This window comes from Polynucleobacter aenigmaticus, from assembly GCF_002206635.1.
GTDB classification, from domain to species: domain Bacteria; phylum Pseudomonadota; class Gammaproteobacteria; order Burkholderiales; family Burkholderiaceae; genus Polynucleobacter; species Polynucleobacter aenigmaticus.
Genome location: NZ_NGUO01000013.1, coordinates 56607 through 109581, shown reverse-complemented (window position 1 = coordinate 109581; position 52975 = coordinate 56607). Strand labels below are relative to the sequence as shown.

The window sequence follows — 52975 nt, the reverse complement described above, 5'->3', positions numbered from 1 at the left end:
CATTAAAACCAAGATGGCGAAGTCTGTGCATGATGCAGGCTGGAGTCAATTTAAGACAATGTTGGAATACAAGTGCCATGAGGCAGGTGTTGTCTTTTTAGAGGTCAATGAGAGTAATACAACCCAAACCTGTTCTTCGTGTGGCGAAAAGCCACCGTCGAGGCCGAAAGGTATCGCAGGACTTGGAATAAGAGAATGGGCTTGCGACTGTTGTGGAGTCATCCACGATAGAGACATTAATGCCAGCAAGAACATTCTCCGTATCGGACTAGATACGCTAGCAGTAGGAGCCTCGCAGTTAAATCAAGGGAGATTTGAACCCCCTTGCTTTCGTAATAATCTTGCGCTTTAGCGCTTAGATTGTTGGCGAAGACCTTTACGGTCTTAGCTATGGGGAGTAGTCAGTGCTAAGCCTCCAATAGAATGAATTCCCCAAGCGAGAGTTTTTCTCTAAATTGAGAAAATGAAAACTGGGCCTTACTGGCACTGGAGTTCAGGATTTCAATTCGACCTTCTGGGGTGAGGGTCGCTAAATACTCTCCCGCTGGAAACAAGATCTCAGCGAGATGGCCTCTGCTTGTTGAGTAGGCGCTCAGTACCAAGCCTTTTGTAATTTCAATACGCATACCGCATCTTAAATACTAAAAATTAGCAGTAAATATTTCATTGCACTTTTTAGTGAGCCCTCTGCACCAATTTGGATTTAGTTGGCTGGGAGCGGGAAGACCCCGCAAATTTATTGAGATTCTAAGGGTTTTGGCAAAATCTCATCTGCCGCGTGCACAGCCTTAGTGCGGATATTTTTTTACTAGTTCGTAAAAAATGGCCCATCAATTGATTTAGATAATGATTAAAGAAATTACTCGGGAAATTACTCAAGCTCTAATTTCTGTTTAGTTACTACGTCTTTATAGGTTGCGTACTCTGCAGCTATTTCTTTCGAGAAGGCTTCTGGACCATTAACGTTAATGATCGAGCCAGTATCTTCAATACGCTTTCTCACAGCAGGATCTAAAGCGGCTTTTTGAGCTGCGGCATAAATCTTATCCACTACGTCTTTAGGAAGGCCTGCTGGCCCGAGTAAGCCGTAATAAGCCATTCTGTTGGCTGGTGCTAAACCTACCTCAGCAAAGGTCGGAACGTTTGGTAGTTGTGCGAGTCTCTTAGGTGCTGCGATCACAATCGGAATCAGTCGACCATCCTTAATAAAGGGTAGGGCAGATGGCAAGTTATCAAACATGATGGGCACTTGTCCTGCTACAACATCAATCAGGCCAGGGCCTGCGCCACGGTAAGGGATGTGCACGATAAAGGTGCCGGTCAAACTCTTAAAGAGCTCTGTTTGCATATGACCAATACCGCCAGTTCCAGAACTTGCATAAGAATATTTTCCGGGATTCTTCTTAATGACCTCCATGAAGGTTTTGAAGTCTCGAGCAGGGAAGGATGGGTTCACCACAATGACATTCGGTGTTGCCGCAATATTCGTAATGGCCGTGAAATCTTTGAGTGGATCGTAGCCAATCTTGGCGTTGATTGCAGGATTAGAGGCTGTGGTTGAGACTGTTGCAATTCCTAGGGTGTAACCATCTTTTGGGGCTCGTATGACTTCTAGTGCGCCAACAGAGCCACCGCCGCCAGCTTTGTTTTCCACAATGACAGGTTGGCCTAATTGCTTGCTCAAGGGGTCGGCCATACTGCGCGCAATGATATCGGTGCTGCCACCAGGGGCAAATGGAACAATAATTTTGATGGGCTTAGTAGGAAAGGTCTGGGCAACTACGCCAAAGCTTGCCATCACACCAAAGGTGATTGCAATCAGTTTGCTTGCTAATGTCATTTACTCATTCTCCAAAAGTTCAAATCTACAGGGGTCAGATAAGGATCTTAATACCTAGAATAGTGCAGCCTAGCACCTCGAAAGATGGATGTGTTCCCTGATTTGGGGAGTGGCATGCCCCACTTTAGCGATGAATCGGTCACGAGCTAATTCTAAAAAGCAAAAAGGCTTCTGAGTCAATTGACCTAGAAGCCTTCTACTGTTTGGTTGCGGGGGCAGGATTTGAACCTACGACCTTCGGGTTATGAGCCCGACGAGCTGCCAGACTGCTCCACCCCGCGTCTGAGTCTTAGATACTACCATTTTTTTAGCTCTCCCTGTCGAGCAATTCCAGCATTTACCACTTAAAAAAGCCGTTTTTTAACGGAAATAAGACTGCAGAGTCAGCCTGTATAAGGAGTAACATATTGCCGTGCAACATCACCTTAAGGTTTTGAGATGTCAATTAGTAATCCAGAATTTTCAAGCTCCACACTTCTAAACCCTGTGGAAGTCCACGGACCCGAGGGAGAGCACAAGAAAAGTTTGGGCGTCATGATGCTTGCTGCCATCGGCGTCGTCTTCGGCGATATCGGTACAAGCCCCTTATATGCTCTAAAAGAGTGTTTTGACCCCCATCATGGCATTGCGTATTCGCCAGAGGCGCTCTTTGGCGTGATTTCCATGATGATCTGGGCGCTTATCCTGGTAGTCACCATTAAATATGTTTTGTTTGTAATGCGTGCTGATAATAAAGGTGAGGGTGGCGTTCTTTCTTTGATGGCTCTAGCGTTGCGCTCCTTTGATAACAAGTCGAAGAGTTATTTCTTTTTCATGATTTTGGGTATGCTGGGCGCCTGCATGTTATTGGGTGAATCTGTTATCACGCCTGCAATTTCTGTCTTATCAGCGGTTGAGGGTATTGAAATTGCAGCCCCGGCAATGCATAAATTTATTATCCCGATTTCTTTAGTGATTTTGGCGGCCTTGTTTCTGATTCAGAAATACGGCACTGCAACCGTTGGTAAATTATTTGGCCCAATTACTTTGGTTTGGTTCCTTGTGCTTGCCTTATTGGGTGCAATCAATATTGGGGATGCCCCACAAATCATTGCAGCTTTTAATCCATCTTATGCCATCAACTTCGTGATTGATCACCCGACAACCGCCTATATTGTCATGGGGGCAGTAGTGCTTGTAGTGACCGGGGTTGAGGCTTTGTATTTGGACATGGGGCACTTTGGTCGGTCTCCAGTTCGCTATGCGTGGTTGATTGTGGTTCTACCGAGCTTATTAATTAACTATTTGGGCCAAGGGGCCTTGGTGCTTTCAGATCCAGAAGCCATTAAAAACCCATTTTATTTAATGGTGCCTGATTGGGCTTTATGGCCAACAGTGGGTTTGGCCACAGCTGCTACTGTCATTGCCTCTCAGGCTGTGATCTCTGGGGCTTACTCGTTAGTGAGCCAGGCAATTTTGCTGGGCTTTATGCCTCGCATGAATATCTTGCATACCTCGGATTCAGAGCAGGGGCAGATCTATATTCCGATTGTGAATTGGGCGCTACTGTTTATGGTTGTGGCAACAGTCATTTCATTTAAAGGCTCCATGAATTTGGCGGCAGCCTATGGAATTTCAGTGACGTCAACCATGTTAATCACAACCATCCTATTAGCAGTCGTGATGTTCCGCGAATGGAAGATGAATCTTTTATTAGTTGCGTTCATCACCATTTCTTTTTTAATTATTGACTTTGCTTTTTGGACTGCCAATTTAATTAAGATCAAAGATGGTGGTTGGTACCCATTAGCACTTGGATTGCTGTGCTTTACTTGTTTGATTACTTGGTTCCGTGGCCGCCAGATTTTACGTAAGCGCGCTATGGATGAGGGCATTCAACTGGGCAGTTTTATTGATTCCTTGCTCAAGCATCCACCTCATCGTGTTGAAGGCACCGCTATATTCTTAACAGCTCATGTGGATTACTTGCCAGTTTCTTTTTTGCATAACCTGAAGCACAACCATGTTCTGCATGAGAGGGTTTTCTTCCTCAAGGTCAGTATTTGGGACGTGCCTTATGTCAATGATGCTGAGCGCCTCACCATGAAGGATCTTGGTGGGAATATTCACGTAATTCGTGCCATCTATGGATTTAAAGAAACGCCAGATATGGGCTCCATCATTGATTTGATTGAGAAGACCTTTGGCATGAAGTTTGATTTGATGAATACATCCTTCTTCTTATCTCGAGATACGATTGTTCCATCAGCAATTCCTGGTATGGCTCTATGGCGTGAGCGTTTGTTTTGTTGGATGTATCAGAACGCCGGCCGTCAATCCGACTTCTTTAAGATTCCTGCTAACCGTTTGGTTGAATTGGGTGCAAAGGTCGAGATTTGAGAAGGCCAGTTTCTTTACGTTCCCTAGCTTCATTAGGTGCTTTTCTGCTGGTTTGCTCCTTCAGCAGCTTAGTGTTCGCTACTCCTGCCGAAGAGACTCAGTTAGAGCAACTCGATAAGATTGAGCAAGAATTGGAGTTGCAGCGCGATTGGGCTAAATACCGTTGGGATAAAACGAACTCCGAGTGTTATCAAAAGTATTGGGTTAATAGTTGCCTGAAAGACTCTCGTGCTCAATACCGTAAAGAGATTGATCCGATACGTGCGCAAGAGGTAGAGTTGCATGAAGTACAGCGCAAGTTGCGTGCCAGCATTAAGGATCAACGCGATGCCCAAAAGATTGCTGAGCGCGGCTCTGCGGAAAAAGCTGCTGAACGCACGGCCAATCAAAAAGAGTTTGATGAGAAGCAAAAAGCCGCCGCTACTCGCGCGGCAGATGTTGAGCAACGTCGTAAAGATGCGCCTAAGCGTGCCCAAGAAAATAAAGCGGGCACTCAGCTCGATTAATTCATTTTTATTGCTTCACTAATTTACTAGGTAATACATTGGCCAAGATTAAAACAATCTATATCTGTCAGTCCTGTGGCGGAACCTCTGCCAAGTGGCAAGGACAGTGCCCTTCTTGTCAGGCCTGGAATACCTTAGAAGAGGGCTTGCCTGAGGTGAGTTCGAATGCCCGTTTTCAAGGTTTGGCACAATCATTGCCACGTCAAAAGCTATCCGCTATTTGTGCAGAAGATCTGCCGCGTTTCAGTACCGGTGTAGAAGAGTTTGATCGTGTTCTGGGTGGTGGATTGGTGCCTGGTGGTGTTGTCTTGTTAGGCGGTGATCCTGGTATTGGTAAGTCCACCTTATTGCTGCAAGCGCTTGCTGAAATGAGTGCAGCTGGTATGAATGTCCTCTATAGCAGTGGAGAAGAGTCCGCTGCTCAGATTGCGTTGCGAGCAAAACGCATTGCGCTAGACGCGCCTCAATTGGAAGTGCTGGCAGAGATTCAGTTAGAAAAGCTCCTCTCCATCATGGATACCGTGAAGCCACAGGTATTGGTGGTTGATTCAATTCAGACTTTGTATTCAGAGGTGCTGAGTTCTGCGCCTGGTTCAGTGGCGCAAGTACGAGAGTGTGCGGCCCAATTAACAAGAGCCGCTAAATCAAGTGGTATTTGTGTACTCTTGGTGGGGCACGTGACTAAAGATGGCCACTTAGCTGGTCCTCGCGTACTCGAGCATATCGTTGATACCGTGCTGTACTTTGAAGGTGACACCCATTCCTCATTTCGCCTAGTTCGCTCAATTAAAAACCGTTTCGGTGCCGTTAATGAGTTGGGCGTATTTGCCATGACGGAAAAAGGTCTTCGTGGCGTTGCCAATCCTTCAGCGATTTTCTTATCGCAGCATGCGGAGATGGTGCCAGGTGCTTGTGTGCTGGTGACACAAGAGGGCAGTCGCCCCTTGTTAGTAGAAATTCAGGCTCTGGTAGATACCGCGCATATTCCAAACCCACGCCGCTTAGCGGTTGGCTTGGAGCAGGCACGTCTAGCCATGCTCTTGGCAGTATTGCATCGCCATGCAGGCATAGCGTGCTTTGACCAAGACGTCTTCTTAAATGCCGTAGGTGGCGTGAAGATTTCAGAGCCAGCGGCTGACTTAGCGGTGCTCTTAGCGATTCAATCCTCGATTCGGAATAAGGCTTTGCCAAAAGAGTTAATCGTATTTGGTGAAGTGGGTTTGGCTGGAGAAATTCGTCCATGCCCGCGCGGCCAAGAGCGTTTAAAAGAGGCGGCCAAGCTGGGCTTTACTGTAGCAATTATTCCTAAGGCGAATATGCCCAAGACTAAGATTGCTGGATTAAGAGTGATACCGGTAGAGCGAATCGATCAAGCGATTACGGCAGCAGCAGAACTCTGAGTAAATTGATGATCTAAGTTTTAGATAGCTGCTTAGCGTAAGTCTTCTGCTTGAATGAGTAATACCTGCTCATCGCCAGCGGATACCTCCATCCAAATCGCGGGAATTTGCGGAAAAGCCCTTTTAAAGTTCTCATACTCATTGCCAATCTCAATCAGAATGGCACCACGCTCAGATAAATAGTCGCGGGCGCCAGCAATAATCTTGCGGATGAGATCCATGCCATCATCGCCACCAGCCAATGCGAGAGCAGGCTCTGCATGATATTCAGCTGGCAGGGAATTCATAGAATTGGCATTGACGTAAGGGGGGTTACAGATGATGAGATCAAAGCGATTGTCATCATGGGGTTCCGGTAGTGCATCCCAGAGATCGCCCTCAAAAAGCTCAACCTGGGAAGTCAGGCCATGACGATCAAGATTGCGAGAAGCGACTGCTAAGGCGGGCAGGCTAATATCGCAAGCGCTCACATGAATATCGGGGCAAGCCATGGCCAGCAAAATAGCTAGAGAGCCATTGCCAGTGCACAGATCTAGTGCTTTGCCATCAGCGGGTAACCAAGACTCCAGTGAGCCATCCACAATTAACTCCGCAATCCAGGAGCGCGGAACAATGCTTTGCTCGCTCGAGAAAAATGGCACACCCATTAACCAAGCCTCACCCAAAATGTAGGCTAGGGGTTTGCGTGTAAAGATGCGGGTTTCTGTAACCTCAAATGCCTTAGTAATTTGCTCGGCATCAAGCACCTGTTCTAAGTGATCAAGCGCATCAGTTGGGCTGAGATTGAGTTGTTTGCTAGCGATCCACAATGCTTCGCTTTGGGCGTCGATAGCACCATGACCATAATGCAAGTCTGCAGATTCAAGTCGTTGGGCGATTTGCTCGATACATTGATCAAGCGTAAAAGATTGCTGAGGAGCAGGGTCCATGAGGCTTATAAATATAAATTAAATAGACAGCTTTAGCAGTTAGGCAATTAACTGCTCGAGAGTCTTGCGGTAGATATTTTTGAGCGGTACGACATCATCAACGATGACGCACTCATCAATTTTGTGGCTCGTAGCATTGAGTGGGCCAAACTCCACCACCTCTTTGCAGATTTTGGCGATAAAGCGACCATCGCTTGTGCCGCCCGTAGTAGAAAGTTCTGTGTTGATCTTAGTTTCTGCTTTGATGGCTTTGCGCAGGGCACCAGCCAAAGCCCCATCGCCAGTAATAAACGGACTACCACCCAGAACCCAATCAATCTCAAAGTCGAGGCCTGCGGCACTAAGGATGCCCTCTAGGCGACTACGAAGTTCTTCTGGCTTACTCTCAGTGGAGAAGCGGAAGTTGAAATCGATGCTGAGTTCACCGGGAATGACATTATTCGCGCCAGTACCCGCATGGATATTGGAGATCTGAAAACTCGTAGGCTGAAAATATTGATTGCCTTTGTCCCACTCTGTTTCTACTAGCAACTGAATCGCTGGCGCAGAAATATGAATCGGATTTTTGCCAAGATGTGGGTAGGCAATGTGTGCTTGAATGCCTTTAACGTGAAGCTTTCCAGAGAGGGAGCCGCGACGACCATTCTTAATCATGTCACCCAATTGGTCTACCGAGGTCGGCTCACCAATCACGCAGTAGTCCAAGCGTTGTGCATGTTTTTGCAAGCGCTCGCACATAATCACTGTGCCATCGTTTGCTGGACCTTCTTCATCGCTGGTAATCAAAAAGGCAATAGAGCCTTTGTGATTGGGATGAGTTACAACAAATTCTTCGGTAGCAACGACAAAGGCTGCAAGAGAGGTTTTCATATCCGCAGCACCACGACCATAGAGCATGCCGTCACGAATGGTTGGCACGAATGGGTCGCTTGTCCATTTTTCCAAGGGGCCTGTTGGCACCACATCGGTATGACCAGCAAACATCAAGACTTCACCTTGATCCCCAGCTACCCCTTTTTTGATCGCCCATAGATTGGTGACCTGAAAACTTTCAGGACCGCTGACGACGCTCTCCGTATGAAAGCCAATCGCTTGGAGGCGTTTTGCAATGAGCTCCTGACAGCCGCCATCCGCTGGGGTTACCGAACGGCAGGCGATGAGGGCTTCAGTTAGCTCAAGGGTGGCGCTCATAGATTTAACTTAATCGCGCAAGAGTTCGTTAATCGCAGTCTTTGCTCTAGTTTGAGCATCAACCTTCTTAACAATAATTGCAGCATAGAGGCTGTACTTGCCACAAGCGGAGGGCAGGGAGCCTGGTACCACTACAGAGCCCGCTGGTACACGGCCATAATGCACTTCGCCAGTCTCGCGGTCATAAATCTTGGTGCTTTGACCAATGTAAACACCCATTGAGAGCACGGCATTCTCTTCGATCACTACGCCTTCGACAACCTCAGAGCGGGCGCCAATAAAGCAGTTATCTTCAATAATCACTGGACCGGCTTGGATTGGCTCTAAAACACCGCCAATACCTACGCCACCAGAAAGGTGAACGTTCTTGCCGATTTGGGCACAAGAGCCTACGGTTGCCCAAGTGTCGACCATGGTGCCTTCACCGACATAAGCGCCAATATTGACATATGAGGGCATTAAAACGGCATTTTTGCCAATAAATGAGCCGCGACGAGCAATAGCGGGGGGAACTACGCGGAATCCGCCATTGGCGAAGTCTTCTGCAGTGTAGTTTTCAAACTTGCTCGGCACTTTGTCGTAGAACTGGGTATAGCCACCAGCACCCATAGGTTTGTTGTCTTCTAGGCGGAAAGACAGCAAAACTGCCTTTTTCACCCATTGATTAACTTCCCATTTACCAACGCTGCGGCGCTCAGCCACTCGAATGCTGCCGGTATTCAGGCCCTCGAGGACGGCGTTCACCGCGTTACGAATTTCTCCAGAAACGGCCTCAGGAGACAGGTTTGCGCGGTTTTCCCAGGCTTGATCGATGATGCTTTGTGGTGATTGGCTCATGCTTTTCAGTTAACTATCAGATTGTTAAGGGGTTTTGGCCCTGGATGTAGTTTTATCATTATATCGATGGGGCAAAAACCCGTGCGGGAAGCCCTAAGCTTGCTATCATCTTCACACTTTAGTAATAATTTTTACCCCTTATTTGAACCCCTTTTTTCCCTGCAAAGTACTCCGTGCAACTGAAATCCATCAAACTTTCCGGCTTTAAGTCGTTCGTCGATCCAACCCATTTTGAATTGCCAGGTCAATTGATCGGCGTTGTGGGCCCTAACGGCTGCGGAAAGTCGAACATTATTGACGCCGTACGTTGGGTTTTAGGTGAATCTCGCGCTAGTGAATTGCGTGGCGAATCCATGCAGGACGTTATTTTTAACGGTTCTGGGCTACGCAAGCCTTCTGGTCGTGCCAGCGTTGAGCTCATTTTTGATAATTCAGAGGGACGTGCTCAAGGTCAGTGGAGTGCTTTTACGGAATTAGGTATTAAACGTGTTCTCACGCGTGATGGCAACTCCAGTTACTACGTCAACAATCAAGTGGTACGTCGTAAAGACATTCAAGATATTTTCTTGGGTACGGGTATGGGTCCAAGAGGTTACGCCATCATTGGGCAGGGCACTATCAACCGCATCTTAGAATCTAAGCCAGAAGAGTTGCGCGTGTTCCTTGAGGAAGCTGCTGGTGTTTCTAAGTACAAAGAGCGTCGCAAAGAAACTGCCTCACGTCTTGAGGATACCAAGGAGAACTTGGTTCGCGTAGAAGATATTTTGCGTGAGTTGGATCAACAGTTAACTCGCTTAGAGAAGCAGGCCACTGTGGCGGAACGCCATGCTGAACTGTCTACTGAGATGAAATCTCAGCAACAACTACTCTGGTTTGTGCGTCAGACCGAGGCCGGTAAAGAGCAAGAGCGCCATGCCAATGGCATTCGTGACACTCAGGTGAGCTTAGAAGAGCAGACTGCAAAAATGCGTCATGCTGAAGCCGAGCTCGAAACCATGCGTACCGAACAGTACGCTTTGCAAGATAAGGTTTCTCAGGCTCAAGGAGATTTGTATCAAACGAATGCCGATGTCAGTCAAGTAGAGTCACAGATTCGTTACGTGCAAGAAGCACGTCAGCGCCTACAGCAGCAATCTCAAGATTTATTAGCGCAATTACAGCGCTGGACTGTACAAGAGACAGATGCTGCTCAAGCACAGCGAACTGCTGAGTACGAACTGAGCTTAGCTGCAGAAAAAGAACAAACATTATTAGCGGATTTGTCTGGCTTACAAGAGCAAATGCCAGCTCGCGAAGAGGCTTTCCAAGTTCACGCACGCGAACTCAATGATGCTCGTGAGAATCTCGCTACGATTGACCAGCGCTTAGCCAGTTTAGGCGAACGCCTCAAAGCAATCTTGTCACAAGTAGAAGAGCTCAAAGGGCGAGATACTCGCCTTGAGGCTGAGCTCGCTGGCATGCGCAGACCGGACCCTGAAGCCTTGCAAACGGCGATGGATCGCCACGCTATGGCACAACGCAAAGTGGATGAAGCGAGACAAAAAGCAGGCGAGGCGCAACAACGTGTACCCGCTGCTGATGAGGCACGTAATACTGCGCAACAACAGGTTCAAACTGCCAATCAAGAGTTGGCACAAACCGAAGCAAGGCTGACTGCTTTAACTGCCTTGCAAGCTAGCGTTCAGGCACAGGGCAAGATTGGCCCGTGGCTTGAGAGCAAAGGCTTAAAAGAGAGCAAGCGCCTGTGGCAAGAGCTCAAAGTGGAGAGTGGTTGGGAAGCTGCTTTGGAGTCTGTATTACGCGAGCGTTTGGCAGCCGTTACAGCCAAGAGTGTTCAAGAAACTTTAGCTCTGGCTAATGATGCGCCTCCTAGCCGTTTAGCAATTTTATTAACCGAAGATATTTCTCCTGCGCACACTACTGTGCCGGCAGACTTCACTACTTTGCTAACTCGCGTTCAAAGTGCAGGCGCCCCGCGGGTAGCCGCTGTATTGCAAGAATGGCTGGACAACATCTACATTGCCAATAGCCTGGAAGATGCTTTGCATCGTCGTGAAAAATTACCCGCAGGCGGTGCTTTTGTTACCCAACAGGGCCACTTAGTCAGTCGTGTTGGTGTTCAGTTGTACGCAGCGGACTCAGAGCAGTCAGGTATGTTGGCGCGTGCTCAAGAGATGGAAGGTCTCGAGAAGCAATTACGTGCGCAAAAATTAATTCAGAGTGAATTGCAGGGAGAGCTTGATCAATGTGTTGCTAATTACCAAGCTGCTCACCAGTCTGCAGAACAAACCCGTATTTATGCCGAACAAGCAGTGCAAGAAGTGCACGGTTTTGAGGTAGAAAGAATGCAGTTAACTCAAGCTGAAGAAAAGTACAGCCAACGCGCTGAACAAATTCAGGGTGAGTTAAGTGAATTGCGTCAGCAAATGGAGCAATTGACCCAAACTCAAGAGCAATCTTCAGCAGAGCTCACTCAGTCAGAGGAATCTAAGCAAGGCTTGCAAGAGAATTTAGCCGTTGCCCAGGAAAAACTCGAGCTAGCGACACAAGAACGCGATCGTCTGCGTGAATCTTTGCGCTCTTCTGAAATGTCTGCCCAAGAGGCAGCATTTGCAACTCGCTCTTTGCAGCAACGTATTTCTGATTTACAGCGCGATCAAAGCACTGCTCGTGTTCAGATCATGGAGATTCAGGACAAGCAGGCCACTTCAGAACAAGAGCTAGAAACTCTGAGCGATGAAGAGGCGCAAGATAAATTACAAGGGCTATTGCTGGCCCGCAGTGCCCGCGAAGCAGCCTTAGCCAATGCGCGTACTGAGCAAGATGCTCTATTGCATCAGTTGCGTGAAGCTGATGAAGTGCGGATGCAGATCGAGCGTAGTCTTCAGCCAATGCGTGACAAAGTTGTCGATTTGCAATTGCGCGAACAAGCTGCCCGTTTGAACTTTGAGCAGTTTGCAACTTTGCTGTCTGATGCAGAAGCTGACTTAACTGCCCTGGGTGCAAACTTTAGCCCAGACCTCAAGGTAGGCGCTTTGCAAACTGAAGTAACGCGCCTCGGCAATGAGATTCAGTCTTTAGGTCCAGTCAATATGGCTGCCCTAGGCGAACTTTCAAGCTCCCGTGAGCGCAAGCAGTTTTTGGATTCACAGTCTGCTGATTTGAATGAAGCCATGCAGACGTTGACGGATGCGATTGCCAAAATTGATGCGGAAACTCGCGATCTGTTACAAGGCACCTTCGATCAAGTCAATACCCATTTCGGCATGCTCTTTCCTGAGCTCTTTGGTGGTGGTCATGCTGAATTGGTGATGACTGGCGAAGAGATCTTAGATGCTGGTGTTCAGGTTATGGCTCAGCCTCCCGGTAAGAAAAACAGCTCCATCTACTTATTGTCTGGCGGTGAAAAGGCCTTGACTGCGATTGCCTTGGTATTCTCCTTGTTTCTCCTCAATCCAGCACCATTCTGTTTGCTCGATGAGGTCGATGCGCCATTGGATGATGCAAATACCTTGCGCTATGCGCAGATGGTTGCCAAAATGTCCAATAAGACGCAGTTTGTTTTCATCTCGCATAACAAGATCACTATGGAAATCGCTCATCAACTGATTGGTGTCACCATGCAAGAGCAGGGTGTTTCTCGTATTGTGGCGGTGGATATTTCTTCTGCGGTATCTATGGTGGAGGCCGCTTAAGTGGATCTAGAGCAAATCATGGCAGCATTAGGTTTGTCTGACTTGCAGTTTGCTTTAGCGGTAATTGGCCTGCTGATTTTGATATCAGTGGTCATTATTAATTTCAAATACGCTCGTGCACGTCGTAAGGCAAGAGCTGCTGGTGAATATTTGCTTGATGAGCGCTTCGCTCGTGAACCCTCTTTTGGTCAAGGCTTTGCAGATGCCGAAGATCGGTCTGAGCCTTCTTTTGGTGAGATAAATCTCCCTGTAGTTTCTGCTCCAGAAAGTTTTGCTATCGATCCAAGAATCGACTGCGTCATTACCCTTCGATTTGATGAAGGTATCAGCGGCGCTGAAATTCTGGAGGAAATGAAGTTATGGGGCGATGAGCCGTCCACCTCAACTGCGCACTGGATGTGTGAAGGCTTAAATGCCGATGTTGATGCTGCTGAAGATTGGGAGGCATTACGTCCAGAGGCATCCTATTCTGAGTTGCAGTTGGCGATTCAGTTGGCCAGCCGTCGTGGTCCGATTGGTGTCTTAGAGCTATCTGATTTTTGTTCGCGTGCACAGGCGCTTGCAGAAACACTAGGCTCCCAGATTGATATGCCGAGCGTTAATACCATGCTGGAGAGCGCCAAAGAGTTGGATGTCATGGCTGCAGAAAGTGATATTCAACTCAGTATCAACGTGCTATTTGATGAGGCAACTCCTGGCGCCAACTTTGATGCTTTGATGCGTAAAAGAGGCTTTAGACTTTCCCGCAATGGCCGCGCTTATGAGTTCTTTAGCAATGACACCCTTATTTTTACTAGTGCAGAGATTGACCTCAATGCACCTGTTAAGCAGCTCACCTTATTGCTTGAGGTGCCTTTGGTGTCTCGTGATGAGCGTGCTTTTGAGCGGATGCTAGGTGAGGGTATTGAGCTCGCCCAATCAGCTCATGGTCGTCTGGTTGACGACAACGGCATTAATCTGACTGAAGCTGCTGTGATTAGTATTCGTCAGCATCTAGATGTTTTGTATGCCAATCTTGAGAAGGGTGGCGTTCCAGCTGGCTCTTCTACTGCTAGCAGACTCTTTAGTTAAGGAATCCCTTTGCTGTCCTCTAGTCCGACAAATTTAGCGGATCGCTATGCATTCTTACAGGTCGAGTTAGCACGCTTAGAGCACGCTTACTATGCACTTGATAACCCAATAGTTCCTGATAGTGAATATGACCGACTGTATCGGGAGATGCTTGAGATTGAAGTTGCGCATCCTGAGTGGGTGACCTCAGATTCTCTTTCGCAAAGGGTAGGTGGCATCGCATTAAAAGAGTTTGATTCTGTCACCCATGTTGTACCCATGCTTTCCTTAAATAATGCCTTTGAAGATACAGAGCTCGTTGCCTTTGATCGCCGTTGCCGGGAAGGCTTGCATGTCGAGCAAGTTGATTATGCGGGCGAACTCAAGTTTGATGGCCTAGCAATTTCTCTTCGCTATGAGAATGGTTCTTTAGTCAGGGCTGCAACTCGAGGTGATGGTGCTAGCGGAGAAGATGTCACTGCCAATATCAAAACCATTCGGGCGATTCCATTAAAGCTGATTGGAGACAAAATTCCAGCGGTATTGGAGGTACGTGGTGAAGTCTTTATGTATCTCAAAGACTTCCAGAAAATGAATGAAACAGCGGCTGCACTGGGTGAGAAAGAGTTTGCAAATCCCCGTAATGCTGCCGCCGGCAGTTTGAGGCAGCTAGATTCTAAGATCACCGCTAAGAGGCCACTGTCTTTCTTTGCCTATGGTCTGGGCGCCCTAGACCCGCAATCCTGGCTACCAGCCACTCATGAAAAACTCCTTGATGCCTACGTAAAACTCGGTTTACCGGTTTGTGCGGAGCGCCGTGTTCTCAAATCGGTAGATGAGATTTTGGCCTTCTATAACGAGGTTGGCGCAAAACGAGATTCATTACCATATGACATCGATGGCGTGGTCTACAAGGTGAACTCATTTTCCGAGCAGGTTAAGTTGGGCTTTGTATCCAGAGCACCACGCTTTGCATTGGCGCATAAGTTCCCAGCTCAAGAAGCCCTAACTACAGTGCTCGGTATTGATGTGCAAGTAGGTCGCACTGGCGCTATTACTCCTGTTGCTAGGTTGGCACCAGTAGAGGTAGGTGGCGTCACCGTCACCAACGCCACTTTGCATAATGAGGATGAGGTCAAGCGCAAGGATGTGCGGATTGGCGATACCGTTTCAGTTAGAAGGGCTGGAGATGTGATCCCGGAAGTGGTTTCTGTAGTCAAAGAGCGTAGACCAGTAGATGCAACAGAATTTGTCATGCCCATTCGCTGTCCCGTATGCGATTCTCATATTGAGCGTTTAGCGGATGAGGCGATAGCACGATGTAGCGGTGGCTTATTTTGTGGCGCGCAACGCAAGCAGGCATTAATTCATTTTGCCCATAGAAGGGCATTGGACATCGAGGGTTTAGGAGAGAAAATTGTTGATCAGTTGGTCGATCACAATTTAGTCAGAACACCTGCCGATCTCTACCGCCTAGGATTTGCTGCATTGGCTAACCTTGAGCGTATGGGTGAGAAGTCAGCGGATAACTTGATCCAGGCAATTAACCAATCCAGAAATACCACCTTAGCCAGATTTATCTTTGCTTTAGGTATTCGTCATGTTGGTGAAACCACTGCAAAAGATCTGGCCAATCATTACCAATCAATGCATGCATTGATGGATGCCAGTCTTGAAAACTTACTGACCGTAAAGGATGTTGGCCCAGTAGTTGCCAGCTCTATCACCAGCTTTATGGAAGAGGCGCATAACCGAGAAGTAATTGAACAGCTACTCGCCTCAGGAATGCAGCTCACCGTTGAGGAAAAAATCATCAGTGCAGCAGTTGCTGGAAAAACTTTTGTGCTCACAGGCACTTTCCCAACGATGACTCGCGATGAAGCTAAGGACTTGCTTGAAAAAGCAGGCGCCAAAGTCGCTGGCTCGGTCTCCAAGAAGACCGACTATGTCGTAGCGGGAGCAGATGCTGGAAGTAAGCTTACTAAGGCAGAAGAGCTGGGTGTGCCCGTCATTGATGAAGTTGCCCTCCTGGAGTTGTTGAAGTAACGGTATTTATTAGTGCCCAATAGTATCAATCTCTCAAAAATCGCTTGATCGAGCCATTTCACAATCTGGTGCATTTTAATTATTTCTGTCATTAAGACCCTGTACAGTAACTAGAGTGGGGCTATAGCCCACCATAATTATGGATAGATATTGCCGAATGAAAAGAATTATTGTTGATCTGTTACGCCGTCTTAAGGCTGATTTGTTCGAGCAACACCAGTCTTCTGGTGTGAGCGATCAAGTAGGCTTGACCTCTAGTAATGAAGATCACTACGTTGCGCCCTTGGAATCGCCCCAAACTTTAGTGCCTGCCGATGACGTTCCAAGAAAAAGAAATATAGTAGTTAAGGGAGTGTCAAGTACCGCGCCAGAGACGCGATATTTTGAGATTCCTGATGGTGATAAATCACGAAGGATCGCATACACCATATCGGGTGATATGGATGCAGAAAATATCTTGTTGTGTTTACCGGGGCTGCTAGAAACGAAAAAAACATTTTTAGTTATTCATGCTTATTTTTTGAAATTTCAAAATTGCAAAATCATTAGCATTGACCTTTCGGGGAGGGGTGAGTCGGATAATCTCGATGATATTGATGTATATAAGATGTCCTCATACCTTTCCGATATTAGCCAGTTGATTCGTGGAATTATCTTGACCAGTGATAAGGTGCAGCCGAAACTGACGATACTGGGAACCAGTATGGGCGGAGTCTTGGCGATGTACTTAACGCAAATATTCGGTAAAAAAATTTACGAAATCATCCTCAACGACATTGCCTTGACTGTGAATTGGACATCTCTCTACTCGCTATATAAATCCATGAAAAATGAACTTGGTTTTCGAGAGGTGCGACAACTAGCTGAGGATCTCAAGGTTGATGAAAGAGCCATTTCGGATGTACAACTTGCGGGTCATTTTGATCTTTCTTACCGTGCGGATGTCTGGGGTATGAATTTCCACGAAGCGTTAGAGAGTTACAAGGGTAAAGTGGGGCTGATCTACGGAGGGCAATCCAAAATATGTACCCAGCAGCGTGTTGAGGAGGCTAAAAGCATTATTCCCAAACTAAGTACGTTTGAGGTTGCAGGCTCAGGTCATCCGGCACCATTTAATCTGCTAGTTTGTGGTTACATTCAATCTGAGATGGGCGTATGAACCATGGGTGGTATGGCTTTTCAGTCCTTAGGCAAGCGCTCTAGCCGGTATAAGCCATTTTTTAATTCAGCTAATATTTTTCTGATGTTGGAGCACACTTTTTGCTTACCTTCAAGCACCTTCTTCTCGGCGGCTGAATCTGGAATTGACCAGATGCAAAATGCAAGTGGTCAATTACTTGTAAGATAAATAGGGATCTTTTATTTCTTTAATGTCTAACTGTCCAAAGATAAAAGATTCTGAGCGAATCAATTCCCACTCTAAATCTTGAAAAATATTTTGATAGGGGCCGGAGAATTTTCTTGAGATTCCGTAGAAGATGTCGGTGAGCTCTTCTTCCATTGCCTCGGGCACCGTTTGTGAAAAATAGATTACCTTTTCACCATTGTAGGTTTCGCTAATGTTGGCGCCTTTAATGTCTGCAATACAGATTCCAATATCGGGATCATAATTCTTGATAAAACTAGGCTTGTAATTAGTGACTACCGAGCCCAGTTTCCAAACCAGGCCACACTTAATTTCCATGTCGCCATTTTGGAAGATTTCTCTATCGACAATGGAGCCAATTTCAAGAGGGATGATCTGGTATTGCATCTGGAAACTCCTTCATTTTTTGGAGCTTGGGTATTTGCGCATTTTTGCATTAATTTGTGACAATTGAGTGATGTAAAAAATACTTATTTGTCATTTACTCATGTTAATTTTCTTCATAGTTGAATTAATTGATGAGTATGAAAATGAATAAAGTTGAATTAATCGAACATATTGCGGCAGGAGCAGACATTTCCACGCTTGCCGCTGAGCAAGTTTTAAATTCTCTTATCAGTCGCGTCATACATGCCGTTTCTAGTGATGATGTCGTTCGGATAATTGGGTTGGGGTCATTTGTACCGAGTGAGCGTAGTGCCAGAATAGGTCGAAACCCTGTTAACGGTGCCGCGGTACTGATTCAGGCCAGTAGGGTAGTTAAGTTTAAGGCGGGCTCTGCATTTAAAGATGCTGTAAATGCGGGTCCACTCTAGTTTTTGCTTGAAGCACAAAGTGCGAGTGATGCTTTTGCGCATCGGAATGCCCTCAAATAGTCATAATTGGCATTCAGAATGAAATTCACGCTAAAAAATATTGGGTTTTGATGGCTATATTTACTAAAGGGATTATTTACGCACTACTGCTAACAGCCTTTTGGGCTAACTGCGCCGCAGCTGAGATTGCTCCTTATGATTTAAAAGTGTTTGTAGGTAGATCTGGTGCTGGTTTTCAAGTACAGGCAAGTTATCTAGTGCCGGTGAACGAGTGTGAGGCCTATGCTTTTTTGACTGACTACGAAGGGGCTAGGAATATTCCAGGCATCAGAGAATCCAAGGTCATTGATCGCGTTGGTAACAAGGTTCAAGTTGAGAGAATCGTAGAGGAGCGAGTCTTATTTTTTCCTATTAATCTGCGCTCAATTTTAGAGTTTTCTGAGGTGTCAGATAGGCGCCTTGACTTTACTCAGCTTGAAGGGGATGCCAAAGCCTATAAAGGAAGTTGGGTGCTTGAGCCTGAGAAAAATGGTACCCGCTTCAAGCACCACGCTACTTTTGAGCTAGAAACGGTCATTCCACTGTTTTTGATTAAGCATTTTTTAGAAAATAATACCAATAAGCGCTTTGAGTTGATGGCTGAGCGCGCAGCACAACAGCGACTTGAATCAAATTCAGGCTGTAAAAAATCTACCTTTTTGTAATGCCTCCAATTCCCTTGTTGTGATCAATGGATGTGGGCCCAGGACATAATAAATAATAGTATTGTGACAAAACTGTCATATAACAATCTTATATTGAATCAAATTGTTGTTGTATTAGATGAATCTATTGGCCCTCAATATAAGGAGCAGTAAATGAAAAAGATCGATATGCATGAATGGAACAAGCAAAAAGTAGAAGAGCTGTTTTCGCTCTCACATCAATTACTGGATACGGCAAAGCAGTTGGGTGAATACCATGCCGAAGAGTTACGCATTCATATGACACATGCAATGGATTTGGCTAAGAGCGCTGCCCAGAATGATTTAAAGAAATTAGAAGAGCTGCAAAAGAGTGCTGCTGTAGAAGCCAGGGAAAGAATGGTTGTTTACCATAAGAAAGCCAAAATTCTACTGAATAACTTGAGTAATGATGTTGCAGAAAAAGCTGAAAAGCATTTGGATAAGGCGCGAGATTCATTATCTGACTGGCTCGATGACGCTGAGCAGAAGATGCCTGTTGGCGGCGATAAATTGGCGAAAGTCGTGCGTGATATTTCTGATGCAGGGAGCAAAGCATTTAAAGAGGGCCGCAAGTTAGTAAATAATGCAATTGACAGCGCGGACCGTGCAATTCATCAGGTTACTGAAGCGGATGTTGCCGTCGAAAAACCTGCCGCTAAGCGTGCATCGGCTAAAAAGTAATTCGCTTTAGTATTATTTGCCCGCTTTGGGTCTATAACCCCAGTTAGAAATGACTGGGGCATTTGATTTGGATCAAATTAGCATACTGGATTAGTCTGCTCAGCCTTCATATTGTCATATTGCACAAGCAACATGAACCGTCAGTAATTTATCGGGAAATGAAGATGCTTAAAGGTAAAAAAGGAATTGTTTTTGGCGTAGCCAATGACAAGAGCATCGCATATGCCGTAGCCAAGAAGCTTGGCGAAGAGGGTGCCTCAGTAATGGCTTCATGCCTTAACCAAAAAGCCTATGACATTGTTTCCCCGGGATTATTGGTACTTGATATCCCCGTTCAGTCTTGCAATGTGGAAGACCTTGAGCAGTTAAAAACTTTTATTGATGATGCGGCGACACGTTTTGGCAAATTTGATTTTATCGTCCACTCCATTGCGTGGGCTCCTTTAGAGGATCTGCATGGCAAAGTGATTGATAGCTCTAGCGCAGGATTTTCTAGGGCTATGGCAGTTTCCTGTCATTCATTTGCAGAGATTGCCCACTTATGCCTTCCCTATATGAAGGATGGGGGCAGCATGGTAACAATGACTTACATCGGTGCTGACGAAGCGGTTCCTCATTACGGTTTAATGGGTCCAGTAAAAGCGGCATTGGAATCTTTGGTTCGATATATGGCATTGGAATTAGGGCCGCAAAAGATCCGCGTTCATGCTGTTTCTCCGGGCCCCATCTTGACCCGTGCTGCTTCTGGTATTGAAGAATTCGATGCACTTATGAAGCATGCCATTGAGAGGGCGCCTTTAGGTAGGCTAGTCACTACGGAAGAGGTTGCTAATTTAACCGCCTTTTTATGTGACGATGGCTCTAGTGGTATGACGGGGCAAACGATTTATGTAGATGGCGGTTGCCATGCGGTCGCATAGCCATGCTTCCAGAAAGTGCATTGGAAGATATTCGCTTAAATGAGGATATTCATGAGCTTAATAAGGAGATAGTGAGGTTGGCTTACTTTTTAAATGTAGATCTCGAGCGAGTTGATGTTGTTGATGAACTCTTAGAAAAAAATCTACCGGATGATCATGAGCATTTCTATAAGTTAGCCACCTTAAAAGGTCTCATCTTGCTGAGAGGCCACATACATCAATTAAGAGCGGAGCATGGTGTTCCTGATGGAAAGAGCCCCCTAGAAGAAGATATTTTTCAAAGACTCAATCTTGGTCATCACCATGCAGAGGAGTATTAATTCATTATGAAAAAAGCAATTTCAGTTGAAGCAGCGATTGCGCTCATTCCTAATGGCGCCTCTTTAATGATTGGTGGCTTTATGGGCATCGGCTCGCCCCATCGCATGATCGACGCTTTAGTAGCGGCTGGCACATCAAACTTAACCATTATTGCAAACGATACTGGTAAGCCTAACTATGGCATTGGAAAACTGATTTCTACCGGTCAAGTTAAGCACGTCATTGCCAGTCACATCGGTTTGAATCCAGAAACCCAGGCCAAAATGTTTAGCAAAGACATAACCGTTGATTTAGTGCCTCAAGGCAATTTGGCGGAACGTATACGTGCAGCAGGATTTGGTTTGGGTGGCGTATTGGTCCAGACCGGAATCGGCACACTAGTTGAAGAGGGTAAACGAGTCATCAATATTGATGGTGAAGATTGGCTATTAGAACTGCCCATCTTTGCAGATTTTGCACTCATCCATGCGCATCAAGCTGACTATCTTGGTAATTTAGCCTATCAACTCACTGCGACCAATTTCAACCCAGTCATGGCAATGGCTGCCAAAGTAGTGTTATGCGAGGCCAATGAAATCGTTCCTATTGGCATGATTTCTCCAAATGATGTCATCACGCCGGGTGCGATTGTGACCGAGCTTATATCAATGCCGCACAAGCACCACTAGGAAAGCAACTAATCATGACTACACTTTCGCCCAATGAAGTGATTGCCAGACGTGTTGCCAAGGAATTTTCAGACGGCATGTTGGTGAATCTAGGAATAGGACTCCCTACGCAAGTAGCTAATTACCTACCTAAAAATATGACTGTTTTTTTGTCAATCAGAAAATGGTCTCATTGGTCTTGGAGCACGTCCTCCTGAGGGCATGGAGGATGATGATTTAACTGATGCTGGGGGCACTCCCGTGATGGCGATACCCGGTGCCGCAAGAATTGACTCTGTCTTCTCATTCGGGCTGATCCGTGGGGGGCATTTGGATATGACTGTATTGGGTGGTCTGCAAGTAGATGCTCAAGGAAGATTGGCTAATTGGATGATTCCCGGCAAGATGGCTCCTGGAATGGGTGGTGCCATGGACTTGGTTTCAGGCGCCAAAAAAGTGATTGTCGCTATGCAGCATACCGCGAAGGGTATACACAAAATTGTTCAAGAATGCACCTTGCCTCTTACAGCCACACGACCGGTAAGTTTAATTGTGACTGACTTAGCAGTCATAGAGCCAACGCCTGAGGGCTTGGTATTAAGAGAGTTGGCTCCAGGTGTAACAGTGGATGAAGTTATCGCAGCAACCGGTACGCCCCTGATTATTTCAGAGGATATTCACGAAATGAATTTGGCGGGGGATTAAAGATAATGGACGCAATAGCTAGTATCAACGCGCTTCAATCAAGCTTTATTAAGACATGGTCTCTGGTTCATGGTGGTGAGTATGAGATCAGACCTATTTCGAGGGATGACCACGATGCGGTGCTAGACCTATTCCAGCACTTATCCTCACAAAGCCGATATTTTAGATACGCGCATGCAATGTCCACTCTGCCAGAAACTTTGTTAGAGCAAATCATTAGCTCCTCTACATCTGACGATTTTGCTTTAGCCGCCTATATCAAAAAAAATAGCAACGATCCAGAAAGCTTAGTGGGTATTTCTCGGTATGTTCGTGACGTTAATAGTACTAGGGGCGAATTTTCTTTATCGGTAAGTGATGATTACCATCACGAAGGAATTGGCTCCCATTTAATGCAAGGGATTTTAGATTGCGCCAAGCTCAATGGTTTATCTGAAATTTATGGTTATGTCATTAAAGAAAACCACGATATGTTGGTGTTAATGCGTCATCTAGGCTACGAATTACACACTGATGAAGACGATGCCAAGATATACATTGCCATAAATCAGACTGCTTATGTGGCTCACCTAAATCCAATGGTTACAACGGCTACATGAATTTGACATGTTTTAAACCTAGAGTAATAGGCCAACTACGAAGTTTCGATCCAGCGAGAGGCAGCAATGTTTGATTTTAGCCAATACAGTCCTATGAATTCTTATAAAAATATTCTCCAAAAGAATATGCATGCTGCTGAATTATCTCGTAAAGGACAAAAGCAATCCTTACATAAGATTTCAGAATTAAGTTCAATACATAATGAAAAGCTTCAAGGGATTATGCTCTCTGAATCTAATAAGCTTGAAAAGCTACTAGAAAAAACCAAAGAAAAAGCCGCCGCACTAATGACTTCAGAGCCAGGTGCTCTATGGGGCATGTGGCAGGAATATGTAACCGACTCTACCCAGCGTAGTGCGATGGTTTTTGAAACTCTGCGTAAGCGTGGCAATGTATATCTGGAGCATGTTGAATCGGGCATGCCCCCAGTTTTAGATTTTGGATACGAAGTCATTATTGATGGGAAAAACTTAAGCACTCCTGTGAATTACTTATTGCTTAAGGTCGCACCACCAAAAGGTGTTGTGATCGATGAGAAGCGCGCTCCAGTCATGATTATTGACCCACGCGCTGGTCATGGGGCAGGTATTGGCGGTTTTAAACCTGACAGTCAAGTGGGTGAGGCTTTTGCAGATGGTCACCAAGTGTACTTTGTTGCATTTAGACCAATGCCAGAGCCCACTCAAACGATTGTTGATGTGCGTGATGCTGAAATCGTATTCTTAAAACATATTGTTGAACAACATCCCCATTCACCAAAACCAATTGTGGTTGGGAATTGTCAGGGCGGTTGGGCCGCTATGTTGTTGGCAGCGGCAGTTCCGGATCTGATGGGCCCAATTGTGCTTAATGGCTCCCCAATGTCTTATTGGGCAGGTAAGGTTGGAGATAACCCCATGCGTTATACCGGCGGTATGCGGGGTGGTGCAATGTCTGCCTTAATGCTAGCGGATATGGGAAATGGCTTGTTTGATGGCGCAAACTTAGTGGCCAGTTTTGAGACCTTAAACCCAGGCAATAGTTTCTTTGGAAAATATTACAACTTATATTCCAATGTTGATACTGAAGCTCAACGATTCCTGGATTTTGAAAAGTGGTGGGGTGGCTATTGCTGTATGACTGAAGCTGAAATGCGTTGGATTCTCGATAATTTATTTATTGGCAATAAATTGGCGACGGGTGAGGCTATCCTGGGGATGGAGCGAGTCGATCTCAAAGTGATTAAATCACCAATCATTGTCTTTGCATCTCATGGCGACAATATTACGCCGCCACAACAGGCATTAAATTGGATTCCTGACTTATACGCCAGCGTAGAAGAGATCAAAGCTCGAGGTCAGCGAATTGTGTACATGCTGCATGACACAATTGGACATCTAGGCATTTTTGTCTCCAGCGAAGTGGCTGGTCGTGAACACGTGGCGATTACGGATACCGTGCGGGCGATTGAAGCCTTATCACCTGGGCTTTATGAAATGAAGCTAGATGATGAAGAAGACCGCGTACATATTCGGTTTGAGCCGCGTGGAATGGGTGATATCTTAGCTCTAGGTGATGGTAGAGATGATGAGGAGTTATTTACTGAAGTAGCTCAGATGTCCAATATCAACACTGCAATATACGACCGTTTTGTCCGTCCTGCGATTCAAAATATGTCGACTCCTGAAACTGCGGTCTTGATACGTGAATCTCATCCACTGAGAACGCAACGGGTTATCTTCTCTGATAAGAATCCGATAATGCCGATGTTAGATAGGGCCGTGGAAACCATTACCCAAGATAGAAAACCCGCTAGCAAAGATAATCCTTTCATCATGGCTGAGAAGGTTGGTAGCGAATTAATCGAGACTCAGCTCAACATGTATCGAAGCATGCGCGATTCCATGACAGAAACTAGCTTCTTTTCTATCTATACATCGCCTTTGATCAAAGCCATCATCAGCCCTAAAGATTCTGGCTTGCCAAAACACTCAATGGTCGATGTGCGTCAATTACCTGAAGTGCTTAAGGCATTGGCTAATGTAGATCGGGGTGGACTGGCTGAAGGCGTTGTTCGTATCCTGCATTTATTAAATGAAGCACGTGGATATGTTCGTAGAACACGATTAGAGCGTGAGTTGATTGCCTTGGGGCATTCAAAATTATTCCCAGATATGGATCATGAAGATATTGTCAAGATTGTTCACCAACAAGCCTTGATTGTTGACTTGGAGCCTAAATTAGCGATTGATTCTCTTCCAATTTTGCTTAAATCAGCCGATAGCCAGAAGAAGGCCTTAAAGCTAGTGATGGATATTGCGGGACCTCGCGATACCATGCACCCATTTGCTTTAAAAATGTACGGGCAAATTGAAGATCTGCTACATCATCAGAAGGCTCTTGCTGATGAAGCGCCCCTGAAGGATGCAGTGGCTATTGAAGAGTTCGATTCTAGGGCCGATTAATCATGAATGCACCTGTGAATGGCTTGAAGAATCGGACTTGGCATGAGCTGAAGATAGGGGATCAAGCCTCTATTGAGAAACGTGTAACTGCTCGAGACCTATTCTTGTTTGCCCATGCCTCAGGTAATATGAATCCGCTGAACATTCCCCATCTTGATGTTCAAAATGAAGGAAGTACATCAGTTGTTGCGCCATCTATCTGGATCGGATCCCTTATTTCCAGCGTTTTGGGTAATATCCTTCCTGGGCCAGGGACCTTATACCGCTCACAGAATTTTGAATTTATGGGAAGGGCACACGTTGGTGATCTTTTGAAGATTGCCGTGACTCTTATCGAAAAGCGGGAAAGTCCCGGTGCTGTATTTCAAACTACCGTTTCAGATATTAATGGAGTCTGCATAGCATCTGGAACGGCCATTGTTGATGCTCCATTGGAGAATGTGTATCTCGGGCCTAATGAGCTGCCGGCTTTGCTCATGGGTGAGTACGATCATTTCGATCGACTCATTGCTGAGGCTAAAAAACTTGATCCGATGCCCACAGCAGTCGTTTGTCCTGATGATGCTATGTCATTAGCGGGAGCATTTTTAGCAATGACAGAGGGTTTAATTAAACCGATTTTAATCGGATCACGACAAAAAATTCAAAGTGCAGCCGAAGAAGCTCAATTAGATATCTCGAGTATTGAGCTAATTGATATTGCCGATCATAAGCTAGCTGCTGCTAAAGCTGTTGAGTTAGTGCATCAGCAAAAAGTAACGGCGATCATGAAAGGTAACCTCCATTCAGATGAACTGCTCTCCCAGGTGGTTAAAAAAGAGGGGGGGTTAAGAACCTTGAGGCGCATCTCCCATGTATTTGTTTTGAATGTTGCAAGCTTAGAGCTGCCTCTATTTATTACGGATGCTGCCATTAATATTGCCCCGGATTTGCCTACTAAAGTGGACATCATTCAAAATGCGATTGAACTGGCTAGAGCGTGTGGCATAGTTTTTCCATACGTGGCAGTGCTCTCTGCTGTTGAAACAGTTAGCTTTAATATCCCATCCTCAATGGATGCTGCGATCTTGGCCAAAATGGCAGATCGCGGTCAAATTACTGGAGGCTTGGTTGATGGACCTTTGGCAATGGACAATGCTATTGATGTTGGTGCAGCCAAAACAAAGCACCTTACCTCACCAGTAGCCGGCAAGGCACAAATATTGGTTGTCCCCAACCTAGAGGCCGGAAATATGTTGGCTAAAGAGTTAACTTTTATATCGCATGCGCAACCTGCCGGCCTAGTTTTGGGTGCTCAAGTACCGATCATGTTGACCAGTCGCGCTGATAACGAACTCGCTAGATTGGCGTCTTGTGCTTTGGCACAGCTTTATCATGCGTTTCAGCTAAATGGATATTCAAGTTTTAGCTTGAGTAACGCCAAAGTTTAAGGCTGTTCATCATGGATACTCATGCAGGTTTACATAGCCAAGCAATTCTTACCATCAATGCTGGCTCCTCATCCATTAAGTTTTCCTTATTTCTAGTTCCCCAGCTCAATCAAATCATTGCCGGTCAGATCGATGGAATTGGTGGTGAAGCTCGCATTAAGGTGAAGTTGGCTTCCAAAAATACTGACGAAACCATTATTTTGCCAAATGGCTCTCGACCACAGAATCATCGTGAGGCCCTATCTTTCTTGATTGACTGGTTACATCAGTTTGCAAAAGATGTTGACGTGATTGCAGTGGGGCATCGTGTTGTTCATGGTGGCCAAAAATATAGTGCACCCACTTTAATTACGGATGCAGTAATGAAGGACTTGGATGCGCTGATGGTGCTTGCACCTCTACATGAGCCCCATAATCTCGCGGGCATCAGGGCCACGCAAGAGAGTTTCGGTGGAATTCCGCAAATTGCTTGCTTTGATACTGCCTTTCATCGCACTCATAAGTTTGTAGATGATTGTTATGCAATTCCACGATATTTCTATGAGCAAGGAGTCTGTCGTTACGGTTTCCACGGGCTCTCTTACGAATACATTACCGACCGTTTAATTCATCTGTTTCCGAAGGATGCCAGAAAAAAAGTGATCATTGCGCATTTGGGTAACGGCGCATCTATGACGGCTTTACATCATGGCGACTCCGTTGCATCCACCATGGGTTTTTCATCTTTAGATGGGCTGCCAATGGGTACCCGCTGTGGGGAAATAGATCCTGGTGTATTGCTTTACATGATGCAGCATGAAGGTATGGATGCCACTGAGATTGCGCGAGTTTTATATCAAGAGTCTGGTTTAAAAGGACTATCGGGTGGGCTTTCGAATGATATGCGCATACTAGAAAATTGTGATCTTCCAGAAGCAAAAGAGGCTATTGATTATTACGTCAAAGAGGTCAAGCGAGAGATTGGCGCATTAACTGCGCTGATGGCCGGTTTGGATGTGGTGGTCTTCACTGGCGGCATTGGAGAGAATTCTGCTGTGATTCGGGGTAGAGTTTTAAGGGAGATGGCTTGGATTGGCATTGATTTAGACGAGGCCAGAAATCTCGATGGTGAAGTCATTATTTCATCGGATTCCTCAAGGGTTTTATGTTTAAAAATCCATACAGATGAAGAGCGGGTAATTGCCAAGCATACACTTGAACTAAGTGATAATAGAGTTGTGAAAAATAAAGTGAGTAATATATGAGTCTATATAACGATATCCTCAAGAAGCTAAAAAAAACTGGGATGCTCAATCTAATGGAGTACAGAGAGTTATCTAGAAAAGAGATAGATAATTTAGGCGACGATATTAGGTATTGGTGCACCTATGGAGATGGTAAGTTGGAAAAAATAGGCAAAGAAAAGAAAGAAAAATGAAGTGGGCCTAAACTCGGTAGGTTCATCTTTGAGGTTTAGAGTATCGATCGTATATTGAGCGGACAATTAGAAAATGGGCTCAAAATCTTTATTTCTCTTACGTCACGCAAAAGCAGTTACTGGGGGAATTTTGATTCCGGATAAAGATAGACCTCTATCTGATAAAGGGGTTAAGGATATTAGTAAGCTCGCTAGCAAGCTGTCAAAAAAAGGCCTTGATATTGAATTAATCATTACAAGCCCATCAGTTCGCACAATCACTACAGCGCAAATTATTTTAAAGGGATTAAAAATTTCGCATTCGCATTTAGTGGTTAACGATGCGCTATACGATGCTGAGGCAATGAACTTATTAAAAGTCATTTCTTCGGTTTCAAAAAAGATCGATAAGTTAATGATCGTGGGGCACAATCCTAGTTTGATGAGTTTGGCATCCTATTTAGCAGGTGAGCCTATCTCATTGTCGACATCTTCTTTAATTAAGTTTTCATTTGATTTTAAAGAGTGGCATGATATTTTCACAAACAGGACATCAAAATTTAGCTTTTTAAATTAAACAAACTTCTTAGACAGCACCCTCATTACATACTCTTAATTAAATAATGCCCACTAACAGCAGTGAATTCGAAATAAAGTTTCTCTTTCCCAGCGATAAGCTTCAGGCTATTGAAAAGTTTATTATTTCGAAGGGGGGTATTCGCAGGCAGCATTTACAAGCTATCTATATTGATACTCCTGATTTTTTACTGACTAAGGCAGGGGTCGCCTTTCGCTTGCGAAAAGAAGGCAGGCAATGGATTCAGACCCTAAAGGTTTCTACATCCAACCCACTTGAACGGCTTGAGCACAATGTTACTTTGAGTGTGGTGGGTAGTGCGATTCCCCATTGGGATATAGGGCTTCACCAATCTCACGAGGCTGGTCATCTTTTAAAGAAGCGCCTCTCTAAATTGCAAACTAAAGATCTTCAGGCTTCTTATCAGACGGATATATGGAGACGAAAAGCCTTGGTAAGAACCCGTCAAGGCTTGGTTGAGTACGCTTTGGATTTGGGGTTCATTCAGGTAAATCAGCCCACTGGCATGACTAAGACCGTCGTTCAGGAATTGGAGATTGAATTAAAAGAAGGGCCCTCTAGTAACGTCCTCCTTCACGCACAAAATATTATCAAGCGGTATAAGGCCTACATTGATACGCGAAGCAAGTCTGAGCACGGTTACTTATTGGCACGCAATCTCCAGGCAAGCCCTCCGGTGCGAGCTAAGTCTGTCTCCCTTAAAAAGATTCACGGTGATATGGCAGCTATCAATTTGTTGATTCACTCCTGCTTGAGTCAGGTATTACCAAATCAAAGCGTCCTAAATTCTGAAGCCCTTAACCCCTCCGAATATCTTCACCAGTTACGGGTCGGGCTAAGGCGCTTAAAGGTTCTATTCAAGTATTTGGCAAGACACAATATTTTTATTGGCGAAGAAGGTCTGGAGGTTTTTAAAAAGACTTTTGATGCACTTGGTCAGTATCGGGATAGTGATTACCTGACTGGCACCTTGAATCCTGTGCTCCTATCTCTCGGTGGGCCGGAGATCAAGCTGAGTGCCATTCAGGATTTGCCCAATCCATCTCATATCACTCGAAATGCTGAGTTCCAGCTTTTATTGATTGAGTTGATGTCTCTTGGGACTCCTCCAATTGTTGAGGCTGTAGAAGGCAAAGACGCTCAAGAGAATTCCGCCGCGATTAAAAAGACTGCAGTGAAGTTGTTAAATAACACTTTTCATTTTGTAGTTGATCGAGTGCCGAGATTTGCTGTATTAGAGGACGAAGAAATTCATACTTTACGAAAAAAAATGAAATTCATGCGTTACTCGCTTGAGTTTTTTAGGGACTACTGCGATAAAAATCAATATCGTAAATTCTTTAAATCCATCTCAAGCACGCTTGATCATTTTGGCTTGTTTAATGATATTTGTGTATCCATTAGTCGAATTGAAGGTTTGACTGAGGGCGATCCAACCCTACTATTTGCTCTTGGCTGGCTCAAGGCCGAGCGCCAACGCGTTCGTTCTTTGTGTGAGAAAAGCATCAAAAAGCTGATTCAAAGTGAGTTAGCTTGGAAAATCTAGCGGATTTTGCAAAAACTACAGTCTCGAACTTAGGTCCCGAGCGCCTCTAATAAATCTGTCTCTAGCAAGATCTGTAGCTTAGGATTTTTACTCAGATTGGCGGCATCCAAGAGGAATACGTCTTCTACTCGTTCGCCCAAAGTATTGATGCGAGCGGTATGTAATGAAACCTGGTGTTTTGCTAATACTCTGGAGATTGCATAGAGAAGTCCTGTCCGGTCACTTGCTGAGAGGGAGAGGGCATAGTAATGACCACGCTCATCCGGAGTCATATGTACTCGTGGCTGAATAGGGAAGGTGCGAGATTGCCTTGAGAGGCGACCCATGCTGGGTGAGGGCAGGGGATCGTTATGTTGTAGTGCGGCCGTAAGTTCGTACTCCACCAGCTGAATAAGGTCTCGATAGCTACCACCTTCATCCACCAAATTACTGCCGGAGATCTGGAAGGTATCCAATGCATAGCCATGTCTTGTCGTATGAATGCGCGCATCCCAAATGGAGAATCCATGACGCTCAAAGTAGGCGCAAATTCTGGCAAATAAGTCTTCCTGGTCTTTGACGTACACCGCAATCTGCAGGCCTTCACCGACAGGGGAAAGGCGAGCTCGAACTACCGGAGTATCACTATCCACCTTATTAAATAGATGGCGTGTGAGCCAGGCAATATCAGCAGCATCTTGTCGCAAGAAAAATGCGACATCTAATTTCTTCCACAGATTATCGTAGGCATCATCCTCAATGCCATAAAGTCGTAACTTAGTGCGTGATTCTTCTTGATGCTGTGCGAGCTCTGAAGAGGCGTCTGGCTTCGCACCACCGAGTACACGCAGAGTGACGCGATAGAGATCCTCTAGCAACTTGCCTTTCCAGGCATTCCACACTTTAGGGCTGGTACCGCGTACATCAGCAACGGTGAGTAGGTAGAGAGCAGTGAGATGGCGCTCATCGCCCACCTTTTTAGCAAAAGCTTGCACGACTTCTGGGTCGGTAATGTCTTGCTTCTGAGCTACTTGGCTCATGTTTAGATGTTCTGCTACCAACCAGATTAAAAGCTCTGTATCCCTCTTACCTAGGCCGTGATCCTTGGCAAACTTGCGTATGTCCGCTTTGCCAAGTTCAGAGTGGTCACCACCACGTCCTTTGGCAATATCATGGAAAAGAGCGGCAATAACTAATAGCCAAGGCTTTTCAAAATGAGCTATGAGGCTGCTGCAGAATGGAAATTCATGGGTATGCTCAATCACCATAAAGCGGCGAATATTGCGCAGAACCATCAAGATGTGCTGATCAACCGTATACACATGAAATAAGTCATGCTGCATCTGGCCAACAATTTTTCTGAAGGCGGGTAAGTAACGCCCCAATACGCTTGAGCGATTCATGAGCTGGAATGCGCGACTAACGCCTTCTGGCTGTTTAAGTATTTCAATGAAGAGCGCCCGATTAACGGGATCTTTGCGCCATTTGCTATCCATTTTTTGGCGTGCGTTATATAAAGCTCTAAAAATAGTTGCGGACAAACTTTTGACGTTAGCTGTTTGTGCAAAAACCAAGAAGGTGCGCAGAATCTGCTCTGGATGTTTCTGAAACAACTGAGGGTCAGTAATATCTAGGACGCCTTGACGCTCAATAAAATTTTCATTGCCCTCTCCAGCAATGGCATGCGTCGTTTTAGATTCTTGAGGAAAGAGTAGCGCTTCAATATTTTGTAATAGGACATCGTTTAATTGACTTACCGCTTTGGCAGCCCAATAGTAGCGACGCATGATGGCTTCGCTGGCCAGCCTTGAAGATTCTTCTTTAATTCCCATGGCGGCAGCCAGAGCCGTTTGCAGGTCAAATGCCAGGACATCTTGCCTGCGTCCGGCAAGTAGATGTAAGTTTGCGCGCAGGGTTTCTAAAAATCGTTGATTGCGATTGAGTTCGGTTAACTCACGTTGAGTAACCAGGCCTGCCAGACTGAGATCTTTAAAAGTGCCACCTAAATGCGCTGCTTTGCTCACCCAAGTAATCACCTGCAAATCACGTAATCCGCCAGGGCTTTCTTTGCAGTTTGGCTCTAGTGAATAGGGCGTATCTTGATATTTGTAGTGACGCTGTATTTGCTCTGCTAACTTAGCCTGAAAAAACGACTTTGGATCCAAAGTCTTCTCGTAAGTAGCTTCAAATTCTTTGAAGAGTGACTTCTTGCCGCAGATCAGTCGTGATTCCAGTAGGGAGGTGCGCACGGTAATGTCTTGCTCTGCTTCGGAAACGCACTCAGCCACCGTTCTAACGGAGGAACCAATCTCTAAGCCGGTATCCCAGCATTGCGCTACAAACTTTTCAATCTTGCCTGCTAGAACTTCTTCAAAGTATTGCTTATCCGCTGGCAGCAGAATCAAAATATCAATATCAGAATAAGGAAAGAGTGCCCCTCGACCAAACCCGCCCACTGCCACTAAGGCGGCATCTGAGTTCAGGTCGCAAGAGCTCCACAAACTCATCAGTAACTCATCGCTGAGCTTACTCAGTTGCTTCGTCAGTCTGCCAACAACTTGATGCTCACGAAAATCCACATAAGCCAACTCACGTGCAGCTCGTAAGCTAGCAATATCTACAATAGGCTTGGAGCCTGAGAGGGATTGACTCATTAAGCTTCAGATGGTTAAGCGGTAGCTTGGCTTGATCTAAACGAAAGACCTTTAACGCAATCCGGTATCGGATTACTTCCTTCCGACCAGGTGAGCACTTCTACGCCAGTGGCGGTTACCAAAAGTGTGTGCTCCCACTGAGCAGACAAGCTACGATCTTTAGTCTTTACAGTCCATTGATCCGGCATAGTGCGAATGTCACGTTTGCCAGCGTTAATCATTGGCTCAATCGTGAAGGTCATTCCCTCTTTAAGTTTTTCACCGGTACCGGGACGTCCATAGTGAAGAATTTGCGGATCTTGATGAAAGACTTTGCCAATACCGTGGCCACAATATTCACGTACTACGGAGTAGCCTGCATTTTCAGCATGGGTTTGAATCACGTGGCCAATATCACCTAGTGATGCACCGGGCTTGACTTGCGCAATGCCGAGCCACATACACTCAAAGGTAATTTGAGTCAGACGCTTTGCGAGCACAGATACTTCGCCCACCATAAACATACGGCTGGTATCGCCGTAGTAGCCGTCTGGCGTAATTACGGTGATATCGAGATTAACGACATCACCTGTTTTCAGAATTTTCTCACCAGGAATGCCGTGACAGATCACATCATTCACCGAGGTGCAGATGGACGCTGGAAAGGGCGGGTAGCCTGGCGGCTGATAGTTCAAGGGTGCCGGAATGGTCTTTTGGACATCACGCATGTATTCATGGCAGATGCGGTCCAGCTCACCAGTGCTGACGCCTGCCTTGATGTGGGGCGCTACATGATCAAGAACTTCACTGGCTAAGCGGCCAGCTTCGCGCATCCCTTGGATGTCTTTTTCGGCGGTAAATACACTATTCATGCCTTGATTATCAACGACTTGGGGGTTTTTGGCAGAGGCGTAATGCCTAAATAATAGGCAATCTGCCCCATTAGACCGTCTACAAGAGTACTTTTACCCCTTAACCCCCAGTCTGAAACTGGGGTAGGGCTGGCTAGACCATTGATATTTAAGCTATAATTTCTTTCTCAGGTCAATTTTGATCTGAAATCGCGGGTTGAGCCTTCCAGGGTGGCGTTTTTTAGCGCAGCTAGGACTCAATCTTAGAAACTAACCCTTAGGAGAAGTTATGTCAGTAACTATGCGTCAAATGCTGGAAGCCGGTTGCCATTTTGGTCACCAAACCCGTTTCTGGTCCCCAAGAATGGCCCCTTATATTTTCGGCCATCGCAATAAAATTCACATTATCAATTTGGAAAAAACATTGCCAATGTTTCAGGATTCCCTGAAATTTGCAAAACAAATTGCTGCCAATCGTGGAACTATCTTATTTGTTGGTACAAAGCGTCAATCTCGCGAGATCATTGCTGAAGAAGCTGCTCGTGCTGGTATGCCTTACATTGACAGTCGTTGGTTGGGCGGTACGCTCACCAACTTTAAAACTGTTAAAGGTTCCCTCAAGCGTTTGAAGGACATGGCAGTTGCTAAAGAAGCTGGCGACTGGGAAAAGCTTTCTAAGAAAGAAGCTTTGACTAACGATCGTGATCTCGACAAATTGCAAAAAGCGCTTGGCGGTATTCAGGATTTGAATGGCGTTCCTGATGCAATTTTCGTAGTGGACGTTGGTTATCACAAGATTGCTATTACTGAAGCGAACAAGCTTGGTATTCCTGTTATCGCTGTAGTCGATACCAACCACTCACCAGAAGGTGTTGATTACATCATCCCTGGTAACGATGACTCAAGCAAAGCTGTTCTTCTCTACGCTCGCGGCATTGCTGATGCAATCCTCGAAGGCAAATCCAATTCTGTTCAAGAAATCTTGGCTGCCGTTAAAGAAGGCGAAGAAGAGTTTGTTGAAGAAGGGAAAGCTGAATAATGGCCGCTATTACCGCTGCAATGGTTGGCGAGTTACGCGCCAAAACTGATGCTCCGATGATGGAGTGCAAAAAAAGCATTGACTGAGGCTGATGGCGATATGGTTCGTGCAGAAGAAATTCTGCGCGTAAAGCTCGGTAGCAAGGCTGGTAAGGCTGCATCCCGCGTTACTGCTGAAGGTATTGTTGCTTCATTTATCAGTGGCGCTAATGGTGCCTTGCTCGAAGTGAACTGCGAAACTGACTTTGTTTCCAAGAACGATGACTTCTTGGCGTTTACTGATGAGTGCGTGAAGTTGGTTGCTGAAAAGAATCCGGCTGATGTTGCTGCATTGCTTGCATTACCAATGAACGGTCAAACAGTGGACGAGGTTCGTAGCGCATTGATCGGTAAGATCGGCGAAAACATCATGCCACGTCGCTTTAAGCGTTTTGCTGATGGCGGCAAGTTGGTTTCTTATCTCCACGGCACTCGTATTGGTGTCATGGTTGAGTTTGAGGGCGACGAGACTGCAGCTAAAGACGTAGCAATGCACATTGCTGCAATGAAGCCAGTGGCTTTGTCGATGGCTGATGTTCCTGCTGAAGCAATTGCTGTTGAGCGTAGTGTTGCCGTTCAAAAGGCTGCTGAATCTGGCAAACCACCAGAAATCGTTGAGAAGATGGTTGAAGGTTCTGTTCAGAAGTACCTCAAAGAGGTGTCTTTGTTGAACCAGACTTTCGTTAAAAACGACAAGCAATCTGTTGAGCAAATGCTCAAGGCTGCCAATACAACAATCAAGGGTTTCACCATGTTTGTTGTGGGCGAGGGCATTGAGAAGCGTCAAGACGACTTTGCGGCTGAAGTTGCTGCTCAGGTTGCCGCTGCTAAAGGCGCTTAATTAGCTCCAATATTGCTGGGCTTACCCAGTAAGGCTGTAATCCTCAAAAGGGCACGGGAATCTCGGTTTCCGTGCCCTTTTGTTTGATCTGCCCCAAGCCCTTTATAATTTGAGCAAGATATTAAAAAGTACTTAAAGATCAATAAGCTAAGCGAGTAAATTGCTTGGCACATTACGGAAAATAAAACGATGCCAGCCTACAAACGTGTTCTCTTAAAACTTTCTGGTGAAGCCCTGATGGGCGATGATGCTTTTGGTATCAATCCAGTCACCATTGATTCTATGGTGAAAGAAATTGCCGATGTGGTGAATAGCGGTGTTCAGTTAGCGATCGTAATTGGTGGTGGCAATATTTTCCGTGGAGTAGCGGGTGGTGCGGCCGGTATGGATCGCGCTACAGCTGATTACATGGGAATGCTTGCAACCATGATGAACTCCTTGGCGCTACAAGATGCTTTACGTCAAAAAGGCGTTGAGGCACGCGTGCAATCCGCTTTAAGAATGGATCAGGTGGTTGAGCCCTACATTCGTCCTCGTGCGATCCGCGCTTTGGGTGAAGGCAAAGTGGTGATCTTTGCAGCTGGCACAGGAAACCCCTTCTTTACTACCGACACCGCTGCCGCATTGCGTGGCGCCGAGATGGGTGTGGAGATCGTACTGAAGGCTACTAAGGTCGACGGTATTTACAGCGCCGACCCAATGAAAGACCCAACGGCTACTCTGTACAAAACTATTACCTTTGATGAAGCCATCATTAAAAACTTACAGGTCATGGATGCAACTGCGTTTGCGTTGTGTCGTGATCGCAAATTACCAATCAAAGTATTTTCGATTCTCAAGCCCGGCGCCTTGATGCGTGCAGTTCGGGGTGAGTCTGAAGGTACTTTAGTACACGTTTAATAGGAGGCCTGATGTCCGCAACAGAAATTAAAACCACTACCGATCAAAAGATGCAAAAGTCTCTTGAGGCTTTGAAGACCAATTTGGCGAAGATTCGTTCTGGCCGTGCAAACCCCGGAATTTTGGAGCACATCCAGGTTGACTACTACGGTAATCCAACACCGTTGAGCCAAGTCGCTAGCTTAGGTTTGGCTGATGCCAGAACCATTAACGTTCAGCCTTTTGAAAAGACTATGGTCGGCGCCATCGAGAAGGCAATTCGGGATTCTGATTTAGGCCTGAATCCAGCATCACAGGGTACGGTTATTCGCGTACCAATGCCCGCCTTAACTGAAGAGCGTCGTCGTGATTTAACAAAGGTTGTCAGAAACGAAGGTGAGGATACGAAGATTGCCGTGCGTAATCTGCGACGTGATGCCAATGAACATTTAAAGCGCCTTACCAAAGATAAAGAAATTTCCGAGGATGATGAGCGTCGTGCAACAGATGACATTCAGAAGATGACAGATCGAGCTGTAGTGGATATCGATAAGATCGTTACAGAAAAAGAAAAAGAGATCATGACGGTTTAGTCGTCAGATTCATTTTTATCTATCACCACTTATGACACAACACATTAGCTCTACCTTAGTTGTTCCCGAGGTAAATGCTATTCCACGCCATGTTGCCATCATTATGGATGGCAATGGTCGGTGGGCTAGTAAGCGTTTCATGCCACGTGTGGCGGGCCATTCCGAGGGTTTGACTGCTGTTCGTAAGATTGTTCAAGAGTGCCGCCGTCTAGGTGTTGAGTACCTTACCGTATTTGCGTTTAGTTCTGAAAACTGGCGCCGGCCACCAGAAGAGGTGGGCTTTTTAATGAAGCTATTTTTGAAGTCATTGAAAAGCGAAGTATCGCGCTTGGCTGAAAACGACATCTCACTTCGACTCATTGGTGACTTAAATCGATTTGATTCCACTATTCAGGAGATGGTGCAATTTTCTGAAGAAAAGACTGCCAGCTGTAAGGGCCTTACTTTTACTATCGCCGCTAACTATGGTGGACGTTGGGATATTTTGCAGGCGATGCGCCAATGTTTAGTTGCTAATCCCAACTTAAAGCCCGAGGAAGTTTCCGAAGAATTATTGCAGCCACATTTGTCGATGGCCTACGCCCCGGAACCCGATTTATTTATTCGTACGGGTGGCGAGCAGCGAGTGAGCAATTTCTTGCTGTGGCAATTGGCTTATACCGAACTGTATTTCACGGACATTCTTTGGCCTGATTTTGATGAAGCTGAACTTCATAAAGCATTTGATTGGTTTAGTCAGCGTGAACGTCGTTTTGGCCGAACCAGTGCTCAGTTGGCATCCGAGCCAATGAGCGACGCAGTCTAAGTACCTCACTATCCCCTTATGCTAAAAACTCGAATTATTACTGCCACCATTCTGATGGCAGTGCTATTGCCCATTTTGTTTTTATTGCCACCGTTTTATCTAGGCGCTTTCTTTCTGGTTGCGCTGGTTGCTGCTGCCTGGGAGTGGAGTCGCATGATTGCTCCGGAGGCAAAGATGGCCGCCTGGCTTTATGCTGCTTTTTGCTTGGTAATCATTTTGTTTTTATTGGGTATGCAAGCGATCTCATGGCAGTTTTCTTTGCTCATGATGGCTGTTTTGTTTTGGTTCTTTCTTGCGCCATTTATTTTGGCAAAGGGTATGAATCTCTCTCTTCAGAAATTGAAGCCTTTTTACAGCATCCTCGGACTCATCATTCTTCCGGCAACCTGGTTCGCCCTAGTTTTCTTGCGTGAGCTTGGCTTGATGTTTTTATTGAGCAGCATGGCTTTAGTCTGGATTGCTGATATTGGCGCTTACTTTGTTGGCAAGGCTTTTGGTAAACATAAGCTTGCCGTGCAAATTAGCCCAGGAAAATCGATTGAAGGTGCAGTAGGGGGCTTAGTGCTTTGCTACTTATATGCATTCTTGTGCGTAGTGTATTTACCTCTTGGAGATACTTTGTTTGGTGCGTGGGCCATTCGCTTTGGCTGGGTTCCCACGTTCTTGATGGTGACGGTGTTGGTAGCATTTAGCGTGTTCGGTGATTTATTTGAGTCACAATTAAAGCGCCTGGCTGGCGTGAAGGATAGTAGTCATTTGTTGCCTGGTCACGGCGGTGTTTTGGATCGCGTTGATGCGTTGATTCCAACGATGCCGATTGCTGCACTGCTAGCCGGATTGATTTGATGTCTATTAGACAAGTTGCCATCCTAGGATCTACAGGGTCGATTGGCGTCAACACCTTGGATGTCATTCGTGCGCATCCTGACCGCTTTCAGGTGGTGGCACTCACTGCAGCAAAGCAAATTGAGCGCCTAGCTGAGCAATGCATCGAGTTTAGGCCTGCCATTGCGGTGGTTGCCGATGCAATAGGGGCTGCCCGTTTAAGTCAATTGCTGACAGATAAGCATATCAAGACTCAAGTTTTGTTCGGCCCTGAAGCTTTGGTAACTGCTGTCACTGATTCTGCTTGCGATACTGTCATGGCTGCAATTGTTGGAGCTGCTGGCCTTGTTCCCACCTTAGCTGCAGCGCAAGCTGGTAAGCGCGTATTACTAGCCAATAAAGAAGCGCTCGTGATGTCTGGCAACTTATTTATGCAAGCCATGAAAGCTGGTGGCGGTGAGTTACTGCCGATCGATAGTGAGCACAATGCGATTTTTCAATGTCTACCAGCGCAATTTACAAAGACCCCAGCAGAGTATTTGGGGGTTGAAGAGCTTTGGTTAACTGCTTCTGGTGGGCCCTTTAGAGATATACCGATCGCAGACTTAGCGGCGATTACGCCTGAGCAAGCCTGCGCGCATCCAAACTGGGTAATGGGTAGAAAGATTTCCGTTGATTCTGCAACGATGATGAACAAAGGACTTGAAGTCATCGAAGCTTTTTGGTTGTTTGGTTTACCGCTAGAAAAAATTAAGGTATTGATTCATCCACAGAGCGTGGTGCATTCCATGGTGCGCTACCGAGATGGTTCTGTACTGGCGCAAATGGGTCAGCCTGATATGCGTACGCCGATTGCCTTTGGATTGGCATGGCCTCAGCGGATTGATGCTGGCGTTGCCCAGTTAAATCTGACGCAGTTGGCCGGCCTCAGTTTTTCGGAGCCAAACTTTTCTCAATTTCCATGTCTGAGTTTAGCGTTTGCTGCCGCAAATGCAGGAGGCACTGCACCGGCTGTATTGAATGCTGCTAATGAAATCGCAGTCGCTGCATTTTTGGATGAAGGCTTGCCTTATCTACAGATTGCCGAGGTGGTAGAGGGTACATTGAATGCTGTGCCATCAGTTTCTGCAGATTCCCTAGAGATCATTCTCGGTGCAGATGCGAAAGCCCGTCAGATTGCAAATGATTTCATTCGTAATATCAAGCGATAGATCGGTGAACTTGTGCAAGCTTTAATTACTCTTGCTGCATTCTTAGCCACACTTGGAGTACTCGTGAGCTTCCATGAGTATGGCCACTTTTTAGCGGCCCGCTTATGTGGTGTGAAGGTGCTGCGCTTTGCTTTGGGGTTTGGAAAACCTTTATTTACTTATCGAGCCGATAACGGGACCGAATGGGTTCTCGCTTCTATACCCTTGGGAGGCTATGTCAAATTGCTGGACGGGCGAGATACTCAGCAATCGATCAACCCCGCAGAGCGTCCAGAATCATTTGATGTAAAGCCTCTTTGGCAACGGTCCTTGATCGTGGCAGCAGGGCCGTTTGCTAACTTCTTATTAGCCGTTATTTTGTTCTCTGTTATTTACGTCTCGGGTGTTCCTCAATTGCCCGCTCGGCTCCAGGCGCCTCCCGAGCAATCTATTGCCGCAAAATTAGGGGTGGCAGCCGGAGATCAGGTCATCGGCTGGCAATCCCTGTCGACAGATTACAGTGGCGCCCCAATTCTTGAGGAGTTTGATCCCGTTCCTAGCTGGAATGCCTTGCGCTGGCTGCTCTTGGATGCTTTAACTGGGGAGCAGGGCTTTGCCCTTGATCTGCAGGATGTTTCTGGTCGTCGCCATATTAAATCCTTCAGGCAGGGCGATTTACCGCAGATTGCTCCAGAATCTGACCCATTCCAAGCGCTGGGCCTGCTGCCACAACTCAGCCCACCGTCAGAGTGGACGGAGCTCAAATTGGGTCCTATAGAAGCCCTTTGCTTTGCAAGTCAGCGGGTGTATTTAATTACCAAGGTCTCCCTGCGGCTAATGCTGGGTTTATTTACTGGAAAGACTGCCTTAAAGCAGCTTGGTGGACCTTTAAGTATTGCCGATATGGCAGGGAAGTCTGCTCAGGTGGGCTGGCAGCCATTTGCAGCCTTTTTGGCCCTCATGAGTATCAGTATTGGACTCTTGAATTTGGTCCCCCTGCCAATGCTAGATGGGGGTCAGCTCCTGTATGATGGATGGGAGTTGGTTGCTGGTAAGCGAATTTCACTATCCATGCAGGAAAAGCTCCAAAAAGTGGGTTTTTTTGCTGCTGATATCCCTTTCCTTGCTAGCCTTGTTTAACGATTTGCAACGCTACCTTTCACCTTGAATTTTTTGATCCCTTCTTTTCGCTCTGTATCTCGATTTGTTGCCCAAGTCGCCCTAGTTGTTGTTGCTGGTCTGTGTCTGACTGCACAAGCAGCGGATCCTTTTGTTGTTAAAGATATTCGAATTGAGGGATTGCAGCGAGTTGAGCCGGGCACGGTGTTTAGTTACCTACCAGTTCAAGTCGGTGATACCTTCACAGAAGAGAAGAGTGCTGAGGCTATCAAGGCCCTGTACAGCACTGGTTTCTTCCGTGATGTTCAGATTCAGGCACAAGGCAATGTATTGATTGTGATCGTTGAAGAGCGTCCAACTATCTCCCGCATTGAATTTACCGGGATGAAAGAGTTTGACCAAGAAATAGTGCGTAAATCCCTCAAAGCTGTCGGTGTAGCAGAAGCCCGCTTCTATGACAAAGCATTGATCGATAAGGCTGAGCAAGAACTCAAGCGCCAATATGTTGGTAAGGGTATGTATGCCGCTGAGGTAGTTGCCACGGTAACCCCAGTTGAGCGCAATCAAGTGGCTATTTATTTCAATATCGATGAAGGTCCTGTAGCGAAGATTCAGGAGATTAATTTCATCGGTGATGCCGTATTCAGTGAGAGCACTCTCAAAAGCCAGATGCAGCTCAAGACCGGCGGATGGTTATCTTGGTACAGCAAAGACAATTTATATTCCAAGCAAAAGCTCACAGCTGACTTAGAAAATATCCGCTCTTACTATCTCAATAGAGGTTACCTCGAGTTTGTGATTGAATCGACTCAGGTATCGATTACTCCAGACAAGAAGGGCATTTACCTCACGATTAGTATTCGTGAGGGCAATAAGTTCACCGTCAAGGCTGTTCGTTTGGCTGGCGACTTGTTGGGCAAAGAGGCCGAGCTTATTCAGCTTGTGGCCCTCAAACCTGGTGATACATTCTCCTCAGCAAAGCTGACGGAGAGCACTAAAGCCATTGCTGAAATTCTGGGTTCTTATGGTTATGCATTTGCCACCATTAACCCGCAACCAGATATTCGTCGCGATTTAAGTGAGGTTGATTTAACTCTCGTGGTTGACCCAGGTCGCCGTGTCTATGTCCGTCAGGTGAATGTCACTGGTAATGCAAAGACGCGCGATATGGTCATTCGTCGCGAGATGCGTCAGTTCGAAAGCTCTTGGTTCGATAGTGAGAAGATTGATTTATCTAAGAAGCGCCTAGGTCGTTTGGGTTACTTCACAGAGACTGATGTATCTACACAAGATGTTCCGGGATCTCCCGATCAGGTTGATGTGAATGTGAAGGTTGCTGAAAAGCCGACTGGTGCAATTACTTTAGGTGCCGGCTTCTCATCAACTGAGAAATTAATTTTGTCTGCGGGTATTAACCAAGAAAATGCGTTTGGTACAGGTACTGCAGTAGGGCTTAATTTCTCAATGGGTAAGATTAATCAAAGCTTGGCTTTGTCTAACTACGACCCTTACTTCACTGAAGAGGGTATTAGTCGATATACCGATTTGTACTATCGATCATCAAAGCCGCTGTACTACACAGGCGATCCTGATTATCAAATCAAGTCGGTAGGCTCCAACGTTAAGTTTGGCGTTCCTTACACTGAAGTAGATAGAGTCTTCTTTGGCACTGGCTTTGAAGTATTCCAGATTCAATCCAGCGTCAATACGCCAACTCCGTATTTAAATTACATGCAGGACTATGGCATTGCGGCGCCTGGCTACCCAGCGACATTAAATACTTATAACGTTCCAGTCACCGTTGGTTGGTCCCGTGATGGTCGTGATAGCGCCCTCATTCCGTCGACCGGATCATTGCAGCAACTTAATGCTGAAGTGGGAACTCCTGTTGGCAACATGATGTTCTACCGTATTTTTGGCCAATACCAAAAGTACCACTCCTTCTCAAAAGGCAATATCTTGTCGTTTAATGGTGAGGTCGGTTACGGCGAGGCTTACGGTAAATATCCATTCCCAATTACCAAAAACTACTATGTTGGTGGCATCGGATCGGTTCGTGGTTATTCGCCGGGTTCTCTCGGGCCTACCTATGTCAATACCTATACAGGCCTTAATCAGCCGACGGGTGGCCAGTCCAAAATTGTCACCAACATCGAGTACACCGTTCCAGTGCCTGGCTCTGGCGTTGACAAGACTCTGCGGGTATTTAGTTTCGTGGACGGTGGTAATGTTTATAACGAAAATATCAATCTCGTCTTGCGATATTCTTATGGCTTAGGTTTATCATGGATATCACCGCTGGGCCCGCTAAAATTCAGTTATGGTATTCCGATCAAATCGTTACCAACGGACAATATCCAGCGTTTGCAGTTCCAAGTTGGTACAGCGTTTTAATTGCTTAAGGAAAGTTTTATGAAGCTTCGTCAATCTTCTAAATGGATTCAATTTGGCTTAATTGCCATTGCATCTGCTATTACATTGCCACCTGCATTTGCTCAAGATGCTGGGACTCGAGTTGCTGCCGTTAACGTTGAAAAAGTATTCAACGAATCCAATATGGCTAAAGCAAGTCAGACTAAGTTGCAGAACGAGTTCATGAAGCGTCAGAATGAAATTCGTGAAAGCGCTCAAAAAATTAAGTCTGCTGCTGAAAAATTAGATCGTGACTCAGCGGTAATGCCAGAGGCAGATCGCGTACGTCGTCAACGTGAGTTGGCAGACCAAGACCGCGAACTCCAGCGCAAGCAACGTGAGTACACGGAAGATCTCAATCAGAGAAACTTTGAAGAGCGTGCCAAGATTGCTGAAAAAGCGAATCAAGCCCTCAAGCAAATTGCGGACCAAAGAAAAATTGATGTCATTATTCAAGACCCAGCCTATGCCAATCCAAAGGTTGATGTTACTGATGATGTCATCAAGGCTTTGAACAGTCTCAAGTAAGTTTTATGCCCACCGCCATCGAGCTGGCCGAACAGTTTCAAGTAAGCTTGGTGGGGGATGGCTCCCTCGCGCTTGGGGGCCTCGCTCCTCTCGAGCGAGCCCAATCTACTCAAATCTCCTTTTTATCTAATCCGCTGTATCGCCAGCAAGCTAGCGATAGCGCTGCTGGCGGTCTGATTGTTAGCAAGGCAGATCTCGATTTTCTTCAGGCAAATCCTGGCGCTCATTCTGCGCAACGCGTTTACTTTGTCTCTAAAAATCCCTACGCAAGTTTTGCCAGAATGGCGCAGCACTTTGCAAAGGCATCTGCACCTATTTATGCTCCTGGCGTACATCCCAGTGCGGCAATTGATCCTTCTGTCAGTATTCCTGCTTCATGCCATATTGGCCCATTTGTACATATCGGCCCTAGCGTGATATTGGGTGAGCGTGTTGTCTTGCTAGGTAATACCTCTGTTGCAAGAAATTCCACCATTGCTAGTGATGCCCTGATTTATCCCAACGTATCCATTTATTCCGAAACCCAGATTGGTGAGCGTTGCATTATTCATAGCGGCGCAGTGATTGGGGCGGATGGCTTTGGTTTTGCTCCTGATTTATCCGCTACTGGTGTTGAGTGGGTCAAGATCCCGCAAGCTGGGGCCGTAGTGATTGGCAGCGATGTGGAGATTGGGGCTTCAACCACCATTGACCGTGGAGCAATGAGTGATACCGTCATTGGTTCTGGGACAAAGATTGATAATCAAGTGCAAATTGCCCATAACGTGACGGTTGGTAATTGTTGCGTTATTGCTGGTTGTGCCGCTATTTCGGGAAGCACCAGGATTGGTAATTTCTGCATCATTGGGGGTGCAGCCAATTTTGCTGGGCACCTCACTATTGCGGATAGAACTACGGTGTCTGGTAATACCTCGATTATTCGTTCCATTACCGAGCCGGGCCAGCATTACACCGGTGTTTATCCCTCAATGCTGCATAGTGCTTGGGAGAAAAATGCAGCTATTCTGCGAGGTCTCGATAAAATACGCCAACGCTTACGATTATTGGACAAGTCTAAATAAGCTCGTCATCATATTAAAAAATCTAGAAACTTTATTTAGCAGGTAAACACATGACCAAACCCATCGCCATCGACATTAATAAGATTTTGAAATTATTGCCGCATCGCTATCCATTTTTATTGGTTGATCGCGTATTGGAGCTTGAGCCACGTCAGAGCATCACTGCGCTCAAAAACGTCACGATAAATGAGCCATTCTTTCAGGGCCACTTCCCAGATTTTCCAGTCATGCCCGGTGTCTTGATTATTGAGGCGCTGGCCCAAACCGCTGCTTTATTGACGTTCTCAGAAGAGCGCGCAGAAGACGCTGTTTACTACTTTGCTGGCATTGATGGCGCCCGCTTTAAAAAGCCAGTATTGCCAGGCGATCAACTCATCATGACGGCTAAGTTAGAACGTGAGCGTGCGGGTATCTATAAGTTCCGGGTGCAAGCGACGGTTGATGGAGAGCTTGCTGCTGAAGCCAATATCACTTGTGCTGTTCGTACGAAAGGCGCGTAATGACTCGGATTCATGCATCCGCTATAGTTGATAGTAAAGCTGAAATCGCTAGTGATGTTGAGATCGGCCCCTATTCTGTTATTGGGCCCAATGTCAAAATCGGCGCTGGCAGCAAGATAGCTTCCCATACCGTGATTGAGGGTTACACCACGATCGGCAAAGAGAATATTTTTGCCCACTTTGCAGCCATCGGTGGCGCTCCGCAAGATATGAAATACCGCGGCGAGCCGACCCAACTGATTATTGGCGATCGCAACACGATTCGAGAGTTCACGACCATTCATACAGGGACTTCGCAAGACGAGGGCATTACCCGAATTGGTAATGACAACTGGATTATGGCTTATGTACATATTGCGCATGATTGCCAAATTGGAAGCAACACTATTTTTGCAAGTAATGCGCAGATTGCTGGTCATGTTCGAGTAGATGACTGGGCAATTATGGGGGGGATGTCTGGCGTGCATCAATTTGTGCGAGTTGGCCAGCACGCTATGCTTGGTGGTGCTTCTGCTTTGGTGCAAGACATTCCACCGTTTGTGATTGCGGCAGGGGATAAAGCATCTCCACATGGTATCAATGTGGAAGGTCTGAAGCGTCGCGGCTTTTCAAGTGAGACCATTTCTGCATTGCGTCAGGCATACAAGGTGCTTTACAAAGACGGTCTGAGTTTTGAAGAGGCTAAGGTAGAGATTCAGAAGATGGCTACTGCTAGTGCATCTGATGCTGCTACCGCAGAGAAGTTGACTGAGTTCTACGACTTTATTGCCGCATCTACGCGCGGCATTATTCGATAGAGCAGCTCTATGCCTAAACTCGCTTGTGTTGCCGGAGAGCCTTCGGGTGATTTGCTGGCTGCACCAGTGCTGAGTGCCTTAAAGCAAATCCCCGATACCTCGGGGCTCGAGGTGTACGGCATTGGCGGTCCACGCATGCAGGCAGAGGGCCTGCGTTCAGATTGGCCCATGGAAACATTAAGTGTCCGGGGATATGTCGAGGCAATCAAACAGCTTCCAGCGATTCTGAGATTGCGTAAAGAACTCATTCATAATCTCTTGGGCGAAGATCGTCCTGATGTCTACCTAGGTGTTGATGCACCAGATTTCAATTTAGGGGTTGAGCTAGCCTTGCGTAAGGCCGGCATACCCACTTTGCATTTTGTCTCCCCATCCATTTGGGCCTGGAGGGCAGGGCGTATTCACAAGATTAAACAAGCTGTCGAAAGAATGCTCTGCATCTTCCCATTTGAAACCGAGATTTACGAGCGTGCTGGAATTCCCGCAACCTATGTTGGGCATCCTCTAGCAAGCGAGATTCCGCTAGAGCCAAAACCGGCATCTGCCAAACAACGAATCGAAAAAATCTTAAACCTGCCTACCGATGCATTAAATGGAATTTTGGTTTCAGTATTACCAGGTAGCCGTGTTTCGGAGATCGAGCTGATTGCCCCTATCTTTTTTGAAGCGATGGCAGAGCTTACTAAGCGCATGCAAGGACAGTCACTGCACTTTGTGATTCCAGTGGCAACACCACGCTTGCGTACACCGCTTGAAGCTTTACTCAAAAGCACTTTAGAGAAAAATCCAGACCTTCACATTTATTTGATTGATGGCGAGGCGGATGCCGTACTTGAGGCTGCCAATGTCGTGTTGATTGCCAGTGGCACAGCCACCTTACAAGCGGCGCTCTGGAAAAAGCCAATGGTGATTTCGTATAAGGTGCCCTGGCTTACTGCCCAGATTATGAAGCGCCAAGGATATTTACCTTATGTAGGCCTCCCTAATATTTTATGCGGAGAGTTTGTTGTTCCAGAACTCCTGCAGGACGATGCCACTCCGAGCAAGTTGGCGGATGCACTATTGGACTGGTTGAATAATCCGGATAAAGTAAACCAGCTTAAATCCCGTTTTGCGCAGATGCATGAGACCTTACGTCGCCCGACCGGATTACTAGTTGCCCAAGCTGTGGCGCAAACTATTGTTGCTGGTAAAAATCGGGTTAATGCGTGAGCGTGATTTGGGTTTGCGGTGTTGATGAAGCGGGGCGTGGCCCATTGGCTGGAGCAGTTGTTGCTGGTGCGGTTGTCCTTGATCCCGAGAACCCCATCACTGGATTAAAAGATTCCAAAAAATTATCCCCCGCAAGACGAGAGTTTTTATTTGAGCAAATTCAACTCAAGGCTAAAGCCTGGGGTATTGGTGAAGCCAGTCCCGTTGAGATCGATGAAATCAATATTTTGCAAGCAACCATGCTGGCTATGCGCCGAGCGATTGAAGATCTCACTACGCGTTTGGGTGGCTGGCCTGATAAGGCTTTAATCGATGGCAATCGCTGTCCTGAGCTCCCCATTGCGGCAGAGGCCATCATCAAGGGTGATACCAAGGAGCCGGCAATATCCGCCGCATCAATCTTGGCTAAAGTAACGCGCGACCGTCAAATGAGGGCTCTTCATGAATTACATCCACAGTATGGTTTTGCCCAGCACATGGGATATCCAACCGAAGCCCATTTCGCTGCCTTAAAGGAGTTTGGCGCCTGCGATCAACATCGTCGCAGCTTTTCTCCTGTTCGTCATGTTTTGGCGCTTCATAGTCGATAATCTAAGTTATGAAAATTGAATTTATTAGCTCGAAAGAAAATCCTTTATTTAAAGAGATTAGACATTTGCAGGCCGTTGGCCCTAAAGGGCAAAAGGCGAGATTTATTTCAGGTCAGACTTTGCTTGAAGGAATTCATTTGGTACAAGCCTGGGTAGGTAATCCCGCTCTGAGGTTCTTAATTACTTCTGAGGTGGGCTTGCAAAATCCCGAGATTGCTCAGGCCGTATATGACCATGTTGAAATTTGCCCTGAGACTCGCGTATATCAGTTGGATAAAGGTTTATGGGGCTTACTTAGTGATTTAGTAAACGCTCCGCACATTGCTGGACTTTTGGATTTACCTCAATCTGCGTTGGCACCACAACAATCTATTGCCACGCTACCTGGTGATGTGATTATTCTGGATCGCATACAAGATGCAGGCAATCTTGGATCTATCTTGCGAACTGCTGCTGCAACTGGTTTTACTCAGGTGATCGCATTATCTGGCTGTGCCCATCTGTGGTCGAGCAAAGTATTGCGTGCCGGTATGGGCGCACATCGCTTGCTTGACCTCTATGAGGGATGGTCATATCAGCAAGTCTTAAGTGCAGTTACAGCCCCTTTATTGGCGGCTACTGCAGGTGGTGAGCTAGATATCTTTAATATGCGTAAAGAGCTAATGCATCCCGTGGCGTGGGTGATGGGGAGCGAAGGTCAGGGCATCTCTGATGACCTTATGGCACAGGCAAAAGGAGTTTCGATACCTATTGATCCGCGAGTAGAGTCTTTGAATGTTTCTGCTGCCGCAGCTATCTGTCTATTTGAGACGGTTCGAGTTCGACGTAGCTAGATCCCTCAATATAGGGCGGCTTCATTAACCTAAAATAGTTTTATCCGACTTGATGGATTGCAACACGGTAGTCGCGATCTCTTCAATGGATTTACTGGTAGTCACCACCCAAGGAATCGATTCTTTCTTCATCATCGCTGTCGCTTCATTAATTTCGTAGCGACAATTCTCTAGTTTGGCGTAGTTGCTGCCGGGGCGACGTTCATTACGGATTTCTGACAGGCGCTCGGCATCGATCATCAGGCCGAAAATCTTGCTGCGATAGGGTGTGAGGTCTTTGGGTAATTGACCACGTTCAAAGTCTTCTGGAATGAGGGGGTAGTTGGCGGCTTTCATGCCATATTGCATTGCCAAGTAGAGGCTAGTTGGCGTTTTGCCTACCCGCGATATCCCCACGAGAATTACATCCGCTTCCGCTAGGTTTCGGTTCGATTGGCCATCATCGTGTGCCAACGAATAATTAATGGCTTCAATGCGGCTCTTATAGGCCTCAGTATCTGCATTGTGATGGAGGCGGTTCATCGCATGGGTGGATTTAAGCCCTAGGGCCTGCTCTAAAGGCGCCACGAAAGTCTGGAACATATCCAAAATCAGGCCATTGGCCTTGCCAACAATCTTATTCAGCTCGGGATTCACTAAAGTGGTGAATACGATAGGTTGAACTCCATATTTGGAGGCGGCCTGATTGATGCTAGAAACGGCATCATGAGCTTTTTCAGGGCTATCAACAAAAGGGACGCGAATGTGCTTAAAAGTGGCCTCAAATTGCGCCAAAATCGACTGGCTGAAGTTCTCGGCGGTAATTCCAGTGCCGTCAGAAACAATAAAAACAATACGCGTTTGGGTGCTCATGAGGTGGCCTAAAAGTCGTGGTCAGCACTACAATGTGTAGTTAATGAAGTATGCCGTATTTTATCCGGCCGCTCGACCAGTTTCCTTATCTTTAGAGAGTATTTTATGTCCAACCAACAGCAACAAAGTAGCGATGTAGCAAATGCCTATGTTTTGCCTTTTGAGCAACTCCGCATGACTGACGTAGAGTCAGTGGGCGGTAAAAATGCTTCATTAGGTGAAATGATTTCTCAGTTGTCTTCCACGGGAGTGCGTGTACCCACCGGATTTGCGACAACCTCATTGGCATTTCGTGATTTCTTAGAGCACAACAATTTGACTGAGCGTATTCAGAAGCGTTTAGAAAATCTCAATATTGATGATGTTCGTGCATTGGCAGAAGCCGGCAAAGAAATTCGCGGCTGGATTGAGACTGCACCGCTACAGGCACGTCTCGATGAAGAAATTCGTACGGCGTTTAAGAAATTAGATGAATCTGGCAACGGCTCTTTCGCAGTTCGCTCTTCTGCAACTGCAGAGGATTTGCCTGATGCTTCATTTGCTGGACAGCAAGAAACATTCTTGAATGTTGAAGGTATTGATCATGTTCTAGAGAAAATTCGTGAAGTATTTGCTTCCCTTTATAACGATCGCGCTATTTCCTATCGCGTTCACAAGGGTTTTGCGCACGCTGAAGTAGCTTTGTCTGCTGGTATTCAACGGATGGTGCGTTCAGACCTAGGCGCTGCTGGCGTGATGTTTACTTTGGATACTGAGTCTGGCTTCGAAGATGTCGTATTTATTACTTCAAGCTATGGTTTAGGTGAGACAGTAGTACAGGGCGCTGTCAACCCTGACGAGTTCTATGTCTTCAAAACTACATTAGCGCTTGATAAGAAAGCGATTATTCGCCGCTCCTTGGGTTCCAAATTGATTCAGATGCAATTCGCTCCAGCAGGCTCTGCCGAGAAGGTGGTGACTGTGGATGTGGTTCCAGAAAAACGCAATCGTTTTTCATTGGAAGATGCGGACATTACTGAATTAGCAAAATACGCGGTGATTATTGAAAAGCACTATGGTCGTCCAATGGACATCGAGTGGGGTAAAGATGGTCAAGATGGCCGTATCTATATTTTGCAAGCTCGCCCAGAGACGGTGAAGAGTCAGGCTGCTGGTCAAGTAGAGCTGCGCTACAAACTCAAAGGTAGCTCCAAAGTATTGACTAAAGGTCGTGCGATTGGTCAAAAGATTGGCGCAGGTCCAGTTCGCGTGATTCGTGATCCAAGCGAGATGGATCGTGTTCAGCCAGGAGATGTATTGGTTGCTGACATGACTGATCCAAATTGGGAGCCTGTGATGAAACGCGCTTCTGCAATCGTTACTAACCGTGGTGGTCGTACCTGCCACGCAGCAATTATTGCGCGTGAGTTGGGCGTACCTGCCGTAGTAGGTTGTGGCGATGCCACTGAGCATCTGCAAGACGGCATGATGGTGACGGTTTCTTGTGCAGAGGGTGATGAAGGTCATATCTACGATGGTTTGATTGAGACTGAGGTCACTGAAGTTTCTCGTGGTGTATTGCCAGAGATTCCAGTGAAGATCACCATGAATATCGGCAATCCCCAGTTAGCATTTGATTTCTGCCAAATCCCGAATGCCGGTGTTGGCTTGGCCCGCCTTGAGTTCATTATTAATAACTACATTGGAGTACACCCACGTGCTGTTCTGGAATATCCAAACATCGATCCTGATCTCAAGCGTGCAGTAGAGAGCGTTGCTCGTGGCTATGCGAGCCCACGCCAGTTTTATGAAGATAAATTGGTTGAGGGTGTTGCTACGATTGCTGCTGCGTTCTATCCAAAACCAGTCATCGTGCGTTTGTCTGACTTTAAGTCAAACGAATATAAGAAACTCATCGGTGGTTCACGCTATGAACCAGATGAAGAGAATCCAATGCTGGGTTTCCGTGGTGCATCTCGTTATGTGTCCGCAGATTTCGGCGAAGCTTTTGCCCTAGAGTGCGCTGCAATGAAGCGCGTTCGAGAAGACATGGGTCTCGACAACGTGGAGATCATGGTGCCGTTTGTGCGCACCATTAAGCAGGCTGAGCGGGTGATCGACATGATGGCGAACTTGGGGCTCAAGCGTGGTGAAAATGGCTTGCGTCTCATCATGATGTGCGAGATTCCATCAAATGCGATTTTGGCTGATCAATTCCTCGAGCATTTCGATGGGTTCTCGATTGGTTCGAACGATATGACTCAGCTTACCTTGGGCTTGGATCGTGACTCCGGTATGGAATTGCTGGCAATTGACTTTGATGAGCGCGACCCTGCGGTTGTGTTCATGATTGCGCGTTCAATTGAGGCATGTCTCAAGCAAAATAAATACGTTGGTATTTGTGGCCAAGGCCCTTCAGATCATCCAGACTTTGCGCGTTGGTTGGTTGCCAAGGGAATTACTTCTATTTCTCTCAATCCAGATAGCGTGATAGCTACTTGGGAAATGCTGGGTAAGAAAGAAGCGTAATGTATTCCGGCTGAATATAAGCCAAGTCAATTAGATGTAAAAAAGGCCTAGATCATCGCGATCTAGGCCTTTTGCTTTATAGCGGTCAGCTAAATTAGCCCTTAGCTTTTCTAGTCATTGTTTTCTTTGGGATGACCCTGCTTGCAGTCTTGGTGGGGCTCGCTACCTTCTTAACTGCCTTACCAGCACGATGAATAGGTATGGCACCCATTTTCTTAGCAGGTGTGGCAATCGATTTGGATGGCGCAGCCCCAGACCAGCTTGGTTCTGCAATGGAGTTGAATGCAGCACGTAATTTCTCACCCCAGAGCTCATGAATCATTTGAAAGTAGGGGTTAGATTCATCCATGGTGACGAACTTGCTTGCTTGCAAAGAATTCTTTTCATAGACCAGTAGATCCAATGGCAGTCCCACAGAGATGTTGCTGTTTAAAGTGGAGTCCATTGAAATCAGGGCACATTTCGTCGCTAAATTTAGTGGGGTATCAAAACTAATCACCCTGTCTAAGATTGGCTTGCCGTATTTAGATTCACCAATCTGGAAGTAACAAGTTTCAGGCGTGGCCTCAATAAAGTTACCGGCTGAGTAGATATTAAAAAGTCTTGGACGCTCACCCTTTACTTGACCACCAAAAATGAGATTGCAATTGAAATCGATACCAGCCTTCTCTAATGCTTTGTGATCTCTCTCGTAGACCTGCTTGATAGCATCGCCAACCACTACGGCCGCATCATGCGTATTCTCTACATTCCACAAATTCTTGCCGTTGAGCAATTGCCCTTGTAGCAAAATTTCTTTTACAGCCTGAGTAATGGCGAGATT

Annotated in this window: 46 protein-coding genes, 1 tRNA gene and 2 pseudogenes (1 of these 49 running past the window's edge); 38 read left to right on the top strand and 11 right to left on the bottom strand. The window is 46.2% G+C overall.

What is annotated here, in order from left to right:
- Positions 1 to 352 (top strand): RNA-guided endonuclease InsQ/TnpB family protein (locus CBI30_RS09020; protein ID WP_240553553.1); only part of this gene is annotated, 352 nt, incomplete at its 5' end.
- A gap of 55 nt (positions 353 to 407) precedes the next feature.
- Here the strand turns inward: CBI30_RS09020 and CBI30_RS09015 are convergent.
- The 3 genes from CBI30_RS09015 to CBI30_RS09005 all read right to left on the bottom strand — a co-directional run bounded on the left by CBI30_RS09015 (position 408) and on the right by CBI30_RS09005 (position 2121).
- Positions 408 to 626 (bottom strand): hypothetical protein, encoded by a 219-nt coding sequence (locus CBI30_RS09015; RefSeq protein WP_088527971.1) that lies wholly within the window; start codon positions 624 to 626, stop codon positions 408 to 410.
- 245 nt (positions 627 to 871) lie between these two features.
- Entirely contained in the window at positions 872 to 1798 is a 927-nt protein-coding gene (locus tag CBI30_RS09010) for a tripartite tricarboxylate transporter substrate binding protein BugE (protein WP_240553555.1), read from the bottom strand.
- 246 nt (positions 1799 to 2044) lie between these two features.
- Positions 2045 to 2121, bottom strand: a tRNA-Met gene (locus tag CBI30_RS09005).
- 253 nt (positions 2122 to 2374) lie between these two features.
- Here CBI30_RS09005 and CBI30_RS09000 point away from each other — a divergent pair.
- The 3 genes from CBI30_RS09000 to radA are packed head-to-tail and all read left to right on the top strand — an operon-like array spanning position 2375 to position 6125.
- Complete coding sequence (locus tag CBI30_RS09000) at positions 2375 to 4219, top strand: potassium transporter Kup (protein ID WP_088527975.1); 1845 nt, start codon at positions 2375 to 2377, stop codon at positions 4217 to 4219.
- Positions 4216 to 4725: a hypothetical protein gene (locus CBI30_RS08995; protein WP_088527969.1), complete on the top strand. Its 510-nt coding sequence runs from the start codon at positions 4216 to 4218 to the stop codon at positions 4723 to 4725. Before CBI30_RS09000 ends, CBI30_RS08995 begins: the two co-directional genes overlap by 4 nt.
- 38 nt (positions 4726 to 4763) lie before the next feature.
- Positions 4764 to 6125, top strand: a complete 1362-nt coding sequence (radA, locus tag CBI30_RS08990; RefSeq protein ID WP_088527968.1) for a DNA repair protein RadA — start codon at positions 4764 to 4766, stop codon at positions 6123 to 6125.
- A 32-nt stretch (positions 6126 to 6157) separates the two neighbouring features.
- Here radA and prmB read toward each other — a convergent pair whose 3' ends face one another.
- The 3 genes from prmB to dapD are packed head-to-tail and all read right to left on the bottom strand — an operon-like array spanning position 6158 to position 9082.
- Entirely contained in the window at positions 6158 to 7054 is an 897-nt protein-coding gene (prmB, locus tag CBI30_RS08985) for a 50S ribosomal protein L3 N(5)-glutamine methyltransferase (protein ID WP_088527967.1), read from the bottom strand.
- A gap of 39 nt (positions 7055 to 7093) precedes the next feature.
- Positions 7094 to 8245, bottom strand: coding sequence for a succinyl-diaminopimelate desuccinylase (dapE, locus tag CBI30_RS08980; RefSeq protein ID WP_088527966.1), 1152 nt, complete (start codon positions 8243 to 8245; stop codon positions 7094 to 7096).
- A gap of 9 nt (positions 8246 to 8254) precedes the next feature.
- Complete coding sequence (gene dapD / locus CBI30_RS08975) at positions 8255 to 9082, bottom strand: 2,3,4,5-tetrahydropyridine-2,6-dicarboxylate N-succinyltransferase (protein WP_088527965.1); 828 nt, start codon at positions 9080 to 9082, stop codon at positions 8255 to 8257.
- 173 nt (positions 9083 to 9255) lie between these two features.
- Here dapD and smc point away from each other — a divergent pair, with 173 nt between their 5' ends.
- The 4 genes from smc to CBI30_RS08955 all read left to right on the top strand — a co-directional run bounded on the left by smc (position 9256) and on the right by CBI30_RS08955 (position 17032).
- Entirely contained in the window at positions 9256 to 12777 is a 3522-nt protein-coding gene (gene smc, locus CBI30_RS08970) for a chromosome segregation protein SMC (RefSeq protein ID WP_088527964.1), read from the top strand.
- Positions 12778 to 12795: 18 nt separating this feature from the next.
- Positions 12796 to 13848, top strand: coding sequence for a cell division protein ZipA C-terminal FtsZ-binding domain-containing protein (locus CBI30_RS08965; protein ID WP_088527963.1), 1053 nt, complete (start codon positions 12796 to 12798; stop codon positions 13846 to 13848).
- A 9-nt stretch (positions 13849 to 13857) separates the two neighbouring features.
- Positions 13858 to 15873, top strand: coding sequence for an NAD-dependent DNA ligase LigA (ligA, locus tag CBI30_RS08960; protein WP_088527962.1), 2016 nt, complete (start codon positions 13858 to 13860; stop codon positions 15871 to 15873).
- A 157-nt stretch (positions 15874 to 16030) separates the two neighbouring features.
- Positions 16031 to 17032, top strand: a complete 1002-nt coding sequence (locus CBI30_RS08955; protein ID WP_161492289.1) for an alpha/beta fold hydrolase — start codon at positions 16031 to 16033, stop codon at positions 17030 to 17032.
- A 174-nt stretch (positions 17033 to 17206) separates the two neighbouring features.
- Here CBI30_RS08955 and CBI30_RS08945 read toward each other — a convergent pair whose 3' ends face one another.
- A complete protein-coding gene (locus tag CBI30_RS08945) occupies positions 17207 to 17626 on the bottom strand; it encodes a hypothetical protein (protein WP_088527959.1) in 420 nt (139 codons plus the stop codon).
- A gap of 137 nt (positions 17627 to 17763) precedes the next feature.
- Between CBI30_RS08945 and CBI30_RS08940 the strand changes: the two genes are divergently transcribed.
- From CBI30_RS08940 to CBI30_RS08880, 13 genes and pseudogenes are all read left to right on the top strand, one after another.
- The gene (locus CBI30_RS08940) at positions 17764 to 18054 is read left to right on the top strand and encodes an HU family DNA-binding protein (protein WP_240553552.1); all 291 of its coding nucleotides are present in this window, start codon (positions 17764 to 17766) and stop codon (positions 18052 to 18054) included.
- A 110-nt stretch (positions 18055 to 18164) separates the two neighbouring features.
- On the top strand, positions 18165 to 18758 hold the full coding sequence (locus CBI30_RS08935) for an SRPBCC family protein (RefSeq protein ID WP_088527958.1): 594 nt from the start codon (positions 18165 to 18167) through the stop codon (positions 18756 to 18758).
- Positions 18759 to 18911: 153 nt separating this feature from the next.
- Positions 18912 to 19460 carry a phasin family protein gene (locus tag CBI30_RS08930; protein ID WP_088527957.1) on the top strand — a complete coding sequence of 183 codons (549 nt, stop codon included), beginning with the start codon at positions 18912 to 18914 and terminating at the stop codon, positions 19458 to 19460.
- 158 nt (positions 19461 to 19618) lie between these two features.
- Positions 19619 to 20380 carry an enoyl-ACP reductase FabI gene (locus tag CBI30_RS08925; RefSeq protein WP_088527956.1) on the top strand — a complete coding sequence of 254 codons (762 nt, stop codon included), beginning with the start codon at positions 19619 to 19621 and terminating at the stop codon, positions 20378 to 20380.
- A 2-nt stretch (positions 20381 to 20382) separates the two neighbouring features.
- Complete coding sequence (locus CBI30_RS08920) at positions 20383 to 20700, top strand: hypothetical protein (RefSeq protein WP_088527955.1); 318 nt, start codon at positions 20383 to 20385, stop codon at positions 20698 to 20700.
- Positions 20701 to 20706: 6 nt separating this feature from the next.
- Positions 20707 to 21369 (top strand): CoA transferase subunit A, encoded by a 663-nt coding sequence (locus CBI30_RS08915; RefSeq protein WP_088527954.1) that lies wholly within the window; start codon positions 20707 to 20709, stop codon positions 21367 to 21369.
- Between the two features lie 14 nt (positions 21370 to 21383).
- A pseudogene (locus CBI30_RS08910) lies at positions 21384 to 22053 on the top strand (3-oxoacid CoA-transferase subunit B).
- A gap of 5 nt (positions 22054 to 22058) precedes the next feature.
- Positions 22059 to 22652, top strand: a complete 594-nt coding sequence (locus CBI30_RS08905; protein WP_088527953.1) for a GNAT family N-acetyltransferase — start codon at positions 22059 to 22061, stop codon at positions 22650 to 22652.
- Between the two features lie 66 nt (positions 22653 to 22718).
- Positions 22719 to 25097, top strand: a complete 2379-nt coding sequence (locus CBI30_RS08900; RefSeq protein ID WP_088527952.1) for a DUF3141 domain-containing protein — start codon at positions 22719 to 22721, stop codon at positions 25095 to 25097.
- 2 nt (positions 25098 to 25099) lie between these two features.
- Complete coding sequence (locus tag CBI30_RS08895; protein WP_088527951.1) at positions 25100 to 26527, top strand: bifunctional enoyl-CoA hydratase/phosphate acetyltransferase; 1428 nt, start codon at positions 25100 to 25102, stop codon at positions 26525 to 26527.
- 11 nt (positions 26528 to 26538) lie between these two features.
- On the top strand, positions 26539 to 27771 hold the full coding sequence (locus CBI30_RS08890) for an acetate/propionate family kinase (RefSeq protein WP_088527950.1): 1233 nt from the start codon (positions 26539 to 26541) through the stop codon (positions 27769 to 27771).
- A gap of 246 nt (positions 27772 to 28017) precedes the next feature.
- Positions 28018 to 28500, top strand: coding sequence for a SixA phosphatase family protein (locus CBI30_RS08885; protein WP_088527949.1), 483 nt, complete (start codon positions 28018 to 28020; stop codon positions 28498 to 28500).
- Positions 28501 to 28546: 46 nt separating this feature from the next.
- Positions 28547 to 30067 (top strand): CYTH and CHAD domain-containing protein, encoded by a 1521-nt coding sequence (locus CBI30_RS08880; protein WP_088527948.1) that lies wholly within the window; start codon positions 28547 to 28549, stop codon positions 30065 to 30067.
- Positions 30068 to 30096: 29 nt separating this feature from the next.
- Here CBI30_RS08880 and CBI30_RS08875 read toward each other — a convergent pair whose 3' ends face one another.
- Positions 30097 to 32700, bottom strand: coding sequence for a [protein-PII] uridylyltransferase (locus tag CBI30_RS08875; RefSeq protein WP_088527947.1), 2604 nt, complete (start codon positions 32698 to 32700; stop codon positions 30097 to 30099).
- Positions 32701 to 32714: 14 nt separating this feature from the next.
- Entirely contained in the window at positions 32715 to 33551 is an 837-nt protein-coding gene (gene map, locus CBI30_RS08870) for a type I methionyl aminopeptidase (protein ID WP_088527946.1), read from the bottom strand.
- 268 nt (positions 33552 to 33819) lie between these two features.
- On the opposite strand from map, the gene rpsB reads away from it, so the two are divergent.
- From rpsB to CBI30_RS08790, 16 genes and pseudogenes are all read left to right on the top strand, one after another.
- Complete coding sequence (gene rpsB / locus CBI30_RS08865; RefSeq protein ID WP_088527945.1) at positions 33820 to 34569, top strand: 30S ribosomal protein S2; 750 nt, start codon at positions 33820 to 33822, stop codon at positions 34567 to 34569.
- Positions 34569 to 35448: pseudogene (tsf, locus tag CBI30_RS08860) on the top strand (translation elongation factor Ts). Before rpsB ends, tsf begins: the two are co-directional and overlap by 1 nt.
- A gap of 189 nt (positions 35449 to 35637) precedes the next feature.
- The gene (gene pyrH, locus CBI30_RS08855; protein WP_088527944.1) at positions 35638 to 36348 is read left to right on the top strand and encodes a UMP kinase; all 711 of its coding nucleotides are present in this window, start codon (positions 35638 to 35640) and stop codon (positions 36346 to 36348) included.
- Positions 36349 to 36359: 11 nt separating this feature from the next.
- Entirely contained in the window at positions 36360 to 36920 is a 561-nt protein-coding gene (gene frr, locus CBI30_RS08850) for a ribosome recycling factor (RefSeq protein ID WP_088527943.1), read from the top strand.
- A 31-nt stretch (positions 36921 to 36951) separates the two neighbouring features.
- On the top strand, positions 36952 to 37725 hold the full coding sequence (locus CBI30_RS08845) for an isoprenyl transferase (protein ID WP_088527942.1): 774 nt from the start codon (positions 36952 to 36954) through the stop codon (positions 37723 to 37725).
- Between the two features lie 18 nt (positions 37726 to 37743).
- Entirely contained in the window at positions 37744 to 38571 is an 828-nt protein-coding gene (locus tag CBI30_RS08840; protein ID WP_088527941.1) for a phosphatidate cytidylyltransferase, read from the top strand.
- Positions 38571 to 39761, top strand: a complete 1191-nt coding sequence (ispC, locus tag CBI30_RS08835) for a 1-deoxy-D-xylulose-5-phosphate reductoisomerase (protein ID WP_088527940.1) — start codon at positions 38571 to 38573, stop codon at positions 39759 to 39761. The genes CBI30_RS08840 and ispC overlap by 1 nt, the downstream gene beginning before the upstream one ends.
- A 12-nt stretch (positions 39762 to 39773) precedes the next feature.
- Positions 39774 to 40880: a M50 family metallopeptidase gene (locus CBI30_RS08830; protein ID WP_240553551.1), complete on the top strand. Its 1107-nt coding sequence runs from the start codon at positions 39774 to 39776 to the stop codon at positions 40878 to 40880.
- Positions 40881 to 40913: 33 nt separating this feature from the next.
- Positions 40914 to 43253 (top strand): outer membrane protein assembly factor BamA, encoded by a 2340-nt coding sequence (gene bamA / locus CBI30_RS08825; protein WP_370652542.1) that lies wholly within the window; start codon positions 40914 to 40916, stop codon positions 43251 to 43253.
- A gap of 18 nt (positions 43254 to 43271) precedes the next feature.
- Complete coding sequence (locus CBI30_RS08820) at positions 43272 to 43799, top strand: OmpH/Skp family outer membrane protein (protein WP_088527938.1); 528 nt, start codon at positions 43272 to 43274, stop codon at positions 43797 to 43799.
- Between the two features lie 5 nt (positions 43800 to 43804).
- Positions 43805 to 44860, top strand: a complete 1056-nt coding sequence (gene lpxD, locus CBI30_RS08815; protein ID WP_088527937.1) for a UDP-3-O-(3-hydroxymyristoyl)glucosamine N-acyltransferase — start codon at positions 43805 to 43807, stop codon at positions 44858 to 44860.
- A 50-nt stretch (positions 44861 to 44910) separates the two neighbouring features.
- Positions 44911 to 45360, top strand: coding sequence for a 3-hydroxyacyl-ACP dehydratase FabZ (gene fabZ / locus CBI30_RS08810; protein ID WP_088527936.1), 450 nt, complete (start codon positions 44911 to 44913; stop codon positions 45358 to 45360).
- Positions 45360 to 46157, top strand: a complete 798-nt coding sequence (gene lpxA, locus CBI30_RS08805) for an acyl-ACP--UDP-N-acetylglucosamine O-acyltransferase (protein ID WP_088527935.1) — start codon at positions 45360 to 45362, stop codon at positions 46155 to 46157. The genes fabZ and lpxA overlap by 1 nt, the downstream gene beginning before the upstream one ends.
- Positions 46158 to 46166: 9 nt before the next feature.
- On the top strand, positions 46167 to 47369 hold the full coding sequence (lpxB, locus tag CBI30_RS08800) for a lipid-A-disaccharide synthase (protein WP_088527934.1): 1203 nt from the start codon (positions 46167 to 46169) through the stop codon (positions 47367 to 47369).
- Positions 47366 to 47959: a ribonuclease HII gene (gene rnhB / locus CBI30_RS08795; protein WP_088527933.1), complete on the top strand. Its 594-nt coding sequence runs from the start codon at positions 47366 to 47368 to the stop codon at positions 47957 to 47959. The genes lpxB and rnhB overlap by 4 nt, the downstream gene beginning before the upstream one ends.
- 8 nt (positions 47960 to 47967) lie before the next feature.
- Complete coding sequence (locus CBI30_RS08790) at positions 47968 to 48792, top strand: TrmH family RNA methyltransferase (RefSeq protein ID WP_088527932.1); 825 nt, start codon at positions 47968 to 47970, stop codon at positions 48790 to 48792.
- 24 nt (positions 48793 to 48816) lie between these two features.
- Here CBI30_RS08790 and ppsR read toward each other — a convergent pair whose 3' ends face one another.
- Positions 48817 to 49644, bottom strand: a complete 828-nt coding sequence (gene ppsR / locus CBI30_RS08785) for a posphoenolpyruvate synthetase regulatory kinase/phosphorylase PpsR (protein ID WP_088527931.1) — start codon at positions 49642 to 49644, stop codon at positions 48817 to 48819.
- A 105-nt stretch (positions 49645 to 49749) separates the two neighbouring features.
- Between ppsR and ppsA the strand changes: the two genes are divergently transcribed.
- Positions 49750 to 52152, top strand: a complete 2403-nt coding sequence (ppsA, locus tag CBI30_RS08780; protein WP_088527930.1) for a phosphoenolpyruvate synthase — start codon at positions 49750 to 49752, stop codon at positions 52150 to 52152.
- Between the two features lie 94 nt (positions 52153 to 52246).
- On the opposite strand, the gene CBI30_RS08775 is transcribed toward ppsA, so the two are convergent.
- Positions 52247 to 52975: the 3' portion of a proteasome-type protease gene (locus CBI30_RS08775; RefSeq protein ID WP_088527929.1), read on the bottom strand. The gene runs 153 nt beyond the window's last position; only the last 729 of its 882 coding nucleotides appear in the window; its start codon lies off the right edge, out of view — the gene reads right to left on this strand; it ends in the stop codon at positions 52247 to 52249.

What these genes read in the sequence shown, in the direction of transcription:
- CBI30_RS09015 (WP_088527971.1), bottom strand. Translation starts at nt 626, where the DNA reads ATGCGTATTGAAATTACAAAAGGCTTGGTACTGAGCGCCTACTCAACA.
- CBI30_RS09010 (WP_240553555.1), bottom strand. Translation starts at nt 1,798, where the DNA reads ATGGCAAGCTTTGGCGTAGTTGCCCAGACCTTTCCTACTAAGCCCATC.
- CBI30_RS09000 (WP_088527975.1), top strand. Translation starts at nt 2,375, where the DNA reads ATGATGCTTGCTGCCATCGGCGTCGTCTTCGGCGATATCGGTACAAGC.
- prmB (WP_088527967.1), bottom strand. Translation starts at nt 7,054, where the DNA reads ATGGACCCTGCTCCTCAGCAATCTTTTACGCTTGATCAATGTATCGAG.
- dapE (WP_088527966.1), bottom strand. Translation starts at nt 8,245, where the DNA reads ATGAGCGCCACCCTTGAGCTAACTGAAGCCCTCATCGCCTGCCGTTCG.
- dapD (WP_088527965.1), bottom strand. Translation starts at nt 9,082, where the DNA reads ATGAGCCAATCACCACAAAGCATCATCGATCAAGCCTGGGAAAACCGC.
- CBI30_RS08965 (WP_088527963.1), top strand. Translation starts at nt 12,796, where the DNA reads ATGGCAGCATTAGGTTTGTCTGACTTGCAGTTTGCTTTAGCGGTAATT.
- CBI30_RS08955 (WP_161492289.1), top strand. Translation starts at nt 16,031, where the DNA reads ATGAAAAGAATTATTGTTGATCTGTTACGCCGTCTTAAGGCTGATTTG.
- CBI30_RS08945 (WP_088527959.1), bottom strand. Translation starts at nt 17,626, where the DNA reads ATGCAATACCAGATCATCCCTCTTGAAATTGGCTCCATTGTCGATAGA.
- CBI30_RS08940 (WP_240553552.1), top strand. Translation starts at nt 17,764, where the DNA reads ATGAAAATGAATAAAGTTGAATTAATCGAACATATTGCGGCAGGAGCA.
- CBI30_RS08935 (WP_088527958.1), top strand. Translation starts at nt 18,165, where the DNA reads ATGGCTATATTTACTAAAGGGATTATTTACGCACTACTGCTAACAGCC.
- CBI30_RS08930 (WP_088527957.1), top strand. Translation starts at nt 18,912, where the DNA reads ATGAAAAAGATCGATATGCATGAATGGAACAAGCAAAAAGTAGAAGAG.
- CBI30_RS08925 (WP_088527956.1), top strand. Translation starts at nt 19,619, where the DNA reads ATGAAGATGCTTAAAGGTAAAAAAGGAATTGTTTTTGGCGTAGCCAAT.
- CBI30_RS08920 (WP_088527955.1), top strand. Translation starts at nt 20,383, where the DNA reads ATGCTTCCAGAAAGTGCATTGGAAGATATTCGCTTAAATGAGGATATT.
- CBI30_RS08915 (WP_088527954.1), top strand. Translation starts at nt 20,707, where the DNA reads ATGAAAAAAGCAATTTCAGTTGAAGCAGCGATTGCGCTCATTCCTAAT.
- CBI30_RS08905 (WP_088527953.1), top strand. Translation starts at nt 22,059, where the DNA reads ATGGACGCAATAGCTAGTATCAACGCGCTTCAATCAAGCTTTATTAAG.
- CBI30_RS08900 (WP_088527952.1), top strand. Translation starts at nt 22,719, where the DNA reads ATGTTTGATTTTAGCCAATACAGTCCTATGAATTCTTATAAAAATATT.
- CBI30_RS08895 (WP_088527951.1), top strand. Translation starts at nt 25,100, where the DNA reads ATGAATGCACCTGTGAATGGCTTGAAGAATCGGACTTGGCATGAGCTG.
- CBI30_RS08890 (WP_088527950.1), top strand. Translation starts at nt 26,539, where the DNA reads ATGGATACTCATGCAGGTTTACATAGCCAAGCAATTCTTACCATCAAT.
- CBI30_RS08885 (WP_088527949.1), top strand. Translation starts at nt 28,018, where the DNA reads ATGGGCTCAAAATCTTTATTTCTCTTACGTCACGCAAAAGCAGTTACT.
- CBI30_RS08880 (WP_088527948.1), top strand. Translation starts at nt 28,547, where the DNA reads ATGCCCACTAACAGCAGTGAATTCGAAATAAAGTTTCTCTTTCCCAGC.
- CBI30_RS08875 (WP_088527947.1), bottom strand. Translation starts at nt 32,700, where the DNA reads ATGAGTCAATCCCTCTCAGGCTCCAAGCCTATTGTAGATATTGCTAGC.
- map (WP_088527946.1), bottom strand. Translation starts at nt 33,551, where the DNA reads ATGAATAGTGTATTTACCGCCGAAAAAGACATCCAAGGGATGCGCGAA.
- rpsB (WP_088527945.1), top strand. Translation starts at nt 33,820, where the DNA reads ATGTCAGTAACTATGCGTCAAATGCTGGAAGCCGGTTGCCATTTTGGT.
- pyrH (WP_088527944.1), top strand. Translation starts at nt 35,638, where the DNA reads ATGCCAGCCTACAAACGTGTTCTCTTAAAACTTTCTGGTGAAGCCCTG.
- frr (WP_088527943.1), top strand. Translation starts at nt 36,360, where the DNA reads ATGTCCGCAACAGAAATTAAAACCACTACCGATCAAAAGATGCAAAAG.
- CBI30_RS08845 (WP_088527942.1), top strand. Translation starts at nt 36,952, where the DNA reads ATGACACAACACATTAGCTCTACCTTAGTTGTTCCCGAGGTAAATGCT.
- CBI30_RS08840 (WP_088527941.1), top strand. Translation starts at nt 37,744, where the DNA reads ATGCTAAAAACTCGAATTATTACTGCCACCATTCTGATGGCAGTGCTA.
- ispC (WP_088527940.1), top strand. Translation starts at nt 38,571, where the DNA reads ATGTCTATTAGACAAGTTGCCATCCTAGGATCTACAGGGTCGATTGGC.
- CBI30_RS08820 (WP_088527938.1), top strand. Translation starts at nt 43,272, where the DNA reads ATGAAGCTTCGTCAATCTTCTAAATGGATTCAATTTGGCTTAATTGCC.
- lpxD (WP_088527937.1), top strand. Translation starts at nt 43,805, where the DNA reads ATGCCCACCGCCATCGAGCTGGCCGAACAGTTTCAAGTAAGCTTGGTG.
- fabZ (WP_088527936.1), top strand. Translation starts at nt 44,911, where the DNA reads ATGACCAAACCCATCGCCATCGACATTAATAAGATTTTGAAATTATTG.
- lpxA (WP_088527935.1), top strand. Translation starts at nt 45,360, where the DNA reads ATGACTCGGATTCATGCATCCGCTATAGTTGATAGTAAAGCTGAAATC.
- lpxB (WP_088527934.1), top strand. Translation starts at nt 46,167, where the DNA reads ATGCCTAAACTCGCTTGTGTTGCCGGAGAGCCTTCGGGTGATTTGCTG.
- CBI30_RS08790 (WP_088527932.1), top strand. Translation starts at nt 47,968, where the DNA reads ATGAAAATTGAATTTATTAGCTCGAAAGAAAATCCTTTATTTAAAGAG.
- ppsR (WP_088527931.1), bottom strand. Translation starts at nt 49,644, where the DNA reads ATGAGCACCCAAACGCGTATTGTTTTTATTGTTTCTGACGGCACTGGA.
- ppsA (WP_088527930.1), top strand. Translation starts at nt 49,750, where the DNA reads ATGTCCAACCAACAGCAACAAAGTAGCGATGTAGCAAATGCCTATGTT.